44 protein-coding genes, 1 tRNA gene and 1 riboswitch are annotated in these 44,821 nt (G+C 38.3%); of the genes, 10 read left to right on the top strand and 35 right to left on the bottom strand.

Annotation, left to right across the window (positions count from 1 at the left end; genetic code table 11):
• The 4 genes from F4V44_RS28455 to F4V44_RS22030 all read right to left on the bottom strand — a co-directional run.
• A partial coding sequence (locus tag F4V44_RS28455) for a helix-turn-helix domain-containing protein (RefSeq protein WP_191090807.1) occupies nucleotides 1-127 on the bottom strand: 127 nt, incomplete at its 3' end.
• Between the two features lie 223 nt (nucleotides 128-350).
• Nucleotides 351-1,199 (bottom strand): D-amino-acid transaminase, encoded by an 849-nt coding sequence (gene dat / locus F4V44_RS22040; protein WP_150442165.1) that lies wholly within the window; start codon nucleotides 1,197-1,199, stop codon nucleotides 351-353.
• 163 nt (nucleotides 1,200-1,362) lie between these two features.
• The gene (locus F4V44_RS22035) at nucleotides 1,363-2,727 is read right to left on the bottom strand and encodes a DUF2252 domain-containing protein (protein WP_150442164.1); all 1,365 of its coding nucleotides are present in this window, start codon (nucleotides 2,725-2,727) and stop codon (nucleotides 1,363-1,365) included.
• Between the two features lie 156 nt (nucleotides 2,728-2,883).
• Nucleotides 2,884-5,595 (bottom strand): dynamin family protein, encoded by a 2,712-nt coding sequence (locus F4V44_RS22030; RefSeq protein WP_223882001.1) that lies wholly within the window; start codon nucleotides 5,593-5,595, stop codon nucleotides 2,884-2,886.
• A 306-nt stretch (nucleotides 5,596-5,901) separates the two neighbouring features.
• Here F4V44_RS22030 and F4V44_RS22025 point away from each other — a divergent pair, with 306 nt between their 5' ends.
• The 3 genes from F4V44_RS22025 to F4V44_RS22015 all read left to right on the top strand — a co-directional run bounded on the left by F4V44_RS22025 (nucleotide 5,902) and on the right by F4V44_RS22015 (nucleotide 9,836).
• Nucleotides 5,902-7,566 carry a glutamine--tRNA ligase/YqeY domain fusion protein gene (locus F4V44_RS22025; protein WP_150442163.1) on the top strand — a complete coding sequence of 555 codons (1,665 nt, stop codon included), beginning with the start codon at nucleotides 5,902-5,904 and terminating at the stop codon, nucleotides 7,564-7,566.
• Nucleotides 7,567-7,732: 166 nt separating this feature from the next.
• Nucleotides 7,733-8,176 (top strand): hypothetical protein, encoded by a 444-nt coding sequence (locus tag F4V44_RS22020; RefSeq protein ID WP_150442162.1) that lies wholly within the window; start codon nucleotides 7,733-7,735, stop codon nucleotides 8,174-8,176.
• 292 nt (nucleotides 8,177-8,468) lie between these two features.
• Entirely contained in the window at nucleotides 8,469-9,836 is a 1,368-nt protein-coding gene (locus F4V44_RS22015) for an MATE family efflux transporter (protein WP_150442161.1), read from the top strand.
• A 28-nt stretch (nucleotides 9,837-9,864) separates the two neighbouring features.
• On the opposite strand, the gene F4V44_RS22010 is transcribed toward F4V44_RS22015, so the two are convergent.
• From F4V44_RS22010 to hemG, 13 genes are all read right to left on the bottom strand, one after another.
• Nucleotides 9,865-10,095, bottom strand: a complete 231-nt coding sequence (locus F4V44_RS22010) for an excisionase family DNA-binding protein (RefSeq protein WP_150442160.1) — start codon at nucleotides 10,093-10,095, stop codon at nucleotides 9,865-9,867.
• A gap of 138 nt (nucleotides 10,096-10,233) precedes the next feature.
• Nucleotides 10,234-10,893: an alpha/beta hydrolase gene (locus tag F4V44_RS22005; protein ID WP_150442159.1), complete on the bottom strand. Its 660-nt coding sequence runs from the start codon at nucleotides 10,891-10,893 to the stop codon at nucleotides 10,234-10,236.
• A gap of 28 nt (nucleotides 10,894-10,921) precedes the next feature.
• On the bottom strand, nucleotides 10,922-12,826 hold the full coding sequence (locus F4V44_RS22000) for a XylR N-terminal domain-containing protein (protein ID WP_150442158.1): 1,905 nt from the start codon (nucleotides 12,824-12,826) through the stop codon (nucleotides 10,922-10,924).
• Between the two features lie 11 nt (nucleotides 12,827-12,837).
• Complete coding sequence (locus F4V44_RS21995) at nucleotides 12,838-13,134, bottom strand: 2Fe-2S iron-sulfur cluster-binding protein (protein WP_150442157.1); 297 nt, start codon at nucleotides 13,132-13,134, stop codon at nucleotides 12,838-12,840.
• Nucleotides 13,135-13,283: 149 nt separating this feature from the next.
• Nucleotides 13,284-13,526 carry a hypothetical protein gene (locus F4V44_RS21990; protein ID WP_150442156.1) on the bottom strand — a complete coding sequence of 81 codons (243 nt, stop codon included), beginning with the start codon at nucleotides 13,524-13,526 and terminating at the stop codon, nucleotides 13,284-13,286.
• 78 nt (nucleotides 13,527-13,604) lie between these two features.
• Entirely contained in the window at nucleotides 13,605-14,807 is a 1,203-nt protein-coding gene (locus F4V44_RS21985) for an acyl-CoA dehydrogenase family protein (RefSeq protein WP_150442155.1), read from the bottom strand.
• 101 nt (nucleotides 14,808-14,908) lie between these two features.
• The gene (locus tag F4V44_RS21980) at nucleotides 14,909-15,112 is read right to left on the bottom strand and encodes a 4-oxalocrotonate tautomerase family protein (protein WP_150442154.1); all 204 of its coding nucleotides are present in this window, start codon (nucleotides 15,110-15,112) and stop codon (nucleotides 14,909-14,911) included.
• Between the two features lie 18 nt (nucleotides 15,113-15,130).
• A complete protein-coding gene (locus tag F4V44_RS21975) occupies nucleotides 15,131-16,045 on the bottom strand; it encodes a catechol 2,3-dioxygenase (RefSeq protein ID WP_150442153.1) in 915 nt (304 codons plus the stop codon).
• A 224-nt stretch (nucleotides 16,046-16,269) separates the two neighbouring features.
• Nucleotides 16,270-16,614, bottom strand: a complete 345-nt coding sequence (locus F4V44_RS21970; RefSeq protein WP_223882002.1) for a YbaN family protein — start codon at nucleotides 16,612-16,614, stop codon at nucleotides 16,270-16,272.
• Between the two features lie 170 nt (nucleotides 16,615-16,784).
• Complete coding sequence (gene dmpG / locus F4V44_RS21965; protein WP_191090806.1) at nucleotides 16,785-17,810, bottom strand: 4-hydroxy-2-oxovalerate aldolase; 1,026 nt, start codon at nucleotides 17,808-17,810, stop codon at nucleotides 16,785-16,787.
• Nucleotides 17,811-17,835: 25 nt separating this feature from the next.
• Nucleotides 17,836-18,717, bottom strand: a complete 882-nt coding sequence (locus F4V44_RS21960) for an acetaldehyde dehydrogenase (acetylating) (protein WP_150442151.1) — start codon at nucleotides 18,715-18,717, stop codon at nucleotides 17,836-17,838.
• A 50-nt stretch (nucleotides 18,718-18,767) separates the two neighbouring features.
• Complete coding sequence (locus F4V44_RS21955) at nucleotides 18,768-19,550, bottom strand: IclR family transcriptional regulator (RefSeq protein WP_150442150.1); 783 nt, start codon at nucleotides 19,548-19,550, stop codon at nucleotides 18,768-18,770.
• A gap of 218 nt (nucleotides 19,551-19,768) precedes the next feature.
• Nucleotides 19,769-21,151, bottom strand: coding sequence for a protoporphyrinogen oxidase (hemG, locus tag F4V44_RS21950; protein WP_150442169.1), 1,383 nt, complete (start codon nucleotides 21,149-21,151; stop codon nucleotides 19,769-19,771).
• A 187-nt stretch (nucleotides 21,152-21,338) separates the two neighbouring features.
• Between hemG and F4V44_RS21945 the strand changes: the two genes are divergently transcribed.
• Both F4V44_RS21945 and F4V44_RS21940 read left to right on the top strand, forming a co-directional pair.
• Nucleotides 21,339-21,689, top strand: a complete 351-nt coding sequence (locus F4V44_RS21945) for an ASCH domain-containing protein (protein WP_150442149.1) — start codon at nucleotides 21,339-21,341, stop codon at nucleotides 21,687-21,689.
• A gap of 12 nt (nucleotides 21,690-21,701) precedes the next feature.
• The gene (locus tag F4V44_RS21940) at nucleotides 21,702-22,139 is read left to right on the top strand and encodes a DUF2269 family protein (RefSeq protein WP_150442148.1); all 438 of its coding nucleotides are present in this window, start codon (nucleotides 21,702-21,704) and stop codon (nucleotides 22,137-22,139) included.
• Nucleotides 22,140-22,210: 71 nt separating this feature from the next.
• On the opposite strand, the gene F4V44_RS21935 is transcribed toward F4V44_RS21940, so the two are convergent.
• Together F4V44_RS21935 and F4V44_RS21930 are read right to left on the bottom strand one after the other, a co-directional pair.
• Nucleotides 22,211-22,522, bottom strand: a complete 312-nt coding sequence (locus F4V44_RS21935; protein ID WP_150442147.1) for a hypothetical protein — start codon at nucleotides 22,520-22,522, stop codon at nucleotides 22,211-22,213.
• A 172-nt stretch (nucleotides 22,523-22,694) separates the two neighbouring features.
• Nucleotides 22,695-23,888 carry an LL-diaminopimelate aminotransferase gene (locus F4V44_RS21930; RefSeq protein ID WP_150442146.1) on the bottom strand — a complete coding sequence of 398 codons (1,194 nt, stop codon included), beginning with the start codon at nucleotides 23,886-23,888 and terminating at the stop codon, nucleotides 22,695-22,697.
• A gap of 252 nt (nucleotides 23,889-24,140) precedes the next feature.
• Between F4V44_RS21930 and F4V44_RS21925 the strand changes: the two genes are divergently transcribed.
• Nucleotides 24,141-24,845: a pirin family protein gene (locus F4V44_RS21925; RefSeq protein ID WP_150442145.1), complete on the top strand. Its 705-nt coding sequence runs from the start codon at nucleotides 24,141-24,143 to the stop codon at nucleotides 24,843-24,845.
• A gap of 44 nt (nucleotides 24,846-24,889) precedes the next feature.
• Here the strand turns inward: F4V44_RS21925 and F4V44_RS21920 are convergent, their stop codons facing one another.
• Complete coding sequence (locus F4V44_RS21920) at nucleotides 24,890-25,774, bottom strand: selenium metabolism-associated LysR family transcriptional regulator (RefSeq protein WP_150442144.1); 885 nt, start codon at nucleotides 25,772-25,774, stop codon at nucleotides 24,890-24,892.
• 200 nt (nucleotides 25,775-25,974) lie between these two features.
• Between F4V44_RS21920 and F4V44_RS21915 the strand changes: the two genes are divergently transcribed.
• On the top strand, nucleotides 25,975-26,658 hold the full coding sequence (locus F4V44_RS21915; protein ID WP_150442143.1) for an SIMPL domain-containing protein: 684 nt from the start codon (nucleotides 25,975-25,977) through the stop codon (nucleotides 26,656-26,658).
• Nucleotides 26,659-26,741: 83 nt separating this feature from the next.
• Here F4V44_RS21915 and F4V44_RS21910 read toward each other — a convergent pair whose 3' ends face one another.
• From F4V44_RS21910 to F4V44_RS21890, 5 genes are all read right to left on the bottom strand, one after another.
• Nucleotides 26,742-27,710 (bottom strand): carbohydrate kinase family protein, encoded by a 969-nt coding sequence (locus tag F4V44_RS21910; RefSeq protein WP_150442142.1) that lies wholly within the window; start codon nucleotides 27,708-27,710, stop codon nucleotides 26,742-26,744.
• Nucleotides 27,711-27,732: 22 nt separating this feature from the next.
• Nucleotides 27,733-29,211, bottom strand: coding sequence for a glycoside hydrolase family 32 protein (locus tag F4V44_RS21905; RefSeq protein WP_150442141.1), 1,479 nt, complete (start codon nucleotides 29,209-29,211; stop codon nucleotides 27,733-27,735).
• Nucleotides 29,212-29,271: 60 nt separating this feature from the next.
• Nucleotides 29,272-30,723: a sucrose-specific PTS transporter subunit IIBC gene (locus F4V44_RS21900; protein WP_150442168.1), complete on the bottom strand. Its 1,452-nt coding sequence runs from the start codon at nucleotides 30,721-30,723 to the stop codon at nucleotides 29,272-29,274.
• Between the two features lie 185 nt (nucleotides 30,724-30,908).
• On the bottom strand, nucleotides 30,909-31,895 hold the full coding sequence (locus F4V44_RS21895) for a LacI family DNA-binding transcriptional regulator (RefSeq protein ID WP_150442140.1): 987 nt from the start codon (nucleotides 31,893-31,895) through the stop codon (nucleotides 30,909-30,911).
• Nucleotides 31,896-32,030: 135 nt separating this feature from the next.
• Nucleotides 32,031-32,888, bottom strand: coding sequence for an MBL fold metallo-hydrolase (locus F4V44_RS21890; RefSeq protein WP_150442139.1), 858 nt, complete (start codon nucleotides 32,886-32,888; stop codon nucleotides 32,031-32,033).
• 145 nt (nucleotides 32,889-33,033) lie between these two features.
• Here F4V44_RS21890 and F4V44_RS27585 point away from each other — a divergent pair, with 145 nt between their 5' ends.
• Nucleotides 33,034-33,177, top strand: coding sequence for a hypothetical protein (locus F4V44_RS27585; RefSeq protein ID WP_191090805.1), 144 nt, complete (start codon nucleotides 33,034-33,036; stop codon nucleotides 33,175-33,177).
• Nucleotides 33,178-33,268: 91 nt separating this feature from the next.
• Here the strand turns inward: F4V44_RS27585 and F4V44_RS21885 are convergent, their stop codons facing one another.
• The 7 genes from F4V44_RS21885 to F4V44_RS21855 form a co-directional block, all read right to left on the bottom strand.
• Nucleotides 33,269-34,540: a LysM peptidoglycan-binding domain-containing protein gene (locus tag F4V44_RS21885; protein ID WP_150442138.1), complete on the bottom strand. Its 1,272-nt coding sequence runs from the start codon at nucleotides 34,538-34,540 to the stop codon at nucleotides 33,269-33,271.
• Nucleotides 34,541-34,691: 151 nt separating this feature from the next.
• The gene (locus F4V44_RS21880; protein ID WP_150442137.1) at nucleotides 34,692-35,039 is read right to left on the bottom strand and encodes a nitrous oxide-stimulated promoter family protein; all 348 of its coding nucleotides are present in this window, start codon (nucleotides 35,037-35,039) and stop codon (nucleotides 34,692-34,694) included.
• Between the two features lie 143 nt (nucleotides 35,040-35,182).
• Complete coding sequence (locus F4V44_RS21875) at nucleotides 35,183-36,766, bottom strand: Na+/H+ antiporter NhaC family protein (protein WP_150442136.1); 1,584 nt, start codon at nucleotides 36,764-36,766, stop codon at nucleotides 35,183-35,185.
• Between the two features lie 163 nt (nucleotides 36,767-36,929).
• Nucleotides 36,930-37,111: riboswitch (Lysine riboswitch) on the bottom strand.
• Between the two features lie 167 nt (nucleotides 37,112-37,278).
• Nucleotides 37,279-38,793: a DHA2 family efflux MFS transporter permease subunit gene (locus F4V44_RS21870; protein ID WP_150442135.1), complete on the bottom strand. Its 1,515-nt coding sequence runs from the start codon at nucleotides 38,791-38,793 to the stop codon at nucleotides 37,279-37,281.
• A 205-nt stretch (nucleotides 38,794-38,998) separates the two neighbouring features.
• Nucleotides 38,999-39,469 carry an S-ribosylhomocysteine lyase gene (locus F4V44_RS21865; protein ID WP_150442134.1) on the bottom strand — a complete coding sequence of 157 codons (471 nt, stop codon included), beginning with the start codon at nucleotides 39,467-39,469 and terminating at the stop codon, nucleotides 38,999-39,001.
• Between the two features lie 142 nt (nucleotides 39,470-39,611).
• The gene (locus F4V44_RS21860; protein WP_150442133.1) at nucleotides 39,612-40,304 is read right to left on the bottom strand and encodes an LrgB family protein; all 693 of its coding nucleotides are present in this window, start codon (nucleotides 40,302-40,304) and stop codon (nucleotides 39,612-39,614) included.
• Nucleotides 40,276-40,656 carry a CidA/LrgA family protein gene (locus F4V44_RS21855; RefSeq protein ID WP_150442132.1) on the bottom strand — a complete coding sequence of 127 codons (381 nt, stop codon included), beginning with the start codon at nucleotides 40,654-40,656 and terminating at the stop codon, nucleotides 40,276-40,278. The genes F4V44_RS21860 and F4V44_RS21855 overlap by 29 nt, the downstream gene beginning before the upstream one ends.
• 172 nt (nucleotides 40,657-40,828) lie before the next feature.
• On the opposite strand from F4V44_RS21855, the gene F4V44_RS21850 reads away from it, so the two are divergent.
• Entirely contained in the window at nucleotides 40,829-42,502 is a 1,674-nt protein-coding gene (locus F4V44_RS21850) for a glycerol-3-phosphate dehydrogenase/oxidase (protein WP_150442131.1), read from the top strand.
• A gap of 71 nt (nucleotides 42,503-42,573) precedes the next feature.
• Entirely contained in the window at nucleotides 42,574-43,692 is a 1,119-nt protein-coding gene (locus tag F4V44_RS21845; RefSeq protein WP_150442167.1) for an NAD(P)/FAD-dependent oxidoreductase, read from the top strand.
• 70 nt (nucleotides 43,693-43,762) lie between these two features.
• On the opposite strand, the gene F4V44_RS21840 is transcribed toward F4V44_RS21845, so the two are convergent.
• From F4V44_RS21840 to F4V44_RS21830, 3 genes are all read right to left on the bottom strand, one after another.
• Nucleotides 43,763-43,969, bottom strand: coding sequence for a hypothetical protein (locus F4V44_RS21840; RefSeq protein WP_150442130.1), 207 nt, complete (start codon nucleotides 43,967-43,969; stop codon nucleotides 43,763-43,765).
• A gap of 175 nt (nucleotides 43,970-44,144) precedes the next feature.
• Nucleotides 44,145-44,405 carry a hypothetical protein gene (locus F4V44_RS21835; RefSeq protein ID WP_150442129.1) on the bottom strand — a complete coding sequence of 87 codons (261 nt, stop codon included), beginning with the start codon at nucleotides 44,403-44,405 and terminating at the stop codon, nucleotides 44,145-44,147.
• A 234-nt stretch (nucleotides 44,406-44,639) separates the two neighbouring features.
• Nucleotides 44,640-44,713 (bottom strand) — tRNA-Cys (locus F4V44_RS21830).
• Nucleotides 44,714-44,821 lie beyond the last annotated feature (108 nt).

The following is a 44,821-nucleotide window of genomic DNA, read 5'->3' as shown; positions in this document are numbered from 1 at the left end:
CTTTATAGTGTTTTTGCGCAGTAGTAAGATATAAATTGTAAACATACCGACAAACACCGATGGTTTGATGGACTTTTTGTTGCTGTTTTTCATTTAAAAGAATTTCTGTCCTATAGGCTTTTTTCATGATCATCCCCCTTTATGTTTCACTATTTTATAGTTCTATTTTACTATAAAATACAAGGGAGAGGATGGAATAGTTATCAGAAAAGGACCTAAATAGACAGGTTAGATGGATGGATGCCTAAACGATAAAGCAGGATTATAAATGGAAGAAAGAATCAAACCAATTATTTTAAGTATATTTGATCACTTTTGTATCTATATTGTATACATTTTTAACTACTGTTTCACATCTCCTTTAAGTCTGCAACAAACTGCTGCAGTTTATGATATAGTTTCATTGTCACCTCTCCTGGAGCTCCAGTTCCGATTTTTTTCCCCTCTACTTTTACTATGGGGACAATTTCAGAAGTCGTATTGGTAATAAAAACTTCATCTGCTCCAACGAGATCTTCTTTTGAAAAAGCTTGTTCAATGAACTGAACGTTCACTACTTCACTTACCCTCTTAACTACCATCCTCGTTATACCCGCGAGAATATTTCTTGATAAGGGGGTAGTATATACCTTTCCCTGTTTGACAATAAAAACATTTGAGCTTGTTCCTTCTGTAACCATCCCCTCTCTGACTAAAATAGCTTCAAAGCAGCCCTGCTCATAGGCTGTTTGTCTAGCCAGAACATTCGGTAATAGGTTTAGTGATTTTATATAACAATTGGCCCATCGCTCATCCTCATGAAATATTGCTGCAGCTCCTTTCTCCCGGATAGAATCTGGTAAAGGAATGATTTGTTTTACAGTCATGGAAATGGAGACAGGTACATCCGGAAAAAGATGATTTCTTGCTGAGATACCCCGGGTTATCTGTAAATAAACACAGCAATTGGAAAGTCCGGATTTAGCAATCGCTTCTTTTATCAGCATTCGAAATTCCTCCATACTCTGTTTAATTTGGAGTTTAATCGCATTGCCGCTTTTTAGTAGTCTTGCCAAATGCTCATCTAACATAAAGGGCTTCCCATTGTATACACGAATCACCTCATAAATACCGTCCCCAAATTGACAACCCCTTTCTTCAATTGGAACGGCATTTTCATTCAACCCAATGTATTTGCCATTAATATAGCCAATACCCACGCAAGCCCCCCCTAACGAACTCTATTTATGGCTCTGAATGACTTAAAAGATCATTAGTAATGTTTATTCGAGTAAAGCAAAAAGAATCTCATTTCTGAGATTCTTTAGCCAAATATTTACCCTTCATAGCAATCGCTTTCCACCATTTAAATTAGATTACCTGTCATGATTTCATGATAGGTTCTTCCGATTCATGAAATGCCTTTTTAACCCATTCGCAGAAGAGCTCATAATCTCTTTTCACCTGCTCCTTATAGGTGATAGAAGAAAAAACAATTTGAGAACAAAATGTTTCAAATTGATCTCCTATCGCAAGCAGTATCTCTTCTTCACTATGATGCGAAAACAGCTCATCGAGAAAATCCACATCTGCACGGGCATGAATTTTTGCCGTAATTTTTCCCATTATGTCTAATGTTGAATCCATGTCCGCAATGGTTGGTATTAATTTTGCTTTCACTTTCTTTTTATACGGCGACCGTTCCCGAACATAGAAATGGCGGCCATCAATGGTTAAATACCCTAGATAAGGGTCCTCCATATGATGCATCGCTTTTTGAGTAGTAATGACACGGTGGCCCTGATGCTGATACTTTTGCCAAAATAATTCCCGGTAAGGCAGGAAATAAGCAGGAACTGGGGTGCGGACTTCTTTTACCTCTAATACTAAATCATCCTGCCCATGAGCCTCCTTCCCTCCCTCAACTAGAATATAGTAGCGATCAAGACCTATGGAAGCTGTGCCAGATCCAGATTTTCGGGCAATATCTTTAATCGAATAATGAAATCTGTCCCGTTTATCCTCAGGGTCTATAGAATGAATATACGTCTCCCATAGAGACATAAGTGTATGACGTTCCTTTTCATTCACAGGCTTTATCTCATCAGACCAGGCAAAAATCCGCTTGTTTTCCTCATTTATATACGTAATATCTCTTAATAGATGATTGGTCTGTCTTTTGAGCAACTTTTTTAAAACCTTATTTACAGGACCAGTCGTATTCTCTTTTTTAAAGGTTAATGTGAACGGGTTATCCTTTTTCTTATTAAACCGTTTTAATTGCTTATAATAGGCCTGCAGGTAATGAATGATTCTTTCCTTTTGCTCCTCTTCACTTAAGGATTGTGCGTCACAGAATAAAGCAATGCTTATTGACATCCGCAAAACATCATATAAATACGATCCAATGTAGCCCTCATCAAAATCATTTACATCATAAACAATTTCTCCCTGCTCATTTTGGAATACCCCAAAATTCTCCATATGTAAATCACCTTGGATCCATGTCGGTTTATCAGCAGGTGTATGAAATGAGAACGGGACATTGGACATGTCATAGTAAAATAAGTAGGCGCTTCCGCGAAAAAAGCGAAAAGGACTTTCCATCATTTTTTTATATTTTTCTTGGCGTTGTTCACGAGTGAGCTCCATGCACTGTTCATCAAATTCATTTAAAATCGTTTCAATAATATGCTGCCTTAGCATTTTCCTTGTATTTTTCACTCTGCTCAGCATAACAGTTCCCATATATCCCACTCCCCTTTGCTCTTATGAAAAGAGTTTATCGTGTCGTGAATAGTCTTTTCTCTGGAGTACCTATACATGCTGCCATCTATTCATTTTAGAAGGGGGTTTAAGATATCTGACTTACTTAGTCCCTGAAATCTTAAACCCCCTTTTTCATTATACAGGTATTTTACTGTCCTTTTGATCCAGCCATTCGTTTTGACGAAGTTTTAATTCAAAGAAGGTAAGCGGATCCTGATAGTATTCAGGATTTTCCCTCATTTTACTTAACTCATCCTTATTGGAAGCAATCTCCAAACGGGATTCCTCAACCGTTTGATTCAATATTGCCAGCGGATTTCTGAAGAACATCTTAATATCACGTTCAATCGACTTTTCAAACAGTTCGAAAGGCTGCAGGAATTTGTTCACAATAAGAACAGCTACTTCATGATAATCCTCTGTTTCGACATATTGCTTATATTTGTTATACAACATAGATTTATTTTGCGAGATACTTCCAAGCAGTTTGCCAGCACTCTTTAATAAAAATTGGGACGGTGTGAAACGAAGCAGGATATTCATTTTTTCCCAATGAATAGCTGTCGTTAAACGGTCTGCATCACGGCGCCAGTCATCAAGAACCTTGAAATCACAGTCAAGCTGCAGTTTTTCCTCATCATATAAACTGTTGAAGCTATCGCACATCTCATTGATTGAAAATTGTACATCATTAAATTCTGCTGTACAGTCCCCAATCCAGTTTTGGATGTAGTTGTAGTATTCAGGAAGAGCTGTTTCTGTCAAATATTTTTCTACTCGTTTATTCATCTCTTCATTTAATTCAAGATGCAAATGCCCAAAGTCACTGTCTTCCTTGATATATTCTGAACACCCTCTGAGTATCTGTGGAATCTTTTGAAGCAATTCCGCTTTCATATTTTCTTTAATGGACTGATAGCCTCTTGACATAACCTGTACTTTCTCGGATTCTGTATCACCGATTTGGTGTATCGCTCCATTTAATTTCGAAAGCATCTCCTCATTCCACTTAATGGAATCTACAAGAGAATTTTCTTTTTCGATTCGTTTATTTAATAAATACACGATTAGTCTTCTGATAAAATAAAGCAGGTTTGTTGTACGTCTGATAATAATATTCTTTTGCATATAGTGGGCAGCAAAGAATTTTCCAAAGTCACTTCCCTGACTGTTCTCTTCATAATGCGGAGAAAATGCAAATACACCAGCATTTGGTATGTTCTTCTTTACTTTTGTCTTCGTTTCAACGATTGTCTGATCACGCTCATCATAGACTGCATCCATTTTATTTAATAGAAAATGCACATCAATATTCGGCATTTTCTCTCTAATTTGCTGAAGTACCTGCTGTTCTTTCTCGGTAAAAGGGTTATTTGCATTCAAAACAAATAACACACCGTCTGCTGCATGTAAACAGGACAGTACTTCATTGCTGTCATTGATACTTGGTGTATCCATAAGTGAGATACGATGCTTCTTTAAAAATGAACTATCCAGCTTCGCATGATAGGAACGCTGATAACGAAACGAAGGCTGCTCTTCAATTCGTTCCACCTCAATAATTTCTGAATCTGCAATCTCTCTAATCCCTGGATTCTCATCATAATCCAGTAGCACTAACGCTTTGTTATCTTCCGGAAGAATTGGATATCCGACCATTGAATTGATGCATGTGGATTTGCCACTTTCATCCGTTCCAACCACTAAAAGCTTATAAGACTCTTGATTCTTGATGGAATTCATAATCCATGTCAATGATTTGGTCACATGTAATTCATTCTTCGCCGCCCAATGTAAAACCTCATTCGACAGCCTTACTGCTTCCTCATAACCATCTGTTTGTTTTTCAAGCTCTAACAATTTATTTTCTGCCTCGTAGACAGTTGCGACATTAAGTGTTCTTGGGAACATTTCATTCCACGAGATAACAGCTGCTGCCGCTGCCAAAGCATGACTTGACACACATATTTTCATCCAGTTTGATAATAGACTTGGAATCATTTCCCCAACTTCACTAATCAAATAGGTTCCATTGATTAAGCGTAAATAGGATTCTTCATATAAGCCGGAAAGAGTATTCCAGTTACCAATATTTTCAGGGCTGATTCTTACAATGACACGGTCCATAACCATAACCCATTCAAGATGAGCTTCACTTTTCTTAAAGTTGTTCCAAAGGGCAGCTGCAAGTTTTTCAAAGAGTTCGCTGTCAACCTTTGCTAAAACAAACAATCCTTCTTCAAAGAATGCCGGCTCCTTTATTTGCGTTACACCTTTAACTGCGTAGCCAGTCAATGCCTCATACCACTTAACAGATTCAAGCCTAATCGCTTCATCCCATGCAAGTTCAATCGCGCTTGCCCAATCCTGATGCTCTTCAAAAAAGGAACGTGCCAATGCCGTAACATTTTCATAATCCGGATTGCCCGCTACAGTTTCCTTAATCACCTGGCTGGCAGCAGCAGTATCTTTCTGTCTTATATATAAGGAAAATAGCTGCAGAGCTACCTCTGTTTGCAATGTCCTATCTTCTGTTTCAATAGATTTATAGGTTTCTTCAGCAGTAGATAAGTGCCCAAGTTCAAAATAGGCATCAGCCATGTTTTTCTTCGCCCACGGTTGCCATTCATTTTGAATATTGTCCCATTTAAAAATCGCTGCTTCATAGTCTTTATTATGAAAATACACTTCACCTTGAGCAAAACGGATTCCTGATAAATCAGGAAGATCCTTTTTCTGCTCCTCCATATAGGCTTCCCCGAGAACCTGGATTGGAGCCAGATTCGGATTACCATCCAGAAAGGTTTCATAATACAGTTTATCAATCAATTGTTTTTCTGTTGTCACAACTTCACGCCCCCCAAGTAAAATTCACTTAATATCTATATGTAAATATTACTCTGTCTAACTCATAATACCCTATCCTTCCATTCTACCAAACATATACCGGCAAAAATAATGTCATTATACTTAAATTTTATAACATTTTAACACAGTACCGTGTTGGGGGACTGTCCCCCAATGCTTTAAAGTACTAAAAGGTTGTTGTAGAGAAATTATGGGTATAATAAGAAAATATCTCAAATTCATTTTAGGGTTGCTTTTTTATTTGCTATAATAGTGTAAATATCATGTTGGAAAGGCTGATTTAGGTTGGAAAATAACTCATCTAATTTTATTAAGAGTATTATAAAGGAAGATATTGAGTCAGGAAAACACAAAGAGATTATTACTCGTTTTCCTCCTGAGCCAAATGGCTATTTACATATTGGTCATGCGAAATCAATCGTCATTAACTTTGGACTGGCCGATGAGTTTAACGGAAAGACCAATTTACGATTCGATGACACGAATCCGACAAAGGAAGATCAGGAGTTTGTTGATTCTATCAAAGAGGATGTAGCATGGCTTGGTTTTGAATGGGACGGACTTTTCTACGCTTCAAACTATTTTGATGAAATGTATGAACGTGCTGTGCTATTAATCAAAAAAGGAAAGGCCTATGTAGATGATTTAACTGCTGAGCAAATGCGTGAATACCGCGGGACTTTAACAGAGCCTGGAAAAGAAAGCCCATACCGTGACCGTTCAATTGAGGAAAACCTTGATTTGTTTGAACGCATGAAAAATGGCGAATTTGAAAATGGTTCGAAAGTGCTTAGAGCTAAAATTGATATGTCATCTCCAAATTTAAATATGCGCGACCCTGTCCTTTACCGTGTTGCACATGCAACGCACCATAACACAGGTGATAAATGGTGCATTTATCCGATGTATGATTTCGCCCATCCACTAGAAGATGCCATTGAAGGGGTAACCCACTCGATTTGTACAACTGAATTTGAGGACCACCGTCCACTTTATGATTGGGTTGTGGCAGAATGTGAAATGGAAAGCAAGCCTCATCAATATGAGTTTGGACGCCTAAACATTACCAATACAGTTATGAGTAAACGTAAGCTAAAACAACTGGTTGAAGAAGGTTACGTAGATGGCTGGGATGACCCTCGTATGCCAACCATCTCAGGTCTAAGAAGAAGAGGATACACACCTGAAGCGATTCGTGAATTTGTAAAAGAAACCGGCGTTTCCAAAAGTTCAGGTACTGCTGATTCAGCCATGCTAGAACACTTTGTCAGAGAAGACTTGAAGTTAAAAGCACCTCGTACAATGGGTATCTTACGGCCTTTAAAGGTGGTTATTACTAACTATCCTGAGGGACAGGTGGAAATGCTTGAGGCTGAAATTAACCCAGAAAATCCAGAAATGGGGGTCAGACAAATTCCATTCTCCCGTGAAATTTATATTGAACAGGATGACTTTATGGAGAACCCGCCAAAGAAATATTTCCGTCTCTTCCCCGGCAATGAAGTTCGTTTAAAGCATGCTTACTTCATTAAATGTGAAGAAGTGATTAAAGACGAAAACGGAAATGTCATCGAACTTCGCTGTACGTATGATCCTGAAACAAAGAGCGGAACAGGTTTTACCGGCCGGAAGGTTAAAGGAACACTCCATTGGGTGGAGGCGACTCAAGCCATTCAAGCTCAATTTCGTCTATATGAACCGCTGATTCTTGATGCTGAATTAAACGAAGCAGCCCAATCCGGTGAAGAAACAACCTTCCTTGACCATGTAAACAAGGATTCACTAAAAGTGATTCAAGGCTTTATCGAACCTAATATGAAGGACGTCAAGCCGCAGGACAAATTCCAGTTTTTCCGCCATGGCTATTTCAACGTAGATCCAAAGCATTCTACACCGGAAAAAGCGGTCTTTAATATGATTGTTTCTTTAAAAAGTTCATTTAAATTATAATTATAAAGCGGCCTGATTCTTTAAATCAGGCCTTTTTCTTATGCTCTGAAGATAAATGGAAGAAACCAGTTCAAGAAAGTACAGTAACGACTGCCTGCACAGCTAGAAATCAATGTATATTTATATTTAAGACTTCATACATTGAACCCATGGAGGTGATACTTAATTGAAGAGATGGATTTTGACTCCTGATTTATTTTCAACCTCGGTCTTGGCCAGCTGTTACCGGGATCCCATTCAAAAGGAGATACATTTTTATTTACAGGAGAAGTTGGCGGGAATTTCCCAGTTAGAGGATGCGGCGCTAGCTGCCTTTGAGCGTGTTACAAGAGAAGATTATACAACAGATCAAGAACTCTATAATACGTTGATTTATGACATTATTCCTGTATATTATGAGTTTTTAACAAAACTTGAACTCATAGAACTTACTTCACCTTCCCTGAAAAGAATCCATGAAGACTGTGTTATCGGAGTCAATCTCCAATATAAAGCCTTTATTAGGATTGCAGCAGCATTAGAGGATTTAGATACTGGAAAAATAAAAGAAGCAAATTCAATGCTCATTAATGCTTGTCAGTTAATGGCATGTCCATATGTTTATTATTAGATAGGAAAAAACACTATCGCTTACTCTCTTTGATTATTTTCTGTATAAGCAGTCATTCATTTACTATAAAAGCTTAGATTATCATGAATCTAAGCTTTTTTCTTTAAAAATATTCCCGTATCCACACCTATTCTCAATCTTACCTCTTTGTACATTCCTTATTTTGCTAACTTAATTTTCCCTCTATTCAAACTTTGTTGTTCAATTAAACTATCCCTCTTTACTTTTTATAAAATAGGATTAAAATAGATTAGTATTGTCAAATAAAAAAGTAAAGGGGCGAAAATGGAAGTTGAATGAACAAACCGGTAATTATAAAGAACAAACTCTCTTTCAAATAACTTGGCCTCTCTTTATTGAAATAGCATTGCACATGAGTATGGGAATCATTGCAACCTTCATGCTTGGTCATTATTCAGACTCTGCCGCTGCAGGCGTTGGTGTAGCGAATCAACTATTAAATATCTTTATTTTAGTTTTCAACGTAACATCAATTGGTGCAACTATTTTAGTTGGACAAAAGCTAGGTGCAGGACAGCTTCAGCAAGCTAGACAAATGGCTCGCTCTGCCTTTGGAATGAACTTTTGGTTTGGTGTCATCGTTGCTCTCATTGTCTTCTTTTTTGGGGAACATTTTCTGAGGCTATTTGATGTTCAAGGAAAAGTATTTGAATATGGACTTATTTTCATAAAAATATGTGGACTTTCACTGTTTTTTGAATCCCTTTCGCTTGCACTCAGCGCCGTACTAAGGAGCTATGGCTACACAAAAGAATCAATGTATGTAACAGTACTTATGAACGTTGTAAGCATTGGCGGAAATATCTTAGCCCTTTCAGGTATATTCGGCCTGCCCCTAACAGGTGTAAGTGGTGTTTCATGGGCGATTGTAGCTGCACGGGCCATTTCAGTTATCTTACTACTTTATTTGTTATATAAAAAGCTTTCATTCTCTATCAAATTACGGGATATCCTGAAGTTTAATCCAGATGATTTTCGAGGATTACTTTCAATCGGACTTCCATCTGCTGGCGAAGGTTTATCCTATCAATTTTCACAACTAATTATTACGGGCATCGTAGTATCTCTTGGTGCCTCATCTCTTGCAGCCCGTGTTTATATCCTTAACATTTCCATGCTATGTTTTATGTTTACGATGGCGATTTCGATGGGTACGCAAATTTTAGTTGCCCGTCATATTGGCGGAATAGAGTTTGAGCGTGCTTTTCAGCGCGGAATACGTACGCTTAAAATTTCTATGGCAGCCTCTTTAACCGTTTCATTAATCATTGCTTCTATTGGTTCTCCCATTTTAAGTATTTTTACTGATGATGTAAATATCTTAACTGTCGGCATACCTGTTTTATGGGCGATTGTTTTTATTGAGCCAGGAAGAGCGATGAATATTGTATTAATGAACACATTAAAATCAACTGGCGATGCCCGTTTTCCGCTTATTACAGGCATTATCTTCATGTGGGGAATTGCCGTTGTCTTTAGCTATATACTAGGAGTTCACTTTGGCTTAGGATTACTTGGGATTTGGATTGCCCAAGGAATGGATGAATGGATAAGGGGCCTGCTTGCGCTGAAACGCTGGAATCACAGACCTTGGGAAAGAAGTATAAAAGTAAGTCATTTACGGACAAAAAAGGCTTAGACATCAGTACTGTCTAAGCCTTTTTTCTTTAGTCCTCATCCTTTATATCTCTGTCCTCCGGAATCGGTTCACTCAAATACTCTTCCACCAGTTCTTTATACTTTTCAAGCTGCTTAAAATGAGTGGAGAATTGTTCCTTGCTGAGCAAATATTGCTCTCCATCATGTATGGCCCGAATGCGCCTTTGCTGGATGAGCTTTTCAATAACAGACTCAGATAAGGACAAATACTCTGCAGCCTCTTTTAGTGTTAAGTACACTTCCTTCGTCACTCCTAATACTTCAGTATATATTCTATTATAGGGCTATTTTACAATGATAGATTAAATTCTTCCATAAAAAAGAAAAAACGTCCCTTTTATCGGAACGCATTTTTCATTTTATTATTGAAAAGTAAATTATTTTCCGACTTTCTCTTCGGCCGCATCCTTTGCAATCCAGTAAACTAAATCATTTTTCATTTCTTCAGTTACTACATGTCCAGAAGGATAGATGGTATATTTAACAGAACCTGCATGCTGCTGTAAGTACTCATAATTTTCTAATCCAATCTGGAGTGGAAATATCTCATCCTTTTCTCCCTGCATGACGAGAAATGCAGTCTGCTGAATTGATTTAAGAGGGAATTCTTCCTTCACAAATTCTGGTATATAACCATTCATAGCCACAATACCCTTAATCGAGTTCCCGAGAATTAAAGCAAGACTCATACTAAGAATCGCTCCTTGGCTAAAACCAATCACATACTTCCGTTCCTCATCAATTGGATATTGCTTACTTGCATTTTCAATAAACTCTTTCAAATTCTCTATGCTGGAATCGAATAATTCACGTTCAGGATTACCATAGCTTTTTAAATAATAGTAAGCATATCCTTCTTCATATGTAAGATTTCCACGTATTCCAATTAGAATAAACTCTTCCTTTAGATTTTTAACTAATGAGAGCATATCCTCTTCGTTATATCCAATTCCATGTAATCCGAAAATAACAGGATACTTTTTACCTGTTTCCAAATTTGACGGTAAGTAAACAATGTATTCATATGGACTTTGCATAACAATTACCTCCATAAATAGTAAACTTTTAAAATTCATCTATATTTAAATCCACATCGGCTTCCAAATCAATTTCTCCCCAATAGATAAAAAATTGAAGAGCTAAAAAGATTTGAGATCCGACCTTTGGATTATTGATGTCTGTTTCTAGAATTTCATTTATTTTCCGTAATCGGTATCGTAACCCGCTGATAGAAAGGCTCATCGTTCGGGCTGTTTTATAAAGGTTACTTCCATTATTAAGGTAGCAGTATAACGTTCTCGTTAATTCCATGTCTTTAAATTTATCTTCTTTTATTAAATTCCCCAATTTTTTTTTGATAAACTTTTCAATCGGCTTAACATTTTTCATGTGATACATGACTCCTTCAATTCCTAGAGAGTCAAAAAATACAACTTTTCTTCTATCGTTTGCAACCTTTAATGCAGATAGACATTCATCGAATAGCTGAGATGCTTCTTCAATTTTTTCAGTAGTAGAGCTAATGCCTGCTTTTAATTGATACTCGGGATATTTCCTAGAACAGTAATCAATAAGAGATTGACAAAAACCATTCTTGTTTTTTGTACTATTTATCGGCAATCCTTCCGACATTAGAATGACTATGTGCCCCCATTTTTCCCCAAGCAACGCATTGATTTTTCGATCCTTAAGGAATAGAGAAATATCACTCGTCAACTCATGCAAAGCACCATACTCATCGGTATCCTCCAAGCTTTCTTTCGGTTTTGAAAGCCCAATCATAAAGTAGGGGCCTTCTAATTGAAATTCAATGTAGAAAGCTTTTTTCCTTATTTCATCTTCAGAGATTCTCTTGGCTAACAAATCATCTAATAGGTTTCCTTGAATTCGCTGCTCTGTCATAATACGTGTTCGTTCGTTCATTAAATAAAGTGAACACGCCATGGATCCCTGTTCCAAAAATAATTGATCAACCTCTTGCGGTACTTGATCACGATAAAGAAAAGAACAATAACCTACTATTTTTTTATTCAAGTAGATAGGGGTTATGAGTGTGTACATGTCATGGGACAACTCTAAATTAGTTGATTTGTTAATTTCCCCTAAGCCATTTAAAGAGTTCTGCATATTTTTTAAGTTGTCTGTAAAACAGACAATATCTTGCTCTGCAGCACCTGCTGTTGCAAGCGGATTCATTTCCTCATTTACAATAAAAACCGGTAACCCACTAATCTTATAAAGCGCTTTTGCAATTGAGCCTAAATCACTTTCCCGAAGTACTTCTTTCGTTAAGATATGATGGGCCTCATAAAACTTACTAAGGTTATCCCGTTCAGCTTTTAACTTTTTGAATGTGTTGTCCAATTCATCTATGATACTATTAGACTCATAATATTTAAGCTCTTCATCTACTTCCCCATCCCATTCCTCAACGGTATGACAAACAGCACGGCAGTGTTTGTGTCCCATTGCCATACATTCAACTTCCTTAGTAATAACCTTTTTTCCAAGAATTGTCGATAAATAGCCGCTGGCATAACCGACAACAGTATGACAAACTGGCTGGTCACTTTTTCCAAAGATTCTAAGATACTCCTCGGCTTCATATGAGTTTTTCCAAATCGCTTCATGATTGATTGTTCCAGCAGAAAAGTCAACCTCGACAGCTACCTCCTGTGCATCCTTTAAATAGCCATGAAGAATATGCAGTTTAGGTCCTGCACGAAGAAGCTCTTTTTGATTATCCCAATTCATTTTCTTTATTTTCTCTGCATCACTTATTCCACAATGCCACCCATATCTTAGTAAAAACCCTTTCGTCCGTTCTAAACCAATAGTTTCCGTAAGTTCCTGGCGGAGTGTACCGAGTGCAGATGCAGGAATCGTTAACATGCGATCTAGTGAAACGTTTTTGATGTGTTTACCAGGAACGTTATATATCTGCTCTAAATAAAGTCCACTAGCTTCCATGTATTCACCACCTATAGGGAATTTGCAACTTTTGATAAATCTGTCAAAACTGTAAGATTACTTCTCGGATATGTTTTACATGCTAGAGTGTAGTTTAACTCCCTCTCACTTTCAGGCAAAGTTGCCATAGACATTTTCTTTCTAAAATATTCACCTTCTTCTATTTTAACTTTGCACAGTCCACAGCCCCCTCCCTTGCAAGCATATGGGATTTTGACACCTTGTCTGTTTGAAGCATCTAAAAGACTTTCGTTTTCATCACAAGTAATAATAGGTCCGTTTTGATCCAGTACTTTTATATTTAGCATACTTCTATTCCCTTTCCTTTCAACACATCTTTTTAATAAATTATTGTTATATAACAAAAAAGGGAATATCCACCATTACCATCTAATTGGACAGGCAATTATTATTATTCTATCAAAATGGAAAAATCCCTTTTTTGTTTTCGAAAAAGTCAGAACATATATGATGCACGTGCTGCTAGTTTGGATGGTTTTATTCGTTCCGCATCTGTTACTTGATTAAGCCATTTGAGTTTTATTATCAAATCCTTGCTTTTTTTAAGCGGTAATACTACCTGGACCTCAAATATAGAGGTTTCTGCACTATCAGGACGTACATAAGCTACACCATGATAAATTTGTTCTCCCACTTGCGCTTCAATGTGATATAATCCGTTTTTTTGGCATTGGTTCAAGAATTGAAGATCATCAACTAATCTTCAATTCTGACCCAGCTTTATCAACGAAACTAAAAAGTTACATTTATTACACGATTACCAAACAGGATCACCAGGTAATCCAAATAACGTTCTGCCATAAGCAGCCATTGAATCTTCCCATAAGCTGTTAGGATGGGAACTCACTGCTAAAATATCTCTTGTAAATAGTTCAGCAGGATCTCCTTTGTAAATAGCGGTTCCTCCGAGTGTCGTCAAAATTTTGACAGCCATATCCCTTGTTTTAGCTGCAACATGCCCTCTTATTGCGAATACTTCCTCCCGCTCTTCATCTGAAACAACATTTCTTCCTTCTTCCTGCCATTTTTCAAGAATTTGAACATAACGATCTAAAAGCCCCAAGCATGCTGCTAATTCTATTTTTAATTCAGCAAGAAGACGCTGGCTACCACCGGATTTACTTTCATTAGACCCGCCTTTAAAGACACGAACGCGTTTTTCAGTGCGTTCTTGGAATATTGAAATGAGCCTTTCAATACCGCCGATTGAAACCGCCGGGAATCCCAGTAGGAAAAGCGGCATAAACGGCATCCGATAGACAGGGTCATTCTCATCATAATCCCCACCAACAGGAACTCCGGTTGCAAATAAATTTTTAGCAGGTAATACCATGTGTGGAGGAACATAAGAGCCTTCAACAAGAACGCCATTACTGCCTGTACCACGCATGCCAATCGTGTCCCAGTTATGGACTATCTCAACATCAGATGTTGGCAGTACAAACAAACAATATTCAGGTCCTTCTCCTTCAGTTAGTTCTGCCATTGCTCCGAGACCGATCCAATCACTTGAAAGAACACCACTGCAGAAATTCCACTGTCCATATAGTCGGAATCCCTCTCCATCCTTTTTAACCTTACCGACAGGAGCAACAACATCAACAAGCAGCGTGTCCCCTCCAAGAACTTCATCTCTTCCTTTTGGTGGAAGATAGGCAGGCCAAACTTCATGGGCAGAATAGAAATAAGCAAGCCAAGCTGCTGCCATACTATGGCGGGCTACTGTACGAATCATTTCCGTATACGTTGTTAAGTCTACTGAATAACCGCCATATTTCTTTGGTTTCAATAATTTATGAAACTCTGCTTCTTTCATAGCTTGGGATACTTTATCAGAAAGATGTCCATTTTTGTCGGCCTCCATGGCTTCAGCCTCAGCCATTTTTCCAATAACCTCAGCATTAGCAAGCAATGTTTCTCTATCCATTTTTCCCTTTAACAAAACGTTATCAGTAGCCATAATGCATATTCCTCCTTATATATAAGTAGCGAGAGTTCCTATTCATGCTTTCAATTCAGTCTGATACCGCTTACAAAGACCGGTAAAGAAAAAATTTTTTTCTATTTTACTGTCTTTTCTAGCCTCTTTTTTACCGATTCTCCTTCAATGCCCCAATTTTCGGTTGGCAGCTCATGAAGCAGCACACGCACGGTACTTAATGGAAGATTTAAAACAGTTGAAACCGTGTTAGATGTTTCCTTAATCAATTGTTCTTTATGATTTGGTGAAAGTTCACCAAATAACTTTACTTCAATGATTGGCATATCCTAACCTCTTTTCTATTAAGTAAGCGCATTAACGAATGATTCAATCATTTCTTTTCTATGGTAGAAAATTCCATGGGCAATTTTATCCTCTGTCCATGTAATTGTAGGTGAATCAGGATATGTAATATATCCGCCTGAATAAGCTTCGTTTCGGTTTCCAGATGGATCAAAGAAATAGATGGTTTCTGCTCTTGTCATAGCATGGCGTGTAGGTGTTACTTCAATTGGTACATCATATCTAGCAAGTCGATCTGCAGCTTGCAATACATCAAACCAGGTTTCAACCTTGAAGGCTGCATGGTGTAATTTATTGTCTGGTCCTTTAATAAAAGCAATATCATGTGCTTTCCCATTTTGAGCATGCATAAAACTTCCCACCATATCTTCCCCATCTAAAGTCATGATTCTTTCACTTTGGAACATTTCAAGCGCCTCAGTGAACAATCTTGTGACTGTCTTCACATCATCACCAATTAAAAGTACATGATCTAGGCGATGAGGTGCAATCCCCTTCATTTCATCTGGCCAAGGATGCGGGTTTAAAGTTCCTGTCTTCTTCCCTAGATGTTCAATGTCATGATATAATTCCATCTGATGCCCAGTTGGAAGTGTAAAGCGAATGGCTTCCCCTTCTGCTAATCTGGTGCCCTTTGAAACCCGTTTTAACGTACAGCCGAATTGTTCGATTTTCCTTTCATAATACTCAAGGTCTGATTCATTCCGAACTTTAAAAGCAAAGTGATCAAGTCCTGGAGAATCTGCCTCTTGTAATACCAGACTGTGATGATCAAATTCATCCCAAGCCTTCAAATAAACTCTACCTGCACTTCTTCCTACTTCTTCTAATCCAATAATATTTGTATAGTAATTTACAGATTCTTCAAGATCCAATACTCTTAATTCAGCTTTGCCAATTCTCATAATACCCATTTCTAACACTCCTTCATTTTTGTTAGTAAGTTTTATTGCTACTTATAAATTTATTATAATTTTATATATTTTCTGAATATACAGTTAGTTGTGTCGTTTTTCATACGCACAGATTTATTTTTTTTGTACGATTCGTACTAATTGAATAAAGGTTTGTAGCTGTTTCATAATTATTCCATCATTTAAAACAAAAAGACCGCCAAGTTTTACCTTGGCAGCCCTAACTAATTAACGGTTTTTATTTTATAGATAAAATAATAATATTTATAAGCAACAACGAGCAGCAGGATGATTCTCACAAAAATCTTGTCCGTAAGAAAAAAAGCAATCGCAATCATCACATCGGCGAACAGCGAAATACTCCATTTTTGCTTTCGGGTCATGGATTTATCTCTCACAAAATCCTCTAAATATTTCTTATACATGTCCGTCCCTTTAAACCATCGATCAAATTTCTTAGAACCTTTTACAAAGCAAAAGGCCGCTAAAAGAAATAACGGCGTTGTTGGTATTAAAGGCAATACAATTCCTATTATTCCTAATCCCAGAGATAAAAATCCTGCTAGTATAAATAGTGCATTGACTATCGTTTTGATGATTAATTATCTCCTTTCCATCAAGTATCCATAAAAAAGTATATCTTATCTCAAGTTTGAAAACAAAAAAATCTCATAGAAATTCAAAAGGGAGATTCAACTATTAATATAGAAGAATCTCCCTTTATCTTTATAAACTACTATTATTTAGATGCTACTGCTTTTGCTCTAGCCATTTCTGCTGCAACATCAATGATCATATCTTCTTGTCCGCCGACAACTTGGCGTTTTGCTAATTCGATTAAGATGTCACGAGCGTCAATGCCAAATTGTTCGCCTGCACGTTTTGCATGGTATGCGAATGTTGAGTATACACCTGCATAGCCAAGTGTGATTGCCTCTCTTGTAATCGTTGGTGTTACAGGAAGAAGAGGTGCAACAATGTCTTCTGCTAAATCTTCAATTTTATATAAATCAATACCAGTTTTGATTCCCATACGCTCACAAACAGCTACAAGAGCTTCAGTTTGTGTATTACCAGCACCTGCACCAAAGCAGCGAACACTACCGTCAATGCGAGTTGCACCAGCTTTAATAGCTGCAACAGAGTTAGCCATTGCCATAGAAAGGTTGTTGTGGCCATGGAAACCAATTTCACATTGAAGTGATTGTCTTAATGCATTGATACGTTCTGTTACTTGTTCAGGAAGTAAATAACCTGCAGAGTCAGTCATGTATACGATATCTGCTCCGTAGCTTTCCATTAATTTAGCTTGTTCAACTAATTTTTCAACAGGAGCCATGTGAGACATCATTAGGAATCCAACTGCTTCCATTCCTAATTCTTTACCCATAGCGATATGTTGAGGAGCAACGTCTGCTTCTGTTACATGTGTTGCAACACGAACCATTTTTGCACCTACGCTAGCTGCTTCTTTCAAATCTTCAATTGTTCCGATACCAGGCAGTAAAAGAACAGCAATTTTTGAATCACCAGCAACATCTACTGCTGCTTCGATTAACTTTATATCGTCTACTTTAGATAGACCGTATTGTAAAGAAGAACCTGCTAAACCGTCACCATGTGTTACTTCGATATATGGTACCCCAGCGTCAGCTAATCCTTTTGTTACATCTTGTACTTGTTCTACTGTATATTGGTGTCGAACAGCATGGCTTCCGTCACGTAATGCAACTTCTGTGATTTGAATATCTCTTTCGATTGTCATGTTATTATTTTCCCCTTTCTTCAGCTCAAACTGTTTCCTTTAATTCTTTTTTCGCAAACTCTTCAGCAATACGAACAGCTGCAGATGTCATGATATCTAAGTTACCAGAATATTCCGGTAAGTAATCTCCAGCACCTTTAACTTCGAGAAGAACAGTTACTTTATTGCCTTCAAAAATTGGTTCCGCACGTAAGTGGTAACCAGGAACGTAAGATTGAACAGTTTTTTCCATTTCTTTAATTGATTCACGGATACCTTCTTCGTTCATTGTGCCTTCTTCAACAAGCGCGTATACAGTATTACGCATCATGATTGGAGGTTCAGCAGGGTTTAAGATGATAATCGCCTTTCCTTTGTCAGCTCCGCCAACTACTTCGATTGCTTTTGAAGTTGTTTCAGTAAATTCATCGATATTCGCACGTGTACCAGGGCCTGCAGATTTACTTGAAATAGTAGCAACGATTTCGCCGTATACAACGTTAGATACGCGGTTAATAGCAGCAACCATTGGAATAGTAGCTTGTCCGCCGCAAGTAATCATATTGATATTGCTTTTATCTAAATGTTCGTCAACGTTTACTGCTGGTGATACGTAAGGTCCAATTGCAGCAGGTGTTAAGTCAAGCATTTTAATGCCGCGTTCTTGACATAATTTATCGTTGTAAATATGTGCTTTTGCACTTGTTGCGTCAAACATAATGTCTGCTTCTAAACCTTGTTCAAAGAAACCGTCGATTCCAGTGCTAACACCTGCATAACCTGCTTCTACTGCACGGCGTAAACCGTCTGATTGAGGATCAATCCCGATAACTGCTGTTAACTCTAAATACTCTGATCTTCCTAATTTGACCATAAGGTCTGTACCAATATTACCTGAACCGATAATAGCTGCTTTTAATTTTGCCAAAATAATTCTCCTCCTATGTTAAAAAGTCTTTATTATAAATTAATCTGTTCTCACTTTTTTGAATGAGAAACATCTTTGTAGCCTAAACATCTTGAAATTTCAAATGCAGCCTCTTTAATCCCCTCTATTACCACCGGAAGCCGATCTTCTGTCAGTCGCATTTTCGGTGAAGCACAACTGATTGAAGCGATTGCATTTCCAGCATGATCAAATATGGGGGCAGCAATGCATTTAAGTCCTATTTCGATTTCTTCATCATCCATAGAATAACCATGTTCTCTCGTAAAATCCAACTGTTTTTTAATTTCATTGATATCGGTTACAGTAAATTCTGTAAATGATTCCAGCTTAGTTGACGATAGAATGCGGTCAACTTCTTTTTCATCCTGATAAGCAAGAATTGCTTTCCCTACACCTGTGCAATGAATAGGAGCCGTTTTTCCTACGTGTGAGTAGATTCTTAACGTATGCGGTCCTTCCAACTTTTCAACATAAATTAATTCATCCTGTTGTCTAATAACAAGGTGTACCGTTTCTTTCAGCTTTTCTACCGTATCTTTAATGATTGGCTGGGCAATTTTAACAATGTCTAATTGATTTCCAATGAAAGAGCCTAGTTCAAAAAGCTTTAAACCGAGACTGTACTTTAAATCATCTGGATTTTGCTGTAGGTATCCTCTATGCTCTAAGGTTTTGATCAGACCGTGAACAGTGCTTTTTGACAAGCCTAGTTGTTCGCTGATTTCTTTAACGCTTAATTCTGGTTTAGAAATCAAAAACAATTCAAGGATATCTGCAGCTCTTTCTACAGACTGTATGAAACGTTCTGCCACGACTGCCTCCTTAGTCCGACATTATCGAATGCCGTTCGTAATTAATTTCTACATTCTTATCATAACGGTCATTCTATCTTTCGTCAATATTTTTTTATTACCCAAATGTTTAATATTTTTGGAATTTTGTCATTGCTGTGAACAGATTTGAAATTATTTATGAATAACAACAAATTAATAAAAAAACAGGATAGCTCATAAGCTATCCTGTTTTTTTATTATAGTGATGAAGTGATTTTTTCTGCTGTTCTTTTTCCGTTTTCTATACAGTCCGGAATCCCGACACCATAGTATGAACAGCCGGCAATAAAGACGCCAGGATAATTTACCTCCAATTGGCGTTCAATTGCCTGAACGGTTTCAGGATGAGAAATCGAATAATTCGGCATAGTCCCAGACCAATCAGTTATGAGACTTACAACTGGTTCTGCCTCTATCCCAAGACTTTTTTGTAAATCTGACAGAGCAAATTGCAGCAGCCCATCCTTTGACATTTCCTGCAATTGCCCATATGCAGGATTACTGCTCTTATAAAAGACTCTTACAAGCAAGTTGCCTTTCTTTGACGTATGCTTCCATTTCCGGCTTGTCCATGTACAGGCATTACAGGAAATCTCATTATTGTCCGCTGTGATAAACCCCGTTCCTTCTAAAGGAAGGACTTGATCCTGAATATTAAATCCAATGTAAACACTAATCATTGAACTATTTTTTAATTGGCTGAACTCTTTTTTCAGCTCAATATCCATCAGTAATTTTTCTGCCTCTGAATGTGGAATCCCCAGCATCAATTGGTCCACTTCTATTACTTCATGATTGGAAAAAGTCACTTGATAGCAATCACCAGTTTTTTTAATACTTAAGGCTTTTGTATTTTTGAAAATCTCAACATCCTCAAGCTTCTGTTCATAAGCATCAATAAGTGAACTTAAGCCATTTTTAAAGGAGAGGAATTTTCTTTCACCGCTTTGAAATTTATCTTTATTTGCGGCAAATCCTTTGATGATGCTGCCGTATTCCTCTTTATAGTCCAACAAATACGGCAGTGTTGATGCAATCGTTAAATCACTCAGTTTCCCGGAATATACACCTGATAGAACTGGAGCGATTTGTTTTTCAACTAATTCTTTGCCGAAACAATATTCAAGGAATGATCCAACTGAATCATTTTTGGTGAATGTTTGATTCTTTGTATAAAAATCCTTTAATGCCTCTACTTTTCCTTCCGCAGAAACAAGCGTACTTTTCGCTAATGACTCAATACTTGCCGGAATACCGAATACAGATTCCTCGGGAATTGGCTTTAATTCCCCGTCTGTAAAAATATAAGATCTTCCCGTATCATTGAGGACTACCTTACTCTCCAAGCCGAGGTCTTTAATAAAGGACATCGTATTCGCTTTTCGGGCAACAATGGAATCAGCGCCGGATTCCATAATAAAATCCCCCGTTTTTACTGTACGAATCTTCCCGCCAAGCTCGTCTGATGCCTCCGCCAAAACAAGACGAACCTCTTTCCCATGTTCCTTTTTCCATTTTTGCAATTCATACATGGCTGACAGGCCGGTAACTCCCCCGCCAATGACCAATACTGTTTTCATCATTCACACCTCAATTAGGTTCCATTACACTCAAATAAAGTGTATCATTTTCTGTGGTGTCAGACACCGTAAAAGAACAAATGAGACATATTCGTCTTTTTACGGTGCCTAACACCAGTTCATTAGTAGTCTGACAAGAAATGTGGTAAATTATATAAAACCATATTAAGAAAGGAAGTTTAATACAATGAATCATTCAGAAGAAAACAATGCTTTACCGCCAAAAACCTGTTCAATTGAGCGCCTTGTAACAGTGGAGGAAGATGTACAGAAGGTTCTCGAAGGAAAGAAAACAGCAACCCGCAGAAATGGAAGATATGCTGATGTTGGAGAAATCATGGAGTTAAAGGGTAAAAAGTTTGTTGTGGAAAAGGTATATTCACAAGCACTTGGTGAATTAACGGATGAACATGCCCGCCAAGAAGGCTATGAAACGGTTGAAGAATATAAAGAGTCTATTCTATCCTTTCATCCAGGGATGCCATGGCTTCCGCAAATGCGAGTATGGGTACATGAGTTCAGACCGGTTAATGAATAACGTAAGAGAAAAGTGGAAGCATTATACCGACTAATTATCTATCTACACGTAAGCAGTTCCATTGTTTCAATTGGACCGTTCTTTTTGCTCATACCCGTTTTAAAGAAATTGCGCCAGGCAAAGGATGCAGAATTATCTGCCTATCTGCATACATTTCAATTAGTAGTCAGGCTGACAAAGCATGCAGGACACGTCCTGATTATTTCAGGCATTCTACTGATATGGTTAGGTCCTTGGACATGGAAAACACCTTGGATTATCATGACGCTTGTAGTAATGTTTTCGTCAATATTTTTTCTGGCTCGGGCCTTTACACCAAAATTGCGGAGGTTTCATGAGAAGGACGCTGACAAAGAAGAACTCGTGAAGCAACTGACTCGTTCCCTTTGGATGTACATTATCCTCCTCATGATTATGCTTTGGTTTATGGTCGTAAAGCCGACTTTCTAAATAAGGGTGTCAGGCACCACAAAGAGACAAATGTTTCCCATTTGTCTCTTTGTGGTGCCTGACACACCCTATTACTCTTTTTCAATGACTTTATCAATTTTATCAATAAACATTTGAAATACTTTTTTTCTTTCTTCTAAATCTCTAATAACCTCTTTTAGTTGATTAAATTTCTGTTCAAATGGCTTATGATACATTTCTCGTATACTGCGGATAATATCTTCATTAACGGTTGATTGAACGACCTGCTTTGTAATACTGAATTTATAAGAATACAGCTGAAGCTCATTTTTTGTTTTCTCGTATTCTTCATCAATTTCCTGTAAGCGGGCATTAATTTCTCTTTTCCATTCTTCTAATGAATTTTTCACATGAGTTTCCATAAAAAGTCCTCTACCCCATTTTAATATGTTTTATTTTTGAAATCGTTTCTTATCATTGTAACAATCAACCTTTTCAGTTTCTTTGCTATTCTATTACAAGGATTTTGTTTATATTAAAAACAGAGGACAAAAAACCAGCTCGTTTTAAAAATAGCTGGCTTTTCAAAGGTTTTTATTTTTCTATCACGGCACCATTTACTTTTTCCTCAAGAAATTGCTGAATTCGCTCCGCAGCTTCGGCAAGCTTTTCAGGAGCTTGGACAAGAGCCATTCTTACATACCCCTCACCTAATTTGCCAAAGGCATCACCTGGAACGACTGCTACGCCAGCCTTTTCAATTAACTCAAAAGCAAACTCACGGGACGTCCATCCGGATGGAATCTTGGCCCATACAAACATGGTTGCAGGAGATTTTGCTACTTGCCATCCCGCCTTTGCTAAGCCAGCAATTAATATATCCCGGCGCTTTTCATATTCTCTTGCCTGATTATCGAGGGCTGTATAGTCTGATGTAAGCGCAGTAACCGCCGCCATTTGGATCGGATAAAAAATTCCATAATCAATATGTGACTTTAAAGCAGCCAATATACTTATGGCCTCTGGATTTCCTACAACATATCCAATACGGCAGCCTGCTAAATTAAAGGTTTTAGACAGCGAATTGAATTCAATGCCTACCTCTTTGGCACCAGGAATAGACATAAAGCTTAATTTTGGATGCTGATCGAAAATCAGTTCTGAATAAGCAAAATCATGAGCAACAAGGATATTATATTTTCTCGCAAATGCCACAACTTCTTCAAAAAAAGAAGCATTCGCTAAAGCTGTAACCGGATTTCCCGGATAGCTGATAATCATCATTTTGGTCTTTTGTAAGATCTCTTGCGGAATCTCATCAAGCTTTGGCAGATATTGATTCTCTTCCAACAATGGCATCGGATAGACGATACCGCCAGCAAGCGCTACACTAGCCTCATAAATAGGGTAACCTGGGTCCGGTACAAGGACATATTCACCCGGATTCACAATTGCTGTAGCCAAATGAGAAAGACCGTCTTGAGATCCCATCAGCTGCAACACTTCTTCATGTGGATGAAGGTCAACATCATACCGCTGTTTATAGAAGTGAGCAACTGCCTCATGAAATTCATCAATTCCCTTTAACGTATATCCATATTTCGTTATATCCTTACTATGCTCTAATAAAGCATCAACAACATACGCTGAGGGTGTCATATCAGGACTTCCAACACTTAAATCAATAATATCCTTTCCTCTTTTAAGCGCATCCCGCTTTTTATCAGCCAGTTCGGTGAAAATTCCAGTTGTTAATTTTTTTAATTTCTCTGAAGCCGTAATCTTCATTGTTATCCTCCAAATCTTTTTACATTTTCCAATCTGCTGAAGATTCTATTTAAATATTATCATATTAATATAATGACAGATATTGAGAAATTATATTTAATTGACATCCCTATGAAAAAACTTTTATAATTTATCTTGAATTAAGGATTTTTTATATCGAAGTAATTTTAGTCATTAATTCATCATGAATCGTGTCATTTAAGCTAAACCTATACTTACAGAATGAAAAAATAACGCTTAAAGGAGATCACCATGTTACGAAAAATAGACAATACGAAGATGGGAAGAAGCAACCTTGGCTGGCTGCAAAGTATTTTTCATTTCTCATTCGCAGAATACTACAATCCAGCCAATATAAATTTTGGTGCGCTGCGCGTCATCAATGACGATTTAATTGCACCTCAGACTGGCTTTGGCACACACCCTCACAGAGATATGGAGATTATTTCCTATGTCGTAGAGGGAGAGCTGACTCACGCAGATAGTATGGGGAATCAAAACTCCATTACACGCGGTCAAGTTCAATATATGAGCGCAGGCACAGGTGTCCTGCACAGTGAATACAATCACGGAGAAAATACATTAAGAATGCTGCAAATTTGGATTATACCAGACGAGCGCGGCTATACACCCAATTATGGCGACCACCGCTTTAATTGGGATGAACGCCATAATAAATGGCTCCATATGGTTTCGAATAAAGATGGAGATGCACCTATTAAAATCAATCAGGATGCCAACTTCTATTCATTAGAGCTATCAAAGGATAACGAGATAACCTTTCCTGTAAAGCAAGGAAGACAAGCCTATCTAGTTCAAATAGAAGGAGCATCAACTATTAATGATACGCCCTTAACGGCTAAAGATGGATTGGAAATTGTTGAAGAAAGTATTACCATTCACGCAACTGAAACCTCGCACTTTTTAGTAATCGAAATGTCAAAGGAAATTGATTAAGACCATATTAAGGCAAGAACGAACACACCTTGTTCGCTCTTGCCTTACATCAAGTTTAGTACGTCTTCAATAAACTTATTAGATGCTACCGATTGAGTTCGATTAATATTATATACAAGATAGAAGTACCTTTCATAATAAAAGTCCTCAATGTCATATATCCATATCTTTTCACTGCCACTGTATTCTCTTGCTGCAATCTCGGATATAATGGAAATCCCAATCCCTTCCTTCACAAACTGCATAAGGCTCTGACTGCTGTCTGTATAAGCAATAATATTCAAGTGATCCTGTGTCATTCCATTCTCTTTTAAAAACCGTTCCACAAGTGTGTTCGTTCCAGAATCTGAATGCCGCATAACGAAAGGATATTTTACCAGCTCATGGATACTCACTGAACTGGTACACTCCAGTTGTTCAGATGAAACTAGAACTAATTTCTCTTTTAATAGTGGTATATAGTAAAGCTTGTCATGTTCGTACTTTTCACCTATGATACCAAAATCGACAGATCCATTTATCACCTTTTCGGCAGCATTTTTAGAGGATGACTGTTTTATATGAAAGAGAATATGCGGATAATTCTTTCTGAATTGCTTAATCATTTTCGGAATCATAAATTGTCCAGGGACTGAGCTGGCTGCAATACGGATGTTCCCCTTAAGTTCTGTCATATCCTGGCTTAAATCAAGTAATGCCTGGTCCTTTAATTCTAATAACTTTAAGGCCCATTCATATAGTCTTTCCCCATGAGGCGTCAGGATACTTTCTCTTCCAACCCGGTCAAAAAGAGTGACATTAAACATTTTCTCCAACGAGTGTATATGCGAACTGACAGTTGACTGGCTTAAGTAAACATGTTCGGCTGCTTTTGAAAAGCTTCTGTGCTCTACTACTTTCGTAAAAATATATAATTGATGTAAATCCATTGTACACCTCGCTTCAACCATCAAGAGATATAATCATCTAAATAAAAAATGATTTATTCACCTTTTGATTCATTTATTATAGCTATATATTCTTTATAGCAAAAGTCCTTCTCTCTATCATTATAACTTATAACGTACTATTGAACTGCTTCTCTACATATCATAGGTTGAAATTCAAAATAGTCATTAGAGGTGATGTTATGCATTTTCCCTATCGTTACCAGCAGATTCAACAGTATTCACCTTATAGAAACTACTATCCTTATACCATGACCATTGAAGGAGAAGGCCAAATAAAAGTCCGTCCCGATCAGGCAATTATCACATTAGGGGTAGTAACGGAAAATCCCAATGCACAAATCGCCCAGCAAGAAAACGCCGCCATTTCAAATTCAGTAATTAACGCACTAAAACAAATGGCAATTGATGACAATGATATCAGAACGACCATCTATACTGTCAACCCGCGCTATGATTTTATTGAAGGGCAATCAATCCTAAGGGGCTATGAAGTGGAGCATCATTTCGAGGTAACTGTTAAAGATTTGGAATCCATTGGCATTGTTTATGATACTGCCATAAAAAATGGAGCTAATCGGAGCGGAATGATCCAGTTTCTCGTTTCACAACAGGATTACTTTTACCGAGAAGCACTACAAAGCGCTATACAGAACGCAAAGGAAAAGGCTGTTGGAATAGCCAAAACGATTAGTGCGTCACTAAACCCTATGCCCATAAAAATAACAGAGCAACGTGATGAACCAATTAGACCTTTTCCCTCCTTTTCAGTGACCGCAACTGTCAGCAAACAGGAAGCACCCCCGATTCAAACAGGTGCTTTCACCATCGATGCACGTGTGAAAATTGTCTATGCTTATAGCTGATAAATAGTTTAAGAAAAAAGTTAGACCACTTCAAAATGAGTGGTTTAACTTTTTTCGTTTAGCTGTAACTTGCTATCACTTTTTTATTTTTCTAATAACCATTCAATCTGTTCTTTTGAAGGGAGGGCAGAAATAGCTCCACATCCTGTCGTGGTTAAAGCTCCACTTGCATTGGCAAAACGTAATATCTCTTTATGATACAACCTTAAGACAGACTCCAAGTTTATGGAATCAGCATTTAATTCCATCAGTTTAAACAAAAAGCCGCCAATAAAGGCATCACCGGCACCTGTCGTGTCTTTTACTTCAACAGAAAATCCAGATGATTGATATTTCTCTGACCGCAATAGTAACTCTGCTCCTGCCGCACCCTTTGTAAATACGACTGCTTTTACTTTTCCAACAAATAAGGAATGAAGTGCTTTTACCTCATTCTTCATACCGGTTATGAATTCTAGTTCTTCGTCAGAAATCTTAACTATATCTGCAAGGGGAAGGAACTCCAGAATAGCTTTTCTACAGGTCTCTTTATTATTCCATAACGGCAACCTTACATTGGGATCAAAACATACAAGTCCGCCTGCCTCTGATACAGCTTTTATCGTTTTCTTATGAGCTTGTTTCATGGGACTCTCCACTAAATCAACCGAACAAAAATGAAGAAAATCACCTTCTTCGAACCAAGACGGATTAATTTCTTCCTCGTTCAACAGTAAATCAGCTGAAGGGTTTCGATAAAAGGTAAAATCACGTTCTCCGTTTGCCTTCAGAGAAACAAATGCTAATGCTGTATTCGCTTCACTCGTACGAAAGATTTTATCCGTTGCAACCCCTGCCTCCATCAGTTTCTCAATTAAAAAATCCCCAAAAGCATCCATCCCTAATTTAGAAATCATGGCGGACTTTTGTCCATATTTGGAAACAGCTGCCGCCACGTTTGCCGGTGCACCGCCTGGAGCCCTCTGAAAAGTGCGAACGTCTTTTAAGGCTTCCCCTTTTTGCATTGGAATAAAATCGATTAATACTTCACCGATTGCAAACAGTTTTCCCATCTTGTCACCTCAATCTATTCATTCAATCTTTAAGAATATTCCATTTCATTGCCTTTAAGTTGGTTTGACCACCAACAGCAAAAAACTGAATCCCTCTGCTATTTTGCTGAGGAAAAATTCTTCCTGTAAGCACTTCTTCCCCATTATTAACAAACACTTCAACTGAAGAGATATCAACAAAAACTTGGAACGTGACCGTCTTAGCATCTAAGCGGCACTTTCGAATGTCACCAAAGTCCTTACCAACAGACTGTCCTGAATGTGATCGATCAAAGATAACCTTCTTTTCATTTGAATCATATTTGATGATTGTTTTTTCGTGTTCACCAACGCGAACCTCTATTCCAAATTCCTGAGCCGTAATTTCAGAGAACTCAGCAAAAAGCTCATATGCCTCTCCACTAAATCCATTTATCGAGACGAATTCATTTTTGACCGTTATTTCAGCTTCTGATTTTTCTCCACGAAGATTTTCAAGTTCTTTTACAGGCTTTTGGTAAAGCTTCCCTTCTCTTACTAGCAATTCTCTTGGAAGAGTCAGACAGTGAGCCCATCCATTTCTATCCGTAGGATAATCGATTTCCGGCAGCCCCATCCAACCAACTAAAATTCGCCGTCCTTGGGGGTCATTCATTGTTTGTGGGGCGTAAAAATCAAAGCCCCTGTCAAGCTCCTGAAACTCTCCATGAATGAGCTGTTTTTTCTGTAAATCTATTGGACTGCCAATGACATAACCTGACTGGTAAATATTTTGAAAATGGTCTCCTTTAGATTCCAGGCCTTGTGGTGAAAAGAGAAGAATCCCCTGCCCGCCTAATTCAAAATAATCCGGACATTCCCACATATAGCCAAAATCCTTTAGACCGGTATCGATTTCCCCCGCGAATATCCATTCCTTCAGATCAGAGGAGCGATATAAAACAACACATCCAGTACCGCTTTCTTTTTGTGCACCAATGATTGCATAATAATGGCCGTCCTGTTTCCACACCTTTGGATCACGGAAATGATCTGTATACCCTTTTGGTACCTCATTTACAATCGGCTTGTCCATTTTAGTAACCTTTCCATTTTGGTCCATTACCGCTAAACATTGATAAGGAAATCTCTCCCATTTTTCATTTCGTGTATTACCAGTATAAATGAGAAACAAATTTCCTTCATGTTCAATAGCACTGCCTGAATACACACCGTGACTATCAAACTGGTTTGACGGCTTGATTGCAACTCCGATGTTTTCCCAATGAACAAGGTCCTTTGATTTTGTATGATACCAATGTTTTAACCCATGGACAGGCCCCAGAGGAAACCATTGGTAAAATAAATGATACTCGCCATTATAGTAACTAAAGCCATTTGGATCGTTTAATAGACCCGTAATCGGTTGAATATGATAAGTTTGCCTCCACGGACATTCATTTACTATTTTTTCTAATGCCGTTAACTCTTCCTTTGTAACGTCTTCAAGTTCTCTATATCGTGCTTCTTTTGTCCATTCCATGCTGATCTACTCCCCAAAAAGAAAGGAGAATCACGGGACTCTCCATTCAAGTATTCATTATTACGCTGCTGTTTTTTCCACTCCTGTACCTTTTTCTTTTCTTCCCTCTCTTTTAGCTAATATGATTGTGACAATAAATGAAATGGCAAATGCAATTGCCATACCAATGATATAAGAAACAATCGTATCAGGTCTGATTGAGATAATCCCAGGGAGACCTGCAGCTCCTAAAGCAGAAGCTTTTACTTTGAATAAAGTGACAAAACCTGATGCGGCGCCCGATCCAATGATGGCTCCAATAAATGGATAACGCAGCTTTAAATTAATTCCAAACATAGCTGGTTCTGTAATTCCTAATAAAGCGGAAATTCCTGCAGCAGATGCAGTTCCTTTTACTTTAGCATTACGAGTTACCTTTAAGACTGCAAGTGTTGCAGCCCCTTGTGCGACGTTTGACATCGCAGCAATAACGAAGATGAAAGAGCCTCCTGTCTTAACCATATCTGCTAGCAATTGTGTTTCTACCGCTATAAAACTATGATGCATTCCCGTAATAACAATCGGCGCATATAATAAACCAAAAATAATTCCTCCAATAGCACCTGTAACATCATATAGCCAAACAATGCCATCCGTTAAAAGATTACCTGCAGAACGAGTTAGCGGTCCCACTAATGTAAATGTTAAAATGCCGGTAATAAAAATCGAGAATAAAGGTGTCAACAAATTATCCAATGCAGATGGAACTACTTTTCGCAGAGAGTTTTCAGTTTTTGCTAAAATAAAAGAAGCAGCCAGAACGGGAAGTACTGTTCCTTGATAGCCCACTTTTTCAATTTCAAATCCAAATATGTTCCAGACAGGAACTTCGTTATTAAGTAAAGCAGCCCCATAACCGTAGCCGTTTAGTAAGTCCGGATGAACCATCAACATACCTAGAGCTGCACCAAGATAAGGGTTGCCTCCAAAACGTTTTGTGGCTGAAAAACCGATTAATATGGGTAGAAATACAAAAGCAGCATTGGCAAATGTATTAATTAACGCAGCCAAATCTGTCATTCCAGGATAAGCAGTTACTAATGATTTGCCTTCAATAAATAGGTCTTCTGCGGTCAGGACATTGTTAATCCCCATTAATAAACCACCAGCAACAATTGCCGGGATAATAGGTACGAAAATGTCTGAAAGCATTTTCACAAATTGTTGCAGAGGGTTCAGCTTTTTGCTAGCTGCTTCTTTCACATCACTTGTAGACATCTCCGTTTGACCTGATAGTTTTGCAAAGTGTTTATATACTTCATTTACTGTTCCAGAACCTAAAATAACTTGATACTGTCCTCCTGTTGAAAATGTTCCTTTTACGATTTCCATGTTATCTAACTTTGTTTGGTCTATAACTGACTCATCATGTAACACGAGTCTCAGGCGAGTAGCGCAGTGTGCTGCAGCTGATACATTCTCTTTTCCGCCAATTGCCTCTAATATCTCTTCAGCAATGTTCTTATGGTTCATCATTTTTCACCTCTAAATTTATAATTTTAATTAGGAACCGGTTCCAAAAATATCTAAAAAAATAAGATTTATCCCAGTTCTTTAAACAAAATGGAACCGGTTCCATTTTAGGATAAAAAATATACGGAAACCGATTCAAAGCTTAATGATTTGGAACCGGTTTCGTTATTTGTATTATATGTCCCTTATAATAAGTTGTCAACGCTTTCTCGTTCAATAATTTCAAATTGGGATATGGTCAATCTATCCATTTGTTTTTCATTTATAAGATCAACAATGGTTTCAGCAGCTTTTTTTCCAGCTTCCCGATAAAAAAACTTGGCTGTTGTTAGACCGGGATGAATAACTTCTGTTATCTCATACCCGCCAAACCCAGTAACTGAAAGATCCTTAGGTATAGATAAACCCATTAGATAAGCTGCCTTAAGAACTCCTAACGCGATATTATCAGTTGCACAGACAATGATAGATGGATGGAATTCATTTATTATTGTCTGTGCCGTTATTTGCGCTGCTGGAATATTGAATTCTGTTTCATAGAATCGGATTTCACATTCTTCCTTGTCCTGCAGTGCCTTTTGGAATCCTTGTTTGCGCTTAATCCCAACAGCAATATCTCTTTCTGTTACACCTAAGTAAGCTATTTTACGATGACCCTTTCCAAAGATATATTTACCCATTTCATAAGCGGCATGGAAATCATCATGAACAAGACTAGGGAAATCTTTATGCTCTTGACCAATCAGCAGCACAGGAATTTTCACAGCATCAAATGCCTGTATATGTAATTCTGTAATTTCCGTTGCCATTAAAATAATACCGGCCATTTTTTGTTTCGCAAAACTATAGATGCTTTCTATTTCCCGTTCTAATTTTTGACTTGTATTGGAAATAAGCATCTGACAGTTTACTTCTTTCAATTGCTCATCAATCCCAATTAAAGTTTGTGAAGCAGCATATGAATCAAGCCGCGGAACGATGGTTCCAATAATATTCGTTTTCTTTGCCTTTAAGCTTTGAGCAAATGGATTTGGTGAATAACCCGTTTCTTCTATTGCCAACTGAATCTTTTTCTTGGTGGCTTCACCTACAGAGCCGCCATTTAAATAACGAGAAACCGTACTTTTGGCCACTCCCGCAATTTTTGCAATATCAGATATTGTACTAACCATTCATTTCTCCCCGTATTCGTTTCTTTTCTCCATTATATCCTAATTCATATTTTATATAAAAAAATAAAAGATGCCGAGCATCCAAAATGAATATGGACTGCCTGACATCTTTCCTGATACAGATATCTTTTATCGCTAATGTATATTTTTCGGTACATATTTCCCATAATCGGGTAAAGCAATCGCATCGAATTCCTTCACAAGTTTTTGTAAGCTGTCTGTTAGTTGCGTTCCTGACATCGGCAATCCATGACCAGTTATTGCAACTGATGGATGCAGTTTCTCCAATGTTTCAATGGATGCACGCGCCTCATCCCAATCAGTCGTTAAATATCTAGGAGGACCGCTAATTTCTTGTTCTTGTGTCAGCACTTTATAGAGATATTCCTGTTTAACCGTAACAAATGCGTCTCCAGCAATTAATGCCCTGTCTTCCTCTCGGAAAAGTGAAATATGTCCTGGTGAGTGACCTGGGGTGTGAAACCACTGAAAAGATGGCATATGTGGAACACTTCCATCTTTAGGAAGTGCTTTTACATGATCCCCTAAATTGATTGGTTCATTTGGAAACATAGGGGACATTTTGGCAACCAGCCCTCCTTCAACGGTAGAGTCTGGCTCAGGATACCTCTTTTTCCCCGTCAAATAGGGCATTTCTAATTCATGTGCATATACAGGAACCTGCCAATGGTTTACTAACTCAATAATCGCACCAACATGATCAAAATGCCCGTGTGTTAATATAATTGCTTTCGGCGGATTGTTTTTCCCAAAACGTTCCTCCGTTACTGAAATAATTTCATTTGCCGATTCTGGCATACCAGCGTCCACTAATACAAAATCCTTTGAATCCGGCTGACCAGCTAAACAAATATTTACAATTTGAATCGTATGGCAAAATAAATCCGGCAATACCTCTATCCCAACCCCGCTGCCTATTGAAGTGGCCGGAATAAACTTATAATCAGCACCGTAAGACATTTGTTTATCCAATAAAACTCCCACCTTTAGTTCAGTATCATGGATAGCTTCTCCCTGTCTTGTTTGTTTATGCGGGATAGAAATAAGCTAGTATGACAGCATAAAATGGACACGTTCGTTTCAAACTAAAGGTATACAATTCTTAGGAGGAATACACATGTCACAGCAATGCTTTTACTGCACAAATGAAACAGAAGAAAACGGAATTCATCATGTTACATTTCATGTGTCAAATACAGAAAGAGAGGAACTTTTGTGTGAAGAATGCTATCAGGAGTGGCTGCAAGGAATAAAAGGCTAGCTGTAATGTAATAAAATTACGATTGGCTGCCGAATTTAATCTTTCCAATTAACAAAAGCAGCCAATCCTCATTAGCTGCCATAAATTCCTTTTAAAATTTAATTATATTGATATTATTCCTAATATACGCCCAATTTTGCGGGGCAGGCAGGGCTATTTGCCAAAATGTTGTTCCAAATAATTGATAGAAGTCCATTAGATTATATTTCTCTATATAGCTTCTAATATCCTCAAACCAAACTATATGTTCTTCACTCCCCCTCCAATAACGATACCATGGCGCTTGCGCAGCAACGTCGTATTGTATAGGGACTTCCATTGAAAGAGCAAAGTTTTGTGCATTTTGAACTGACATAGCAGTCGTCAAATAACTTGGAACTACCTTATCATATCCGTACAAAGGGAGTGAAATTTGAAGTTTTCTTGGATTGATTTGTGTAATCGCATACTGGATGACCTGTTCAACCCAGCCAATTGGGGCAATAGGATCCGGCGGCCCTGTAGGATAACCATAGTCAATGGTCATTACGGCTACTATATCGGAAATCACTCCAATCGCTCTATAATCGTAGCCGCCAACTATCGGATTTAAGGGTAGGTCTTCACTTTTTGCATGTACGTTTACATGTAAAATCAAGTCTCCTAATTGAGCCTTTAAATCTCTTAAAAATAGGATGAAATCATTTCTCCGCTCCGGAGGAATAAACTCAAAATCAATACTGACTCCCTCGTAGCCTCTTTGCTTGGCTAACTGCACAAGGCTTATAATTAAATGGTTCCGGTACATTGGATTTCCCAGTACAGATCCAATCAATTCTGGATTAAACCCGTCAGATAGATTTCGAATCATTAATAATGGAATAACGTTAAGCTGTCTGCATCTTTCCACAAGACCGCTATCATTTAAATTCATAAACGCATATCCTTCATTTGTTAAGGAATAAGCGGCGACTGCTAAATATGTTAATTGGTCGGCAACAGCCTCTAAGCTTTGAATGGAAGCTTCCAGCGAAAACGGCAAAATAAAGCCTAACGTCGAAATACCCAACTTAACCGGTGAAGGTATTCGTAATATTTGTCCAACAGATAAGATATTAGACACCACTAAACTAGGATTCTCATTAACGATAGCCGGAACAGACGTATTGTACCGCCGAGCGATGCCCCAGAGTGTATCTCCTGCTTTTACCTGATGAACACGAATCAATAGGCGTCCGTTTTCGGGAATATAAAGGGCAAGTCCTGGTACGATTGTATTACCAGATGTTAGTCCATTTAGACGGACAATGGTTGACGATGGAACGCTATAATTTCTGGAAATCGCCCATAAACTTTCACCATCTTTTACAACATGGACTGGCATACCTTTTCCTCCTTTTGACCTTCTTTCCATTCTATTTTTTGAAGGTATGATATATTCTCTAATCACCCAAACATACTCAACACAAAAAAAGTAACTTCAGCGAATAAAGTTACTTTTTTCAAATTCAAATTTGTTATTACTTACTCTATCATCAATGACGATGTGTAACCTTTTCCTGCCAAATATGCTTAACAGCTATAAACGGATGATACAGCAGCATCCATGGTCCTGAAAAAATCATTACATCCTTAATTTTTTGGCGATAGTCTGGTTTATAGCAATGGACTGGACAATAGGAGCAAAAGCTTTTATCTTCCCCAAACTGGCAAAATGATAATCTTTTCATAGCATATTGATGTAAGTCCTGGCACTCTTCACATAGTTCGTGGAGATGATGATGATTTTTCCGACAATAGACCTCAATCATTTTCGAGACCGTCTCTTTCTCTTTCTGGATTCTTGGCCCATTATTGAGTACTTTTTTTTGTCCAATAGTCACCGTTCACAACCCTCACTTCTTAATATATTTACTATATTGAAATTACAATTCTACTTAAACCATACCATATTATCAAAATGATTAGATTGATATAAATCACAGTTCAACTAAAAAGCTGACCCCAGAGGAGTCAGCCTTTTAAACTATTTAATTGTTGCCGCATTTTTTTGTACACCTTTTTGTTTAGGTTTACTAATAAAAAACAGAATACCCAAAATGATGATAACAAGAATAAGACCTGCTATCGAGCTTCCTGTTATGCCAAAAACAATATAACCAGCCACAGCTATACCTGCACTGATTAATGCATATGGTAATTGCGTCATTACATGGTCTATATGGTTTGAACCTGCACCTGTTGAAGACAGAATCGTTGTATCAGAAATAGGTGAACAATGGTCTCCAAATACAGCACCAGCTAGAACGGCAGCCATAGCAGGAAGTAAAATACTAATATCCGCTGAAGCTGCAATATCTCCTGCAATCGGTAATAAGATTCCAAACGAACCCCAAGATGTTCCAGTTGAGAACGCCATAATTCCAGCTACAACAAATAATACTAACGGAAGGAAAGATATGTTAAAATTCGTTTTTTCAACTACACCAGCTAAATAAGCACCTGTTTCTAACCTGCCGATTAAATCAACAAGAGCCCATGCAAACAGTAGGATATAAATAGCCGGAAGCATCGACTTGATTCCTTCCACCATTCCTTTTGTAAAAATATTTGCAGGAACACCGCGTAAAACAACGGCCTGCCTTACAAACATAGCCAATGTAACAAAAAGTCCAAACAAGCCTCCAAGCAATAATGATTTAGTAACATCTGTATTTTCAAAGATTTTTAGAATCGATGCCGTTCCTTCTGAAGCTTGGGAACCCGTCCAGAACATTGCCCCAACAGTACCGACAATCAGCGCGATAATAGGTAAAACAAGATCTCCTACTGAACCTTTACTGCTAATCGGCAGTGGATTCTTTAACTCTCCCGGAATTGTTTTATTAGGATTATAGAGCTGTCCTTCTTTTTGAGCCCTCTCTTCATGGGCTTTCATAGGTCCAATATCCATTTTTCGCAAAGCAACAATAAAGACAATAATCAATGTTGGCCACACATAATAGTTCATAGGAACCATCTGAATAAAAGCTGAAAGTGCACTGTATTCTGTGACTCCATGCGCTGCTAAAATTGTGCTAATCAAGGCAATAATATAGGCGCCCCAGCTTGAAACAGGGGAAATGACACAAACCGGAGCAGAAGTTGAATCAATGATATAAGCAAGCTTTGCCCTTGATACTTTGTGTCTATCCGTAATTGGACGGGAAACCTGTCCAACAGCAAGCGCATTAAAATAGTCATCAATAAAAATAATAATACCAAGTACTGCACCGACTATTTGTGCACCGGCGCGCGTTTTCACCCGCTTCATCGCCCAATCACCAAACGCTCTGCTGCCTCCAGAAATAGAGATAAATGCTGTAATAATACCTAATAATAGCAAAAAGATGATGATATAAACATTCCACGTATTTAATGCTCCGTCTGAAATAAAGATTGCTTTTACAGCATCGGCCATAATAGAGAGCGCTTCTCCTATACTGAATTGCGCCAGTAGTAATGCTGAGGTAACGATACCAGTTGCCAGTGATAAAAGTACCTTTCTTGTAGCTACTACCATCACGATTGCCAACAATGGCGGCAGTATTGAATATATTGTATTTTCCATTCCAGTTTCCTCCTCCATATTATTGAGGGGTGAACTTGACATAGGAAGAGGAGCAGTTAACTTATGTTCTATATTTACCTCCTTACTCGAGGTACGTAAATAAAAAGGGCAGCAATAGAGAAATATCTATTGCTGCCCATTATTAAGCAACTGTTTCTCCACCACGATCTGTAGCTCTTCATTAGAAGGATTTCCTTCATAATGACAGTGCTGCTCTTATTTAGAGCAACCCCAGCAGCTAAACATTGACAAATTCAACTGCTTCGGCAGTGTTTCCTTTCCATTGTGTTCATTGTTGTCATCCTCACACAATCTACTCATAAATACCGCGCCTCTACCCCAACGGAATGATAAGGTAATATTTTATTTTTCTAAAATAGTATAACAGGATGTTGTTTTTCTGTCACTACCTATTGCGACTCCAATTGATTCCAACTAAGTATTATCAGGAGAAACTACGAAGAACATACCTTTCTTCTCTTACCCAAAGGTTGTCCTACCTAACCTCCCCCTTAATTCTCAGCTAATTTCGTTAGACGATTCATCTTCCCAGGCTTCCCTTCTATTCGGTCCTCTGCCGGTGTTGCCCTTTTAATAAAGAAAGCCAAAACCAGGGCGAGAGCAATAATAATGGTACTAACAAAGAAGGTAAAATTAATTCCATCTAACGTAGCACTTGAAAGCATCTGCTGCTGCACTTCTGCTGTCGGCCGAGCTCCTCCTTGATGAATGGCATCTGTCATTAACCGAGACATAACCGTTTCCGTACGGATTGACATGAGCGTAACCAATAGTGCTGTGCCTATTGCTCCAGATACCTGGTTTAACGTATTATTCATGGCCGTTCCATGTGGATATAACCGTCTTGGAAGCTGATTTAGCCCATTTGTTGAAACAGGCATCATCACAAGTGATAATCCAAACATCCTAATAGCATGAATAATGACTAGATACATATAGGTTGTTTCAAATGTTAGCTGACTGAATAAATAGGTTGAAATTGCCGTAATGGCTAATCCGGTAATCGCTAAAATTCTGCCGCCGATTTTGTCAAATAATCGCCCTGTTACAGGAGACATGGCAGCGTTAAGCAGGGCTCCCGGCAACAGCATTAATCCAGCGTCCATTGGAGAAATGCCGCGAATCGTCTGAACGTAAATGGGCAAAAGTAAAAAGCCGGAAAACATAGCCATATTCATAATCATCGTAATGACGGATGATAAAGCAAACATCGGATACTTATATACACCAAAGTTAAGCATCGGATCTTCAAGCTTAGCCTGTCTCAAAATAAATAAAACTAATGAAATAACCCCGATTGCAATCGTTATATCTACTTGCGGATTATCCCATCCTTGATTTCCTGCAGAGCTAAAACCATACAGTAATCCGCCGAATCCGATACTCGACAGAAGCACTGATAAAGAATCAAGCCTGATATTCACTTTCTCCTTTTTATCCTTTAGCATAAAAAAGCCAACCAAAAGAATAATAGCAGCAATCGGTGTAATAAAATGGAACAGCATTCTCCAATCATAATGTTCCACAATCCATCCCGAAAGGGTAGGCCCAATTGCCGGCGCAAACATTAAGATTAAGCCGAATACCCCCATCGCTGTTCCCCGTTTGTGAATCGGAAAGCTCACTAACATCACATTCATTAATAGCGGCATCATGATGGCTGCTCCAGCAGCTTGAACCATACGACCTAATAATAAAATGAAAAAGAGATGAGATATCCCTGCAATAATCGTTCCTGCAGTAAATAGTCCCATTGCCGTTAGAAATAATTGCCTAACCGAGTACTTACGAATTAAAAAGGCTGTAGTTGGAATCATAATCCCACTTACCAGCATGAAACCAGTTGTTAACCACTGAACAGTTGCAGTCTCAATATTTAAATCCTTCATAATGGAAGGTAAGGCAATATTTAATAATGTATTATTTAGAAATGTAATAAAAGCACCGACCAGCAGAACTGCAATCAATCCATAGGGAGGGCGGTCAGAATTCATTGTTTGGTCCATGTTTGTTCCCCCTAATTACAATTTGTTCACATCATGAACGGTTCGTGACACAGGAAATCATCATATACCAGTAGTTTAGGTATTGCAATACAAAATATCCATGAATTATATATATCAATATAATTTCTTCGAAGAAGAACACCTTCCTTGGACAAAGAAAAAAGCTGCTTCCAACAGAAAGCAGCTTTTCATTATCTCAATATTATTATTCTTCTCCAAAAACATCTTGCCATTCATTTCTCTTTGCCAGCATTTCACTTGCAAGGTCCTTTGCTCCTTCTAAACTGTGGCTGGCCGCCCAGCCGCATTGAACCTCATTACATGCCGGCACTTCATCCGCTTCGAGAACATCCTTTAAGGTTTTCTCCAGTATATCTAGAATTTCATCATGATTATCATGATTAATCATTGTTAAATAAAAGCCGGTCTGGCAGCCCATAGGACTTACATCCACAACCTGGTCTGTATGATTACGAATATTTTCAGCCATTAAATGTTCTAGTGAATGAAGAGCAGGCATTTCCATATGCTCCTTATTCGGCTGCTTCAAACGAACGTCATACTTATGAATGACATCTCCATTTTGTCCGGTCTTTACACCAGCGAGACGAACATAAGGCGCCCTTACCTTTGTATGATCAAGATTAAAGCTTTCTACATTCATTTTTTTAACCATTATCTATCACTCCTTCATTAACATGCATAATCTTAATTTAAATGTAATCTATCTATTAGCTTCTCTAAACTATTCCGATTCACCATGCAGCCATAATTTATAAGAGCTCTCTAAATTATATCATATACATGTGTCTTATAACTTATAGCTGAATAAGCGGATAAAGCCAAGGCAGAATAACTGACGTAAGGATTGCCGCGCACCCCATCGCCATACTTGAAACTGCTCCTTGAATGGGTCCTTCTCTTACTGCCTGGGTCGTACCAATAACATGTGAGATGGTTCCGATGCCAAGACCCCGAGAAAAAGGATCCGAAATCTTTGTTAGTGTTAAAATCATAGGTGCTAAAATGGCACCAAAAACACCTGCAATGACAACAAAGGCTGCTGCAAGTGCAGGGTCTCCACCCACAAGTGTCACGGTTTCAATAGCAACTGGCGTTGTTACAGCCTTCACAGCCGACGTCGCCTGGATTGTTTCCGATAAACCGAGTGCTTTCGAGAACCATACAGCAGAAATAATTGTTGAAATGGTACCAATGGACAAACCAAATAAAGCCGGAATTAAATTTTCCATAATCACTTGCCGATTCTGATACATTGGCACCGCAAGCGCAACCGTTGCAGGTCCTAATAGAAATGTCATCCAATCCTTTGCAAGTGTGTATTGCTCATAGGATACACCCATAAAATGAAGTATGGTAATAATCACAACCGTTGCAGTTAATACTGGTGTCGTAAACGGTGATGCCACTCTTACAGATAACCATTTCGCACCAAGGTATACCGCAATCGTCAATCCGATACTAATGAGAGTTAGACTGAGATTGTTCATGCTTAGATACCGCCCTTCTTGCTAGAAACTGCGTCAATCCTGAAGTAACAAGAAGACCAATAACTGAGCTGGCAGCAATCATAATCAGCAATTGAATGCCGCTTGCGTGTATAAGTCCCCCATAATTCATTAACCCTACCGCAAAAGGAATGAAAAAGAAAGCTAGATGTTTATTTAAAAAGGTAGTTGCCTTCTCAATATGCTGTACCTTTATTATCCCGCTTACTAACAGTATAAATAATAAAATCATACCAAACACACTCGCAGGGATAGGTAAATCTAGGAACCTGACAATTACATCTGATACAGCGTAAATCAACCAGATAAAAAAAAGCTGCAAGATAAATTTCATATCCTTGTCACTCCTACATAAGACTAGCATCATTCATAATAAGATTTAACATAAGCGATGAATATTCATGATGACAAAAGAGCCTAATTTTGCAAGGAAATTAGGCTCTTTCTATTATAGCATAGGGATTCCCTAATATTCTTGTATTATATTTTCTTTAACGGAGGGATACATGATGAGCGAAACCTTTTCCAGTTTAAATAGAAAACAAATTTTAGAGAAAATGGAACACCAGGAGTTTGATTTATTGATTATAGGCGGAGGAATTACCGGCGCTGGTATTGCATTAGATGCGGCAAGCAGGGGAATGAAAACGGCACTTGTTGAAATGCAGGATTTTGCCGCTGGGACATCCAGCCGGTCCACCAAATTAATCCATGGAGGTTTGCGTTATTTAAAAAAATTCGAATTGAAACTCGTTTCTGAAGTGGGGAGAGAACGGGCTATTGTCTATGACAATGGACCACATGTTACAACTCCACTAAAAATGCTGATACCCGTCTACAAAAACACCGGATTTGGAATATTCGCCACTTCCATGGGGCTAAGACTATATGATTTTCTAGCAGGGGTCAAAAAGTCTGAACGATGCCGCATGTTAAGTAAAGAAGAAATGCTGATACTCGAGCCCAAACTTAAAAAGGATGGCTTATTAGGCGGGGGCTTGTTCGTTGAATACCGATCCGACGATGCCAGATTGACGATTGAAGTACTGAAAGAAGCAGCCAGCCAAGGCGCACTCGTTATGAATTATGCAAAAGTAACAAATTTTATCTATCAGAACGAAAAGCTTGCGGGAGTTTATATAGAAGATCAACTGGATGGACAGCAATGTGAAATTCACGCAAAAAAGATTGTGAACGCAGCCGGTCCCTGGGTCGATAGATTGAGAGAACAAGACCGTTCACTACTGGATAAGCATTTATTTTTAACGAAAGGCATTCACCTTGTTTTTGACCAAAGTGTTTTTCCGCTGCAGCAGGCACTTTATTTTGACACTCCTGATGGACGAATGGTCTTAATGATTCCTCGGGATGGAAAGACCTATGTCGGCACAACAGATACACCGTACAACGGGGATTTGACAAACCCGCGAATGACAGTCAGCGACTGTGATTATCTCCTAGATACGATTCATTATATTTTTCCGGATTTAAATATACAAGCAAATGACATTGAATCCAGCTGGGCAGGTGTAAGACCCCTTATTCACGAACCTTCCAAAGGACCCTCTGAAATTTCACGAAAGGATGAAATTTGGACCTCACCATCAGGATTAATATCAATTGCTGGAGGAAAGCTGACCGGCTATCGCAAAATGGCTGAAAAAATTGTAGATACTCTTGCTAAAGAATTTCATAAAGAAGCTCAAGCTGCGTTTCCTCCCTGCCAAACAAAGCGGTTGCCGATTTCGGGCGGCTCTGTTGGCGGAGCACAAAACTTCCCTGCTTTTATCGAAAAGAAACTTAATCAGGGACTGAAGCTTGGACTAAATACAGATGAAGCTTATTTACTTATCAAAAGATATGGCTCAAACATTGATGATGTTTATGAGATAATGGAAAAGAATAAAAATGAAGCTGAAGCATCTGAACTGCCGCTTGCGCTATATGCACAAGTAATGTACAGCCTGGAAAACGAGTATGCTTACACACCAGTTGACTTTTTTCTGCGGAGGACAGGAGCCTTACTTTTTCAAATACAATGGGTAAAAAAATGGAGAACACCTGTTATAGAACTAATGAGCCAAAAGCTTGGCTGGAGCGCTGAGAAAAAAGAACAATTCCATTTAGAGCTTGAAAAACAAATACAGAATCTGACAGATGCATTGGAGTCAGATATATAGCTAATCTGTCGGACAGTATAAAGGGTGCTGCGACACTCTTTTTTTAAATAATAGGACAAGGAGGGATTATGATGCAAAAAATTATTGTTGTAGGAGCAGGCATTTTGGGGGCTTCGACTGCCTATCAATTGGCCAAAAAAGGAGCTCAAGTCATCGTTGTCGATCGAAAAGACAAAGGGCAGGCAACAGATGCTGCTGCAGGAATTGTCTGCCCTTGGTTAAGCCAGCGCCGCAATAAAGCCTGGTATGAACTGGCCAAAGCAGGGGCTCGGTATTATCCAGACTTCATCGATGAACTAAAAGAGGATGGAGAAATACATACGGGATATTCTCGGGTCGGTGCAATCAGTTTACATAAGGATGAGAAGAAACTAGAAAAAATGGCAGAACGGGCTCTGGTCAGACGTCAGGATGCTCCTGAGATTGGTGAGGTTGCCCGTCTCAATTCACAGGAAACAAAACAATTATTCCCTGCACTTGATGCTGAATACGCATCTGTGTATGTCAGCGGGGGTGCACGCGTTGACGGCCGGGCACTTAGAGATTCCCTGCTCAGGGCTGCTCAAAAAAACGGGGCTGAACTTATTTATGACGAAGCAAGATTACTGTTCCAGGGAACCCGCGTAACAGGAATTAGAACGAGCCAGAAAGAAATGACCGCAGATATGGTCATCATATGTACAGGAGCTTGGGCACCGCAAATACTTAGTCCTTTAGGAGTGGATCTAAAAGTCAGATTTCAAAAGGCTCAAATCGCCCACTTAAAAGTAAAGGATGAAAATAGCGGCAAGCAGCCGGTTGTTATGCCTCCTGGAACCTTGTATCTATTAGCGTTTGATGATAATAGAGTCGTTGCTGGCTCTACTCATGAGGATACAGATGTTTTTGATACCATGGTTACAGCTGGCGGGTTATCCGAGATTTTCACTAAAGCGTTGGAAACAGCTCCAGGTTTGTCAGAAGCAGGTTATTTAGAGACAAGGGTCGGATTTCGCCCCTTTACACCAGGATTTCTTCCTATTATCGGACCGTTGCCAGGCTGGAAGGGAATCTTAGTAGCAAACGGATTGGGCTCATCCGGATTAACCGTTGGTCCATTTCTAGGATTCCAATTAGCTAAGCTTGCACTTGGACTCGATTTGGAAATTGATTTAGAAAATTATTCTGTTGAAGGGGCATTGGGAGACTAACTTTTACCCAAAATGAAGACTAAAAAAGCTTGCAGCTAATTCTGGCAGATGCAAGCTTTTTACTTAATTCCTATTTTCTTCTTTTCCGTTTAAACCTAATTTTCTTTTTTGATGACATTAATTCTAAAATGAATCCCAATAAACCGAACAGCACATAATATCCCGCAATAGTAAGGTTCAAATGAAATAGTTCAGACAAACCAGTAATAATAAACGAATGAACCCCAAGCAAGGTCAGTAACCAAGCTGCTAAAAGTCCACCTAATATACCTAGCATGCTTTCCTCCTTGTATTGCACCAGTGTAGTTTAGTGCATACGCTCCTCGAACATGCTTCTATTAAAATTAAGGGCTTTCAAGAATGATCTCTGCAGTTATTTATTTAACAGTTATTATACTATATCGTTTTTTTAGGTTCATGATACTCTGTTTGTCCTAATAAATCATTTTATTTTACTTATTGAATTTTTCTTCTATGTATTTTAGAGCATCTTTTACAAAAATTTCTTTTGAGTTATTTTGTGCTTGAACTGAGGCAAGGTTGATAGGCATTGATTCCCAATCCATTATATCCTTTAAAATTTCATATGCAGAACTGTTCTTATTAACCACAATTCCTAAATCATACAAATGATCATTCAGCACTTTAAAATCTTTGTCTTTCTCCACCAACAATTCAATGACTCTTTCAAGCGCTTTACGTTCCCAGCTCATCATCATTTCCTCCTTAAGTTATTATTAATTACTCTTACCATAGTTCCCTATTGTTCATGCCAACTATAGATTCATTCTTTCCTTCTATACAAAAAAACCCTCACTAGAATAATGAAGGTGTTCGTGAATCCTTAAAATTAAAGGGTATTATCTATTTACGTATTCGAACCTTTTTACACACTTCAAAAATCGATATCTTATAAAGTGTAATTTCCTCAAAACTGATATATGGGATGGAGGCGGCAACCGGATTCGAACCGGTGGTAAAGGTTTTGCAGACCTCTGCCTTACCACTTGGCTATGCCGCCGAAAACTGGACCAGTTGGATTCGAACCCGCGAAGTCGGGGCCACAGCCGCCATAATCATTTGGCAGGGGTAGTAGGAATCGAACCCACACCAAAGGTTTTGGAGACCT

The organism is Niallia endozanthoxylica (assembly GCF_008710145.1).
GTDB classification, from domain to species: domain Bacteria; phylum Bacillota; class Bacilli; order Bacillales; family Cytobacillaceae; genus Bacillus_BD; species Bacillus_BD endozanthoxylica.
Note: the sequence above shows the minus strand (reverse complement) of the source record. Positions and strands in the feature narration are given on the sequence as shown.

Bases quoted from the DNA above. Each gene is read 5' to 3' on its own strand.
- F4V44_RS21985 (WP_150442155.1), bottom strand. From the start codon at position 14,807: ATGGCTACTGATAACGTTTTGTTAAAGGGAAAAATGGATAGAGAAACA.
- F4V44_RS21885 (WP_150442138.1), bottom strand. From the start codon at position 34,540: ATGCCAGTCCATGTTGTAAAAGATGGTGAAAGTTTATGGGCGATTTCC.
- F4V44_RS21850 (WP_150442131.1), top strand. From the start codon at position 40,829: ATGATGAGCGAAACCTTTTCCAGTTTAAATAGAAAACAAATTTTAGAG.
- F4V44_RS21870 (WP_150442135.1), bottom strand. From the start codon at position 38,793: ATGGACCAAACAATGAATTCTGACCGCCCTCCCTATGGATTGATTGCA.
- F4V44_RS21835 (WP_150442129.1), bottom strand. From the start codon at position 44,405: ATGAGCTGGGAACGTAAAGCGCTTGAAAGAGTCATTGAATTGTTGGTG.
- F4V44_RS21840 (WP_150442130.1), bottom strand. From the start codon at position 43,969: ATGCTAGGTATATTAGGTGGACTTTTAGCAGCTTGGTTACTGACCTTG.
- F4V44_RS21845 (WP_150442167.1), top strand. From the start codon at position 42,574: ATGCAAAAAATTATTGTTGTAGGAGCAGGCATTTTGGGGGCTTCGACT.
- F4V44_RS21855 (WP_150442132.1), bottom strand. From the start codon at position 40,656: ATGAAATTTATCTTGCAGCTTTTTTTTATCTGGTTGATTTACGCTGTA.
- F4V44_RS21930 (WP_150442146.1), bottom strand. From the start codon at position 23,888: ATGAAGATTACGGCTTCAGAGAAATTAAAAAAATTAACAACTGGAATT.
- F4V44_RS21860 (WP_150442133.1), bottom strand. From the start codon at position 40,304: ATGAACAATCTCAGTCTAACTCTCATTAGTATCGGATTGACGATTGCG.
- F4V44_RS21905 (WP_150442141.1), bottom strand. From the start codon at position 29,211: ATGGAATGGACAAAAGAAGCACGATATAGAGAACTTGAAGACGTTACA.
- F4V44_RS21875 (WP_150442136.1), bottom strand. From the start codon at position 36,766: ATGGAAAATACAATATATTCAATACTGCCGCCATTGTTGGCAATCGTG.
- F4V44_RS21945 (WP_150442149.1), top strand. From the start codon at position 21,339: ATGAATCATTCAGAAGAAAACAATGCTTTACCGCCAAAAACCTGTTCA.
- F4V44_RS21865 (WP_150442134.1), bottom strand. From the start codon at position 39,469: ATGGTTAAAAAAATGAATGTAGAAAGCTTTAATCTTGATCATACAAAG.
- F4V44_RS21900 (WP_150442168.1), bottom strand. From the start codon at position 30,723: ATGAACCATAAGAACATTGCTGAAGAGATATTAGAGGCAATTGGCGGA.
- F4V44_RS21975 (WP_150442153.1), bottom strand. From the start codon at position 16,045: ATGGGTATTATGAGAATTGGCAAAGCTGAATTAAGAGTATTGGATCTT.
- hemG (WP_150442169.1), bottom strand. From the start codon at position 21,151: ATGAAAACAGTATTGGTCATTGGCGGGGGAGTTACCGGCCTGTCAGCC.
- F4V44_RS22005 (WP_150442159.1), bottom strand. From the start codon at position 10,893: ATGCAAAGTCCATATGAATACATTGTTTACTTACCGTCAAATTTGGAA.
- F4V44_RS21920 (WP_150442144.1), bottom strand. From the start codon at position 25,774: ATGGATTTACATCAATTATATATTTTTACGAAAGTAGTAGAGCACAGA.
- F4V44_RS21910 (WP_150442142.1), bottom strand. From the start codon at position 27,710: ATGGGAAAACTGTTTGCAATCGGTGAAGTATTAATCGATTTTATTCCA.
- F4V44_RS21995 (WP_150442157.1), bottom strand. From the start codon at position 13,134: ATGCTAAATATAAAAGTACTGGATCAAAACGGACCTATTATTACTTGT.
- F4V44_RS27585 (WP_191090805.1), top strand. From the start codon at position 33,034: ATGTCACAGCAATGCTTTTACTGCACAAATGAAACAGAAGAAAACGGA.
- F4V44_RS22000 (WP_150442158.1), bottom strand. From the start codon at position 12,826: ATGGAAGCTAGTGGACTTTATTTAGAGCAGATATATAACGTTCCTGGT.
- F4V44_RS21980 (WP_150442154.1), bottom strand. From the start codon at position 15,112: ATGCCAATCATTGAAGTAAAGTTATTTGGTGAACTTTCACCAAATCAT.
- F4V44_RS22035 (WP_150442164.1), bottom strand. From the start codon at position 2,727: ATGGGAACTGTTATGCTGAGCAGAGTGAAAAATACAAGGAAAATGCTA.
- F4V44_RS21935 (WP_150442147.1), bottom strand. From the start codon at position 22,522: ATGGAAACTCATGTGAAAAATTCATTAGAAGAATGGAAAAGAGAAATT.
- F4V44_RS21925 (WP_150442145.1), top strand. From the start codon at position 24,141: ATGTTACGAAAAATAGACAATACGAAGATGGGAAGAAGCAACCTTGGC.
- dmpG (WP_191090806.1), bottom strand. From the start codon at position 17,810: ATGACAATCGAAAGAGATATTCAAATCACAGAAGTTGCATTACGTGAC.
- F4V44_RS21915 (WP_150442143.1), top strand. From the start codon at position 25,975: ATGCATTTTCCCTATCGTTACCAGCAGATTCAACAGTATTCACCTTAT.
- F4V44_RS21895 (WP_150442140.1), bottom strand. From the start codon at position 31,895: ATGGTTAGTACAATATCTGATATTGCAAAAATTGCGGGAGTGGCCAAA.